This is a genomic window from Shewanella sp. (assembly GCF_041630135.1).
Lineage (GTDB): Bacteria > Pseudomonadota > Gammaproteobacteria > Enterobacterales > Shewanellaceae > Shewanella.
Map to the genome: position 1 here is coordinate 1 of NZ_JBFKLW010000018.1, position 56227 is coordinate 56227.

Sequence of the window (56227 nt, forward strand, 5' to 3'; positions counted from 1 at the left end):
GCCGGTGGCTCCATGGGCGCATGGGCCAGATAGGGCACAGTGTAAGTGGCGCTGACCATCTTATCCGCTGGCCAGCTTGCAGGCTGGCTGCCAAGCTCACGGGCGACTTTGCCGGGCTCAAGCACCCTTTGCCTGAGGGTGTCGAGATAGGTCTTGCTGTTATGGCTGTCGTTGGCGCTTTTACTCCAGCTGAGCTTGAGCGCCTTTCGGCCTTCCTGCGCACTCCAGCTGTTGCTGGCCACCACGGCAACGCCGCCAAGCGGCTGAAACGCCGGTGCGCCTTTGGGTACCGGCAGGGTGACAATATCCAGTACCCCCGCCACCTTGCGGGCGGCGCTGTCATCCATGGACTCGAGCGCGCTGCCAAACACAGGCGGACGGGCAATCACCGCATAAACCAGCCCGTCAGGGCGGTTGTCGGCGCCATAGATGGCGCGGCCACCCAGCATGTCGTCCATATCGACAATTGTGTGTCCTTTGCCGATTTGGGTGAACTTATCCGGGGTTTTGAGGGTGAGGGTGTTGGCATCCGGCATTGGCAGTTTGGCGGCGGCCATGGCGAGTTCGCCATAGCTTAAGCGCTTGTCGCTGCCTTTGTGATGCACCGCGTGGGCCTTGGCATAGACCTCACTCACGGGCACCTGCCAGCGCTCGGCGGCGGCTTGCTCCAGCATCTGTCTTGCCATGGCGCCCATCTCGCGCATCTTGTCGAAGCCCTTGCGGATACTGCGGCTGCCGTCGGTGTTCTGGCTGCCGTAGCGTTTGTCGGCCAAGCCCTGTACTACCACCACCTTGTCCCAGTCGGCTTCCAGCTCGTCGGCCAATACCTGCGGAATACCTGTGCGTATGCCCTGGCCCATCTCTGAGCGGTGGCAGGTGAGGTACACCCTGTTGTCTTCGCCGATGGCGATAAAGAGGTTGAGCCGCTGCTCGTCACCAAAAGCGGCGGTTTGCGCTGCCAGCATGGGGCTCCAGCCGAGGCCTGAAGCCCCCAGCATCAGGGCACCGCCCGAGGCACCAAAGAGTTTGAGCACATCGCGGCGGCTGAAGTTTTCAATGGCAGTAAACTTGCTCATGACTTTGCCTCCTGCTTGCCCTGATAGTCCTTGATGGCGGTGCGGATGCGGGTGTAGGTGCCGCAGCGGCAAATATTGCCTGCCATGGCTTCGTCAATCTGGCTGTCGCTGGGGGCTGGATGCTTGCTCACCAGTGCGGCCGCCGACATCAACTGGCCCGCCTGACAAAAACCGCATTGGGGCACCTTGTGGCGGCGCCAACTGTCTTTGAGCTGCTCATCCGCAAGGCCCTCGATGGTGGTCACCGATTTGCCTTCAAGACTTTGAATGCTGGTGAGACAGGCGCGCACAGGCTCACCGTCCACATGCACAGTGCAGGCGCCGCAAAGCCCTGCGCCGCAGCCGTATTTGGTGCCGGTTAAGCCCATCAGATCCCGCAGCGCCCACAGCAGTGGCATCTTGGGGTCGGCGTCCAGAGTAAACAAACGGCCGTTGATTTTAAGTGATGTCATGGGTCACTCGCTCCTTGTGCTCACAAAGCGCCCGTAGTCAGCGCGGGTGTCTATATCGATGCTGGCGCCGGGTAGCGCCATCCATCCCAGTTGTTGTTGTTTTTGCAAAGATTTTAAAAGCCCTTTGGCGCCTTTGTCGCCACAAAGCCGGGCCAGCTCACCAAAGTCGGCACGGTTGAAAATCGCCGGAGCGCCGGGGGCATCCAGATACCAGGAGGCGGTGGTTTTTCCCGACTCCTGCCAGCTTTGAATAAGGGACTCATAGTCCTGGGTGCACAGCAGCGCGTGATCCGCCAGCGCCAGCAGCAAGGCGTCGGCGTCTGTGCTCTGCGCCGCGTTGGCGGCTGCGGCAATACTGTGGCCAAGCCCTTGCTGCCAGTCGGGGGAGGGAATAATGGCGGTGCCTTTGGGCAGCAGCGGTTTTAAGGTGTCGGCGTGGCCGCCAAGGCATACCTGCACCGGCAGAATCTGAGTATCGCAGCTGCTGCGCACCTGGCTTAACGCATCGACACTGCGGCCAAGCAAGCTGGTGCCACCCGGCAGCGGCATGGCGAGCTTGACCCCTTCGAAGCGGCGCGAGCCACCTGCGGCCAAGAGCACTGGTAAGAGTTTCATCGCTTGCTCCCTTTGGCAAAGAGACTGGCCTGACAGGCAGCAAGTATCGACAGGGCGATGTCGGCGGGCAGCTCGCCGCCTAAATCGATTCCGGCTGGGCTTGCCGGTGGGCAGTAAAAATCGTCCCAACCCATGCCTGCCGTGTTCAGCAGTTTCTCGCCCCGGTGGCGCGGCCCAAGGAGTGCCAGATATTTAAGCGGCAATTGGCCAAGCTTGGGCAAAACGGTCGCATCGAGTTCGAGGCTATGGTGCATCACCACCGCCATGTCGATGCTGGCCAGAAAATCAGGCGTCAGCGTATCGGCAGGGGTTTTGTAAAGCTCACAGCCTTCAAAGTCGCAGGGGCGGGCGTAGCTGGTGCGCGGGTCGACAATTGAGATGCGCCACTCAAGCTGGCGCGCCATTTGTGCCAGTGGCCGGGCATCCATGCCGCCACCGAAGATGGCCAGATGTGGCCTGGGGCGCACCGGCACCACCAGCAGTTCAGATTGTTGACTGCCGCTTTGCGGATTGAGCATTAAGCGGCCGGGACGGCTGAAATCGGCGGCAGGAAAAGGTGCCTCTGCGTCAGGATAAAAGTGGGCGCGAAGATTATCGGCTGAGGCGCGGTGTTGCGGCAGCTCCAGACACCAAAAACCGGAGAGCCCGCTGGCAAGCGCTTTGCTCATGGCGGCGAATTGCAGTTGTTGATTTGCGTTGTTTAACGGCAGCAGCAGTATATCCACCAGACCGCCGCAGCCGAGGCGGTAGCTGGCGTCGGTTTCGTCTCTGGCATCGTAGCGGCCGAGCACGGCGCAGTTTTCGGAGAGTGCCTTGTGTGCCTGCCGGCGAAGGTCGGCCTCGAGGCAGCCGCCGCTTAGCATGCCAAGGCTTGGCCCTTGGGGGTGAAACAGCATCATGGCGCCGGATTTGCGGTAAGCGCTGCCTTCCACCGAGGCAATTACCGCCAGTACCCAGTCGGCATCCGGGTCGCTGCGCCAGGCATTTAAGAGTGAATCCAAACGGTTGGCCATCTGTCCCTGCATCCTTTTGGCATAAAAAAATACCCTAGCAAAGGATCCCGAATATGAGAAAGCGCTGAAGTTTTGCCAAATGTTTCGCTGCAGCTGCTGCCCATAAACAAAACCCCGACAGGGGCCGGGGTTTTGATTGGGGTGATTAAGATTAGAAGAACCCCAGCGGGTTGGTGTCGAAGCTTACCAGCAGGTTTTTGGTGTTCTGGTAGTGCGACAGCATCATCTTGTGGGTCTCGCGGCCTATGCCCGACTTTTTATAGCCGCCAAAGGCAGCGTGAGCCGGGTAGGCGTGGTAGCAGTTAATCCACACCCGGCCTGCCTGAATGCCTCGGCCCATGCGCTGGGCCAGATTCATATCGCGGGTCCAGACTCCGGCACCGAGGCCATATTGGGTATCGTTGGCAATGGCAAGGGCTTCCGCTTCATCTTTGAAGGTGGTGACAGAAACCACAGGGCCAAAGATTTCTTCCTGAAATACCCGCATCTTGTTGTGGCCTTTGAGGATAGTGGGCTGGATGTAGTAGCCGCCTTTTTCGGGGCCATCCTGCAGGCTGATTTCGCCGCCCATCAGCACCTTGGCGCCTTCGGTTCGGCCGATTTCCAGATAGCTCAGAATCTTGTCGTATTGCTCGCGTGAGGCCTGGGCACCCACCTGGGTGTCGGTATCCAGCGGGCAGCCCTGACGTATGGTTTTGGCCCGCGCCAGCACTTTGTCGATAAAGGCATCGTAAATGGATTCCTGCACCAGCACCCGGCTTGGGCAGGTGCACACTTCACCCTGATTGAAGAAGGCCAGCAACATGCCCTCGATGGCCTTGTCGAGGTAGTTGTCTTCGTGGCTCATCACATCGGCAAAGTAGATGTTGGGCGACTTGCCGCCAAGCTCAACGGTGGAAGGAATAAGGTTTTCGGCGGCGCACTTGAGGATGTGGTTGCCCACTTCGGTGGAGCCGGTAAAGGCCAGTTTGGCTATACGTTTGCTGGTGGCGAGGGCGGCGCCAGCCTCGGCGCCAAAGCCATTGACCACATTGAGCACGCCGGGTGGCAGCAGATCTTCAATGGTTTCCAGCAGCACCATAATGGAGGCGGGCGTTTGCTCGGCAGGCTTGAGTACGATGCAGTTGCCGGCCGCCAGCGCCGGAGCGATTTTCCAGGCTGCCATTAACAGCGGGAAGTTCCATGGGATGATTTGCCCGACCACGCCCAAAGGCTCGGGGAAGTGGTAGCTCACGGTGTTGGCATCAAGATCTGCGGCGCTGCCTTCCTGAGCGCGGATACATCCGGCGAAATAACGGAAATGGTCAACAAACAGCGGTAGGTCGGCGTTCAGGGTCTCGCGCACCGCTTTGCCGTTTTCCCAGGTTTCCACCACGGCCAGACGCTCCAGATGCTGCTCGACCCGGTCGGCGATTTTCAAAAGCAGATTGCTGCGTTCTGTAACAGAGGTTTTGCCCCAGCTGTCTTTGGCTGCGTGGGCGGCATCCAGCGCCAGTTCTATGTCGCGATAATCGGAACGGGCGGCCTGACAAAACACATTGCCATCCACCGGCGAGATGTTATCGAAATACTCGCCACCCACGGGAGGCACCCACTTGCCGCCGATGAAGTTGTCGTATCTGGCCTTGAATGAGGCTATGGCACCCGCTGTGCCCGGAGCGCTGTAAATCATCTGCTTGTCCTTTTTGCTGATAAGAGAGTCTTGTTGTTGTGATTGTTCCGACGGTGCAATTTGCCGGTCGGTGACGCATCTTTATGGCAAAGGACAGGCCATAATTGTTCAACTTGTCGCCAGTTCACCCTAACAGTATGATGAAAATCTTATTTTTGAATGTACGCAGCTGCGGGTCGGCCGAGGGATTGGCGTGGCGACCGAAGTCGTATTGTTGCGCCTTGGTACAGTTGTTGTAAGTGACTGTGCCGAAACGGAACACAGGAGCACATCGATGAAATCTGCCATTCAGCCCTGGCTTGCCGACTCCTGGCGGCGCAGTGAAGGTGCCGGTCTCAGCGAAACCCGTCCGGGCGAGCTTAAGCTCTCCCGTGTTGAACTGGATGAGCGCTGTGAGCGCCACCGGCAGCTTATTGCGCTGGTGGAATCCGAAGCCCTGCCACTCTTTACCCGTCTGATGGCCCACACCGACAGCCGGCTGATTTTATCCGACGCTGAGGGCTTTGTGCTGCGCCACTGGGGGCTGTCGCGTTACTCCGACAGGCTCGCCAATGTGGCGCTGGACTGCGGCGTGAATTGGCTCGAAGAGCACAAGGGCACCAATGCCATAGGTACAGCGCTTAAGGCCAAAGAAGCGCTCTCTGTGGTGGGTGAGCAGCACTTTTGTCGCCCCCACCGCTTTATGAGTTGCACCGCCAGCCCGATTTTTTCGCCGTCCGGCGAGCTGATTGGCGCGCTCGATATCACCTCCGAGCGGCTTAAACACAATCAGCAAACCTTATTGCTTATCTCCAGTTTGGCGCAGCAGGTGGAAACCGCACTGCTGTGCGCGCTGCCCGGTGGTCGCTTTCGGGTGGATTTGGCCGCCAGTCGGCAACTGCTCAGCTCCGGTTGGCAGGGCATTCTGATTGCCGATGACGATGGGCGGCTGCTTGGGCTCAACCCCATGGCGCGTCAGTATTTGGGTGGCGCCGCGCCCGGCATGCCGCTGGGGGAGCTGCTCGGTGATGAGTGGCAGGCACAGCAGGCGCTGTGCTCCCGCGGCGAGTTGCATCTGGCTACTTCGGCGATTGGCGAGGGCGCCTTGTCGATTCAAACCAATAAAACCAGCGGCCTGCACAGTATCAAGCCGCTGCGATTCCACGACCCACAGCTTGAATCTGCCTGGCAGCAGGCGCGCAAGGTAGTGAGCCGTAAGATACCTTTGCTGGTACAGGGCGAAACCGGGGTGGGTAAAGAGCATTTCGTGCGCCAGCTGTATCAGGACAGTCGCCTCGATGGTGAACTGGTGGCGGTGAACTGTGCCGCCTTACCCGCCGAGTTGATTGAGGCCGAACTCTTTGGTTATCAGGGTGGAGCCTTTACCGGCGCGGCGCGTCAGGGGCACCTTGGCAAGGTACGTCAGGCCGATGGCGGCTTTCTGTTTCTGGATGAAATCGGTGAGCTGCCATTGGCAGCTCAGGGCAGACTGTTGCGGGTATTGCAGGAGCGGGAGGTGACCCCGGTGGGTGGCCTCAAAAGCCATAGAGTAGATATTCAGGTGGTGGCCGCCACTCACATGGATTTGGCCGCCATGGTGCGCGATGGCCGTTTTCGTGAGGATCTGTATTTCCGCCTCAACGGTTTGCAGGTGAGCCTGCCGCCGCTGAGGCAGCGGGCCGATAAGTCACGGCTGATCCACAAGCTGCACCGCCAGTACCGGGTCAATCCGCCGGGGGATGAGCAGCGGCTGTGCCCGCAATTACTGACATTGCTTGAGGCCTATGGCTGGCCGGGCAACCTTAGGGAGCTGGATAATCTGATGCAGGTGGCCTGTTTAATGGCTGAAGGTGAGCGCGAGCTGAGTCCGGTGCACCTCACTGACGCCCACAGACGGGTTTTGTTGCAGAGCCACATTGTGCAAGCGCCTTCTGAACCGAGCCTTAAGGCCGGGCTGGATGGCCGTATTCAGGCCATGCTGGTCGATTGTGATGGCAATATCAGTGAGGCGGCCCGCCGTCTGGGGGTAAGCCGCAACCTGATTTACCGCAGCCTTAAGCGTGCAGACAGCTAAGGAAGGTGCGAATAAGCCCCGTGCTTGCTCTGCGTGAGCTTACAGCGGATAGATGCAAGGCACATTCGCAGCGAATGGCCTTAGTCCTTCGCAAGAGCTGTTTCCCTAACGCGGTAAGCAAATAGTGACGCACAGGCCGCCGGTTGGGCTGTTGTGGGCGCTGATACTGCCGCCCTGGGCTTCGATGGCTGCCGCAGTAATGGCGAGGCCAAGCCCCCAGCCGCCGCTTTCGCGCTCGCGGGACTTATCGGTGCGATAAAACGGCCGGAAGATGGCTTCGAGTTCAGCGTCATCTACCCCCGGGCCATCGTCGCAGATTTGGATATCAACACGGCTCGGTGAGTCAGTCACTGTGAGGCTTACCTTGGCTGCGGCGTAGCGGATGGCGTTACGCAGCAGATTTTCCACTGCCCGCGCCAGCAACTTTGGGGTGTGGCTTAAGCGCAGGTTGTCGTCCATCTCAATGGCGAGATGCTTGCCACTCTCACTGGCTTCAAATTCCGCATCATCCAATACCTGCCCAAGCGTTTCAGCCAGCTCACTATCCACCTTCGCCTCGGTAGCGCCCATGGTCACCCGGGAGAGAGTCAACAGCTCTGCTATCAGGGCATCGAGTTGCCCGGCCTCGTGGCCTATGCGATCGAGTTCATTGCTGTCCTGGCCGCGCTTTCGCGCCAGTGCCAGCGCCAGCTGCAGCCTTGTCAGCGGGGTGCGCAGCTCATGGCTGATGTCACCCATCAGCCGTTGTTGGTTGTTCACCTGCTGCTCGATCGCTTCGGCCATGGCGTTGAAAGCGTGACCCAGTTGCCCCAGCTCATCACGGCGATTCAGGGTTGCTGCATCGACCCTGCTGGACAGCGTGCCGCTCGCCAGCGCATCGGCGCTTTGCTTCAGTATCTTAAGTGGTCTGCCAAGGTGCCAGGCCAGCAGGCCGCACAGCAGACCCGAAATCAGCACCGCCAGCCCCAATGTCAGCAGCTTGTGCTCGATAAAAAACAGAAACAGAGGCCGGGGATGTTGTCCCGGCACCCGACCATAAAGGCGATATTCTTTTCCATCGACCCGAAACTCCTTGGGTCCGAACACCATTTCATCGCGGAACTGGTACATGATGGGGCGCTCGGCCTCTTCGGCGAGCAGAATAAATTTACGCAGGGAGCGGGGATGGCGCTCTCCCAAAATACGACCATCCTCGGTGGCGATAAACATTCGCATAGGTTTGCCGTCGTTGTGGCGCGAACGTTCCCAGCGCCGCAGCCGCTCCGGGTTCATCAGCTCAGGTTGCTGCTCTATGGTCTGGGCTATTCGTTCGAGGGCCTGAAACAGTTCCCGGGGGACCGGCGTGGATTCCTGCCGCTGTTGCAAAAGCGGCAGGCTGCCCACGGCAACCAGCACCACAGAACTGCACAGCCAAAAGCCGAGCAGCAACTTAATAAAGAGGCGATTGGGCAGGGCGGCGGTCTTCATGTGAGCCAGATGTATCCTTTGCCGCGAATGGTTTTTACCCGTGGGCGACCGTCGGCGCGTTCGGGCAGCTTTTTGCGCAGGTTCGACAGGTGCATGTCGAGGCTGCGGTCAAAGGGCATCAGCCGTTTGCCAAGCACAGATTCACTGAGGTTGTCTTTGGTGACCAACTCACCGGCCTTGCCGGCCAACTGTAATAACAGCGCGAACTCGGTGCCGGTAAGGCTTACCAGTGCATTGCTGCACCAGGCTTCCTGACGGCTGGGGTCGAGACGCAGATCGCCCACCTGAATGCCTTCAGCCGCTGCGGTTTGGCCGCCGGCCAACTGGCTGCGGCGCAGAATGGCTCGAATGCGGGCAATGAGTTCGCGATCGTTAAAGGGTTTGGGCAGGTAATCATCGGCACCTATCTCAAGCCCGACCACCCGGTCGATATCATCGCCGCGGGCGGTGAGCATCAGCACCGGCGTGTGTTTGTGGATTCTGAGCTGCTTAAGCACTTCAAAGCCATTGAGCTTGGGCAGCATCACATCCAGCAGAATAAGGTCGAACTCATCGGCTTTGGCCTTAGCCAGCCCCTCGGCACCGTCGTGGGCCAGGGTCAGGCTGAAACCTTCCAACTCGAGCAGTTCTTTCAGCAGTTCAGACAGCCCCGTATCGTCATCGATAAGCAACAAATGATTCATCAAACCTCCGGAATACGCCCCCGTGCGTACCTGCAAGCCAGTATACGCTTATGGGCGTCAAGCAGTGGCGTGGCTTTGTAAGTCTGTGTAAAGACGTTCATCTTTACACTCTTTTACCCGCCTTGCACCCTCCTTGACATTGACCTGAGTACACTGGGAACCGTCGAAACAGCCACTCCTACTACTTACAGCGAGGTGAGTTATGAACAAATTAATCAAGCGTGGTGTTATTGCTCTGATGGTATCAGGTGCTTTGCTTGGCGGTACTGCGGCCATGGCCAACCCTCACCATGAAGGTCACGGTGAGCGCGGCCCCATGATGATGGAAAAGATGCGCCATATGTTCCGTGGCCTGGATTTGAGCGATGAGCAGAAGACCCAAATTCATGAACTGATGAAGGCCCACAAACAAGAGCGTAAAGCGCAGCGTGAAGACAAAAACGATGCGGCCCGGGCCGCACACCATGAAAAAATGATGGCCCTGATGAACGCCGAGCGTTTTGATGAAGCTGCCGCCAAGGCGCTGCTGGCGGAGCGTCAGGCAAAGGGTGAAGCCCGCGCGCTGGAAGCCATGAAACTGCAGCACCAGATTTATCAGCTGCTGACGCCGGAGCAAAAGGCCAAATTTCAGACCCGTTTTGATGAAAAGCGTAAAGAACGCGAAGAGCGTCGAAAAGAGCGGGAAGAGTCGTTTTAAGGCGCGCTATCCCTTGCCCTGAGCACCCTGGTTTGACTCAGGTTGCGTTTCCCGACCGCTGACGGGCAAGGAATGCAAAAATCTGTTATAAGAGAACCACCTGTCCAGAGTGGTTCTTTTTTATGCCCAGCCCTTCAACATCCGATAACGCCAAGGTCGAAAAAGACTATGCCTTCTGGGTCAAACTCGCCAGCCGCGCCGCTGTGGCCACAGCATTTACCCTGATCCTGATTAAGCTGCTCGCCTGGCTCTGGTCTGGCTCTGCCAGTATGCTGGCGTCGCTTACTGACTCTTTCGCCGATGCCTTGGCCTCCATCATTAATTTTATTGCCATTCGCTACGCGCTGATGCCTGCCGATGATGAGCACCGGCATGGTCATGGCAAGGCGGAGCCATTGGCTTCGCTGGCACAGTCGGCCTTTATTCTCGGCTCGGCCTTTTTGCTGCTGTTCCACGGCGCTGACAGGTTGCTCAACCCCGAACCCCTGACCCATGCTGCTGTAGGCATTTGGGTCTCTGTGATTGCCATTGCGCTGACCCTGGCGTTGGTAATGCTGCAAAAGCGTGCTTTGGCGGCGACCGGCAGCACTGTGGTGGAAGCCGACTCGCTGCACTATAAATCGGATCTATTCCTTAATGGCGCCGTGCTGCTGGCGCTGGTGCTGGCCCAGTACGGCCTATGGTGGGCCGATGGATTATTTGCACTGCTGATTGCGCTTTATATCGGGCAGCAGGCCTTTGGTCTGGGCTATCGCTCGATTCAGTCGCTGCTTGACCGCGAGCTGGACGAGACCACACGGGACAGCATAGTTGCGCTGGCAACTCAGGATGCCAGGGTGCGCGGCGTGCATGATCTCAAGACCCGTCAGGCCGGCCAGACGATTTTTATTCAGTTGCATCTGGAATTGGATGGCAAGCTGCCGCTGCGTGATGCTCATACCCTATCCGATGCCACCGCGGCCCGTATCCGTGCCGCTTTTCCCGGTTCGGAAATCATCATCCACCAGGACCCGGTTTAGCAGGCTGCGGAATGCTTCGGGAGCTGTATTGCCAATGTGTGAGTACAGCTCTTCGTTCTTTAGCCATAACCTACTGAAACATTCAGCTATTGTTCAGGCAAGTCCCCGCATATTGACGTCGTTTGATACTCAATACGTCGTGAAAAGGAACACATGATGAATAAAGTAAGTGTGGCAGCATTAGTGGCTTTAATGATCAGTGGTGCGGCAATGGCTGAGACTGATAAAACCGGTTTTTACGTGGGCGGTGCCCTCAACCAGGTGAAGGTATCTGCCAATGGTGATGATTCGGTTGATGGCGTGGGCTTTGGTGCTTACGGCGGTTACAACTTCAACGAGTGGTTTGGTCTGGAAGCCAACCTGTTTGCCAGTGGCGATTTGGGCGAGCAGGGCGTAGACATTGGTGCCGGAGCCCTGACCTTTGCGCCCAAATTTACCTATCACTTTAACGATACTTTTTCGGCCTTTGCCAAGGTGGGCTTGGCTTCGATGGCGGTCGTGGTTGATGCCGGTGCAATCGAGCAGGATTTCACTGGCTTGGGACTGACCTGGGGAGTCGGCGTAAATGCGGCACTGTCGGATAACCTGAATCTGCGTTTGAGTTACGATCGCTCAAGCGGCGATCTTGAAGACAACGATTTTTGGTTTGATGGTGAAAACTACGGCGGAAAAATCGATAACGTGGATATTTCGCAAATAGCCCTGGGCCTGCACTATCAGTTTTGATGCCCGCGCAGTAATAAATGCCCCAACCGGGGATTGGTGAAAAAGGACGCTTCGGCGTCCTTTTTCATTGTTGCACCCCGGCGTTTCTTAATGTGATTCCCTTCACAAGTGTTTTACACATTTGACGCAGATCAAAGCTTGTGACCATCGGTATGGGCTAATTTAAACGAGCGTTTACCAACACCGATAATAAAGGAAAGTCATGTACGCCATTTTATTGAAAGCACACGTTATTTTAGCTTTTGTTGCCTTTGCCAGCTTGCTGCTGCGTTGCTACTGGGGGCTGAAAAAGCCCGCAATGCTGCAACAGGCGCTGGCACTTAAGGCCCATAAACTCATCACCTTGCTGATGCTGCTCAGTGCCGTTGCTCTGTGTGTGCTGCTGGGCATGTACCCGGTTGCCCAGCCCTGGCTGACGGAAAAACTGGCGCTGTTTGTACTTTACGTGGGCCTTGGCATTGCTGCCATCCGCCCCGGTGCTCCGGCCAATCAGCGGCTTGTGCTCAGCGGCGCTGCGGCGCTGTGTTTTGTAATGATGATGATCATTGCCAAGAGCCACAGTGCGCTGCTGCTTGGTCAGTAGGCTGCAATTTAACTGAGAGTATGGCCCCCGGAGGGCCATTTTTGTAGCTTGTGCCGGTACAAATCGCCACGGCATTAATCCAGCTTCTACAAACGATGGTTTAACGTTAAAATCGCGACCAACAATCAAGGATGTTGCTGGTTTTTCAATGGTTTCGGCTTATCGGGTTCACCCCGGTGACTTTGCCAGCAGTCATTGAGATCAGCGCTAGCACATACTAAGGGAACATGATGAAACTCAAACCTCTGCTTATTGCCGCCATGCTGCTCGGTGCAGCCACGCCAGCCTTCGCCGCCAAAGATCTCGGTTTCTACGCCGGTGGCTATGTTGCCAATACCAACCTGGATGACAAAATTGGTCCCTTCGACGAGTCGGCCTGGGGCCTTGGCGCCTACGGTGGTTATCACTTCAATCCAGGCTTTGGTATTGAAGCCAGCCTGCTTGGCACTGACAGCTTTGTTGATGGCGCCGATTTGCAGGTAGTGGGTCTGACTTTTGCGCCCACAGTGCGCCATGCCTTTACGGATGCGGTCACCGTGTATCTTAAGGGGGGCCTGGTGTATCAGGTAATCACCAGCGACAGCGGTTACGATGATGATTATCAGGGCACGGGTTATCTGCTGGGCGCCGGGGTGGATGTGACCCTGAATGAAACCATGGCGCTGCGGGTGTTTTACGAATTCAGCGAAATCGAGCCAGAGCACGATGAGCTGACCAACTACTTCGCCAACACCCGAATGGACCACTATGGTGTCGGCCTGCACTGGCGCTTTTAAACGAGCTTATTGCCAACTCAGAAATAAAATGTATTACGGAAGGTGCGAATAAGTCCCGTGCTTGATGTGCGAGGACTTACAGTGGATAGATGCAAGGCACAGTTCGCTCCTTCCTTAGGTATACTGCTCGGTATTATCGGATTGAACATAGGTCCTGTTACATAGTATTGTAATGTCTTGCTGGTGGCGAATAAATTGTCCAACCAAGATGACAAAAGGAATGACTAAATGTCGATATTTTTGTTCAGGGATGATGTTTTTACTGATATTACCTTTCTCGTTACATCATATTGATATAACTAAGTTTTAGTGGTTGCTGCCATTGAGCTTCTATAGTTAGGTAAAGCAAGATTCAGTATGGTCTCTTTGTAAATAAGGACGTTGCAATAGATGTTGAATAGTATATTGGCTTTGATTATTGGTTTTTTTGTATTTTTCATATTAAATAAATTTGGCTTTGTTAAGGGTGGTGCTGGGGTTTTGGTATCCATTTTAATATTGCTGGTAAATCTGGTATTGATAAACTTCTTTGTGGTTGATATGTGGGTCGTATCCGTTTTGCAAGGGGTGATGTTAGGCGTTATTGCAGCTTCTTATGAAAAAAATAAGTGATATTGCAGTTTCTTTGGTGATGCAAAGATATTCGTGTGCAAGTTCTAAATTTATTGCTGGAGGGCTGTAAGTGTTTGGGATTGATAAGAGACTTCTATGGTGGTTGCTGCCTGTTTTGTTGATTTTATTTTTCACAAATAAGGCTGTCAATTACTTCACCTATGAAAAAAATAAGCAGCTAGCAACTAAACTATGTGGTCAAGACGGCGTTAAGTCAGTCAGCGTTGAAGAGATTAATTGTCATACAGGTATTGTGTCAGAGAAGTGAATGGTGGTGCTTGTGTGATGAGCCAACCATCACTGGCATAAAAGCGCAGATAAATTAAGTGGGTACAGAAATAAAAAGCCAATAAAATCGAATGGAGTTGGTGCTTGCTGATATTGCCAGACGTAAGATTTACGTGCAATGACAGATTGATTAAACCAAAAAGGGTTACGGGTTTAGCATTATTGTCAAAGAGTCCGGTGTGGTGACGTCCATTGCAGTAAAAGAAGGGGAGTTTTTACCGACCAACAGGCCGCTGCTGAGCATTATTCCTGAGGGTGCGGAATTGGTAGCAGAATTGTTACTGCCGACGCGTTCTGCGGGTTTTGTGAAGCTAAGTGATGAAGTGAGCCTCATCCATGCGATGATCCCGATAATATAAATTGTGCATGACATTGGATATGCCAAACTATGAAAGTGCCTGATTTAATTCTGGCACTTTATAAGGTGTCTTTAAATGAATAAGATATGCCCTAATTGTAAAAAAAATCTCGCCGTTAAGTTTCTTTCCACACCTTCACTGTCTAAATCTTTTAGATGTGATTTTTGTGCGAGTCAGCTAAAAGTTAATCAGAAATGGCTTGATTATCAATCAATGGCAGTCGGATTGTTTACTTCCATGCCATTGTATCAACACTTTAGTTTAATTGAATTGGTTTTAATTATAATTATTACATCATTTATATATTCATATTTATATTTGAATTGGATTGGACTTTTTTTTGATTTAGTAATAGATGAATTCGATTTATAACACTTGGTAAAATGTGAGTCGGAAATGTGAGTCGGGACAGCCATAACTCTCACCCCGCTGCGCCAGTACTAAAATGCTTATGACAGAACAAAATAATCAATCAGGTAGCACTCCATTAGAATCCAGCCCCCTTGAACTATTGGAGTTTTCCGGCACCCGTCGCGTGCCCTTGGTGATGCAAACCGAGGCGGCCGAGTGCGGCCTTGCCTGCTTAGGCATGGTGTCGAGCTTTCATGGCAACAAGCTGGATTTGGCAGCCTTGCGGCAGCAATTCAGCGCCAGTTTAAGCGGTATGAATTTACAGCAGATGATTAGCCTGGCCGATCGCTTGGGCCTTGCCAGCCGTGCCTTCCGAAGGCGCTTGGTGTTTTTATTCAAAAGCATCAAGCAATCACAACAGGGAAATTGTAAACCGAGGAAAGTATTATGCAAGAACTTAAACTGGCGGAATTTGCACTGGTGACTGGTGGAACCGATGGCCAGTCAGATGTGACAACAAACGAAAATGGATCACAAACAACCACTACAGAAGCAGGTTGTGATCAGCTTTATGGCGGCCCTCTTAACGGAGGATGGAAGAATTGTATGACTGATATTGTCTTAACAGGCAAACACACTACTAAAGCACCATAACCGTACATTTCAATGGTAGAGACGTACAGCGATGTTTAGTTATCGCTGTACGTTCAGGCTAATAATATGAAAACATTAATCAAATTCATTCTGATAATTGTTGCTTCTTATCAAACGCTGGCCGTTGGAAAAGTCATAAATAGTGACAAGGTTTACTTTCAGACGCATGACGGGCTAAAAGAATCAATGCTGTTGGTTCGCTTGCATATAAATCAGCTAAATGAGCGCTACGAAAATCAAGCTCACCTACTGGAACATATGCTGTTTAAAGGCACTGAGGAAAATTCAGAATTTGATAGCTTTATGCGGTTTATGAATCAGTCAGGGGTAACTAGTAATGGTAAAACAACCTCAGGGTACATTGACTTTTATTATAAGACCGAGGAAAAGGTGCTTAAGGAGTCTATAGGGAGGATAATGTCTCAATTCGAGTCTCCATTGTTTGATCCGCGACAAATTAAAAAAGAGTTGACTGCACTTAATGCCGAAGTTGAGAAGGGTAAGGCTAAGATAAGCCCTGTTCTTAGTGCTTGTGTTGCTGCGGATTACGCTATTGGAAAGCATAAATTGAATATTTCTGACTTGCCTGAGGTAGAAATATCAAGCGTGTTGCACAAATATTATAATGACATAGTGTCAAGCGGTGCTATTTCTGTCTTTGTTGTATCTTCTAAGGGTGGCGTTGATTTCCGTGATCTGATTGGGAATTTTTATAACGATAAGTTAGAGCAAGCTTCTGTAAGTGAAACTAAGTATGACTCGGGTGCTGACAAGGCTGGTGAAGGGGAATTTATAGCTTGCCATGAGGCGCAGAATAAAGGTAAGTTCATTTATAATTTGCGGATACCTCTTGATGGACATTATTTGTCAGATGAGATTTTCACATTATTATCATATCAATTGAGAAATGAGTACCCTGGTTCGTTTGTCGAAAAATTGAAAGGATTGACCGTGTTCGATAGAGTTTCAGTCTATCAGGTAGGTGATGATCTTTTCGTCAGTTTTCAATCAGAAACAAAGTACAACATTGACGATGTATTATTATCGAAGAGTATATTTATAAACTTTTTGAGAAGCATGTCAGAAGGGAGGTTGAATAGGCTTTTGGCTAAGTTTGAGTCTATTTACGTTGATACTACAGTTGCAGATTTATCAGGGTATTACAATATTCTAAACAGCTTTAGATTGGCATCAAAAACTGATTTTACTGGCAATGGCTTGCTTGAGAAGATCAAGAGTTTTTATAATCATATTCAGAGTGTTGACTACAGCTATATAGTTTTGCCTGGCGTAAAGGAAGAACGTGACAATATAGATTTTTTAAGTGTGCTTGAAAAAAACATTTTTGATTTATCCGGGGTTAGGATTGTAGATGAACCTTATAATAGTTATTTCCCTGGTGTAGCCGTGGCTGATGGTAAGTACCAAAATGGCTCTAAGCTGATAGCGTTAAATGAAGCTGTGTCTTTCCAGACTATTCCTTCTAAAAAGGGGCTTCCTCGATTGGCTATGATTTTGGATATAAATGTTTCAAATAAAGATGGGTATAGCGGCGAAATATATGATAATGCTTGGGTGAGATTTAAAAAAGAAAAGTATGACTTTATTAAAAAGTTACATGGCGCTGGGATTTTTTTGATAGCAAATCCCGATGACAAGAGTCTAAAGATCCATCTCAATGGTTACTCAGATACATTTGTGGAAGTATTTAGTGACTTACTTTCTGAAATAGTTTGTTGTTTTCCTGATTCTGAAATGTCTGGAGGTTTGTCTATCCGCTTGAGGCTGCTTGGTGGAGTTGACATTGATCTGGTGAGAGAAGTGGAGCGCACATTAAATCAACTGCCTAAAATACGCCTTAACTTATCATCATCATCTATAGTTGGCACTTCCAAAATGAGTGAAACTCAGTTGGCATGTGATAAAAACTGCATAAGCTACTCTTTGGACTTTTTAGCAGCAGATAAGGCAGTAGTCTTTTCAAAATTGTTGGTGAAAATGGTTGGGGATGAATTGCTGTTAAGGCTAAGGTTTGAAAAAGGTCTTAGCTATGATGTCAGCATTTTAGGATATGATAATGGTCAACATCATGAAATTAGAGTTGTTGACGCTTATAGCTCTGAAGATAATAATGATGCTATTGACTCTGAATTTAAAAAAATGATGTTAAGTGCTGATGTTATAAATGAAGATAGGTTTTTTGAAAGAAAAGCAATATTGCTTTCAAAGCTTAAGTCTATGAGAGATCTTAATTCGATATCTGAATATTATTGGAAAGAGTTGGAGAATAACTCCAATTGGAATAGAACGCTGGAGGGAGAAATTGAGCAGGTGCAAGGTTTTAATTATGGTGAGTTTATGCTTTATCTAAAAGCGATGAATAATAATGACCTTAACTAGCCAGTTCATGCTTAGCTCCAGATATAGGTGTTATTGCATGCGGGCAGCTTAAATCGGTGTGAATAATACTTTCGCAGCCAGTCGTGCCTTCTGAAGGCGCTTGGTGTTTTTATTCAAAAGCATCAAGCAATCACAACAGGGGAATTGTAAACCGAGGAAAGTATTATGCAAGAACTCAAATTGACTGAATTAGAGCGGGTGACTGGTGGCGTTTGCTTGTACGAAGGTAAAGAATACAGTACTGGGGCAAAAAAGGAGCAAGAAGGTGAGGTGTTAACCTGCCAACCTGATGGTTCATGGGGCTAATAGAGGTGGAGAAAAATCTAATGAAAACACTAGCAATTGGTTTACTGGCATTCACATTTATGAGTTCTGCCGAAGAGTTGCCAGCGACTCATACCGATGGTGATATAGTGAAAACTGTCGATGAAACTAAATACTGCTACTACGCAGCGAAAGAGTATTCACCGGGCTCCAGGCTTAAACAGGTTGATACCGCGAAGGTGTGTCATAAATCCAAAGACAGCCACAAGCTCATTTGGGTTGATGTAAGCAATTAATAAGACAGTTTTTTGCCAATAACCAATCCCCAATAGCGCCTTCTGGCGCTATTTTTCATGGACGCATCGGTTTCTGGTGACAAACAGATATTTACTCCATCTCCAGCTCTTTTAGCTTGCGGGTGAGGGTATTGCGGCCCCAGCCCAGGCGGCGGGCGGCTTCCTGTTTATGGCCCTGGGTGTGCTTGAGCGCCACTTCCAGCATGATGCGCTCGAAGGTGGGCTGCATATCGGCCAGCAAATCCGACTCGCCTTCACCGAGACGGCGGTCGACCATGTCACGCAGCGCGCTTTCCCAGTCTCCGTCCCCGGCGGCGATGGCCGTTGTAGGGCTCGGCTCTTTCAGCAGTTCCGGCGGCAGGTCCTGTGGCAGGATTTCCTGACCGGAGGCCATCACGGTAAGCCAGCGGCAGGTGTTTTCCAGCTGACGTACGTTGCCCGGCCAGGGCAGATGTTGCAGCTTCAGCGCTGTTTCCCTGGCGAGAATTTTGGCTTCGACACCCATTTCTCGGGCAGCAGCAGCGAGGAAGTGCCGTGCCAGCTGAGGTATGTCTTCCCGGCGCTCGCGCAGCGGCGGTAAATGCACCCGGATCACGTTCAGGCGGTGGAATAAATCTTCACGGAACTGGCCCTGTTGCACCAATCGTTCCAGATCCTGATGGGTGGCGGCGATAATGCGCACGTCTACCTGCACCGGCGAGTGGCCCCCTACCCGGTAAAACTGGCCATCGGCCAGAACCCGTAAAAGACGGGTCTGCACATCCAGCGGCATGTCGCCGATTTCATCCAAAAACAGGGTGCCGCCATTGGCCTGCTCGAAGCGGCCCTGACGTACGCCGGCGGCGCCGGTAAAGGCACCTTTTTCGTGGCCAAAGAGTTCGGATTCAATCAAATCCTTGGGAATGGCGGCCATATTCAGGGCGATAAAGGGCTTGTCTTTGCGGGGGCTGTGCTTGTGCAGCGCACCGGCCACCAATTCTTTACCCGTGCCCGACTGGCCGTTGATCAGCACACTGATAGAGGAGCGCGACAGGCGACCGATGGCGCGAAACACCTCCTGCATAGCAGGAGCTTCGCCGATGATTTCCGGTGCCTTGATGGGCTCGCTGGCACTGCTTTGGGGCGACTGCTCGCTGGCGTGGGTAAGGGCGCGTTCCACCAGGGCGATGGCTTCATCTATGTCAAAGGGCTTGGGCAGATACTCAAAGGCACCGGACTGGTAAGCGGCTACGGCGCTGTCGAGATCCGAGTGGGCGGTCATTATGATGACCGGAATATGGGGGTAATGCAGGCCGATGCGCTCGAGCAGGGTCAGGCCATCGGTACCCGGCATGCGGATGTCGGACACTATCACCTGTGGTTGGCTCAGTTCCAGCGCCTGCCACAGCGACTCTGCTGCGGCAAAGCTGGCACTGGTGATGCGGGCGCTCTTGAGCGCCTTTTCCATCACCCAACGAATCGAGCTGTCATCGTCGAGGATCCAAACCTGTTCACTGATACTCATGACGTCTCCTTGTTGGCCTGTTTGCCGGCTTTAATGGGCAGAGTGAGCACAAACTGGGTGTGACCCGGTGCTGAATCGCAGTCGATGCGGCCACCGTGCAGCCGGGCGATATTATGGGCAATCGAGAGTCCAAGTCCCGAGCCCTGTTCGCGACCTGTGACCATGGGATAAAACAGGGTATCCATCAGTTCCGGCGGTATGCCCGGGCCATCGTCAATGACCGACAGTGTCAGCACCAGCTTGTGCCGCTGTGAGCCTATGGTGACCTGATGGTCGGTGCGGGTGCGCACCGTGATGGTGCCACCCTGCTTTTCCAGTGCCTGTACCGCGTTTTGCACTATGTTGAGCAGCGCCTGTTGTAACTGATCCGCATCCATATCGATATCGGGAATGGATGGGTCGTAGTCGCGGCGGATGCGGATATGGCCGGGCGTTGACAGTTCGACCAGCTTCAGCACCTTTTGTGCTACTTCATGGATGTTGTGCGGCAGATGCGCCGTGGGCTTTTGCGGGCCCAGCAGCTTGTCTACCAGAGTCCGCATGCGATCGGCCTGCTCGATGATGAGGTTGGTAAACTCCTTCAGCGACGGGTCATCCAGCTCACGGGCAAGCAGCTGTGCCGCACCGCGCAGGCCGCCGAGGGGGTTTTTAATTTCGTGGGCGAGGTTTCGCACCAGAAACTGCGCCGCTTGTTGCTGGGCATCCTGGCTCAGTTGCTGGTGAATACGGCGCTGCTGATCCACCTGGCGCAGCTCCAGCAGGCTCAGGCCTGGCTGGTTTTCCAGTGGGATCAGGGTGAGGTCCACCGTATGCTGCTGGCCATCGAAGCCTATCAGGGTGGCAGTGTTGACCGTCAGCCCCTGACCTCCGGCCACGGCATCGGTCAGCACGCTGGCCGGCACCTCCTGAAGCTGGAAGATATCGCTGAGGGTTTGTTCAGTCAGGCGGTGGCTGCCTGTACCAAGCAGCTGCTCTGCCGCGGCATTGGCAAAACAGGGCCTGAGGCCAGCGTCGATGACCATCACAGCGGTCACCAGATGATTGAGCAGGTTGTATGTATCCATCGGGCCTTTCCTGACAGGGCTTGCACCAATATGGTGCACCAAAATGGTGCATCCCGCAAGCGGCAGTACGAACCCGAGGCGATGGATCGGCTTTGGTTAACTTTTTGTTATTTTTATTATTTTTGCTTCAGTTGCCCGAAAGTGGAACCGCCTTGGGTTGCTGCAGCACGCTGGTGCGGTGCAAAAACAGGGTTCTGGGTTTACTGGATGCAATCACTTTGCCATTCCTGGCTATCAGCTGAACTTCAATGCTGTGTTCGCCTCTGTCTATGCCTTTGACATTAAAGAAAGGAACCTCCATGGCGTCATTCCAGACCTTGCCGTCTATACGCAGTACCCACAGGGCATTGGCTGGCGGCTCAGGGGTGATACTGGCACTGACATTGAAGTCGCCGTCATTGTTGCGGATGGTTTCATCCTGTTCGGGCGACAATATGCTGATTTGGTATTCGATAGCTTCAGGCTTATCGTCGTTACGGGGTGGGGCGGCGGGAACCTCCAGACGAATTTGATTGGCTGAGGTTTCTTTCAGATCAACCACTTCGGCATTTTCCTGTGGCTTATCGCTGTAATGGACCTTGCCATCCTTATCGACCCATTTGTATACGGCGGCCTGAGCATTCAGGCACAGGGCGAGCAGGGCAAGCAGAGAAAGCTGTTTCATCGTCGGTATCCCTTGGGTAAGTCTTGGCTAAAGATAGCGCTTTTTGCGCGGAAAATCATGGGTTTCAGATCTTCCGCGCCCTGGATTTATTACAGGTAGCTGCACAGGTATTCGGACACTTCCCCGGTGCGAATTGAGAAGCTGACATCGGCATCCAAATCAAAGGCGCTGCCTTCCCCATAGGGCTTCCACTCGCTTGCGCCCGGCAACAGTACCTCAAACTGGCCACTCAGAACCTGTATCTTTTCCGGTTGGGTGGTGGAAAACACATATTCTCCCGGTAATACCACACCCAGGGTTTGTTTTTCGCCGCCCACATAAATGGCCCGGCTGGTAACCTTGCCATCAAAATATACGTTGGCTTTAAGTGCGACATTTACGTGTTCCAGAACCTTCATGAGTTGACTCCTGCTAGTTGTTTTTTACGAATATAAAGATGAAGCAGCACGGGAGCCAATGAAAAAATTTGTGGCCCCTTACTCTGGCTGTGTGGCTTGTGTATCCGCTGATCATTCCTTAAGTTGTAATTCATCGCCGTGGCATAGGATGGCTGGTTTCATAAAACAATAAAGCAGGGGAGCAAGGGCATGAACACAACGAGCGCCGCCAACGGTGGGGGTCTGTTAAGCAAATTTTTAAATGGCATCGAAAAGGCAGGCAATAAGCTGCCGGATCCGGCGGTGATATTTTTAATGGCCATGATGCTGATTTGGCTTTTGTCGGCGCTGTTTTCCCGCTTTGAGTTCAGCGCCATTGACCCCCGCACCGGCGAAGCCATTGTGGTGCATAACCTGCTGACCGGTGATTCGCTGGCGGGCTTCCTCGCCAATATGGTGAAAACCTTCACCTCCTTTGCGCCGCTGGGGGTGGTGCTGGTGGCCATGCTCGGCGTGGGCGTGGCCGAACATTCGGGCTTTATCAATACCGGCCTGAAAATGATGCTGAAGGTGACGCCGGCCAGGCTGCTCACCCCGTCTATTATTCTGATTGCCATCGTCAGCCACACCGCCACGGATGCTGGCTATGTGCTGGTTATCCCACTTGCCGGAGTGATTTTTTACGCCATGGGGCGTCATCCACTGGCGGGCATTGCCGCGGCCTTTGCCGGAGTCTCCGGCGGCTTTGGTGCCAACTTTGTGCCCTCGGGGCTGGATCCCCTGCTGCAAAGCTTTACCCAGAGCGCGGCGCAAATCATCGACCCGGAAATCGCCATCAACCCACTGAATAACTGGTTTTTTGCCTCGGCATCGAGCCTGCTGATTGTGCTGCTGGGCTGGTATCTCACCGACAAGGTGATTGAGCCGCGTCTGGCGAATACCCCAATTGATGGTGATACCTCCAACCTGCCGAGGTTTGACGAGGCAGGTCCGCGCGAGAAGCGGGGCTTTTTGCTGGCGGTCGCCGTGATGGTGGCTGGACTGGTGCTCCTGTATCTGGCGGCAAGTCCGGCGGATTCTCCGTTAAGAGCCAAGAGTGGTAATTTGTCTGACTTCAGCGCCCCCCTGATGCAGTCGATAGTGCCGCTGATTTTCCTGCTGTTTTGGATCCCCGGCGCCGTGTACGGCTTCTATGTGGGCACCTTCAAAAAGAGCAAGGACATGATAGATGCCATGTCCAAGTCCATGGGCAGCATGGCCTATTACATCGTGATGGCCTTCTTCTGCGCGCTCTTTATTGCCGCTTTCAGCCAGTCCAATCTGGGGGCTTTGCTGGCCATTGAAGGGGCTGAGGTGCTTAAGGCATTGGCGCTGCCAAGTGCGGTGACCATTGTCGGCATTATTTTCCTCACCGCCTTTGTGAACCTGTTTGTGGGTTCAAGCTCGGCCAAGTGGGCGCTGCTGGGGCCGATTTTTGTGCCCATGCTGATGCAGCTCAATATCTCCCCCGACCTGACCCAGGCGGCCTACCGGGTGGGCGACTCAGGCTCTAACATCATCACCCCACTGATGCCTTACTTCCCGCTGGTGGTGGTGTATTGCCAGAAGTATGTGAAAAACACCGGCATTGGCACCCTGATTGCCATGATGCTGCCGTTCTCGGTGGTATTCCTGGTGGGCTGGACCGCCTTCCTGCTGCTCTACTGGACCCTGGGCTTCCCGCTGGGTCTGCAGGCAAGCTACACCTACGGTCTGTAGGCTACGTAAGCTAGGGAAGGTGCGAATAAGTCCCGTGCTTGCTCTGCGTGTGCTTAAAGTGGATAGATGCAAGGCACAGTTTGCAGCGAATGGCCCTAGTCCTTCGCAAGAACTGTAACGTAGCAGATACCGCTTTAAGCCGCGCCCTGCGGGGCTTTGATAGCAACACCATTTCGGCGTTATTCAACTTCAGCAGACCCCGGCATGCCCTCAGTTGAATGCCTTGAACTGTCGCTGGTATCAAAGCCAGAGCTGTGCGACGACTTGTTCGCACCTTCCCTAATAAAAACGCCCGCAATTGCGGGCGTTTGTCTATCTGCAGAAACTTACAGGCGTTTGCGCCAGATACTCATCTCCGACAGGCTGTGCTGGAACTTACGTTTTGTCTCGCGAATGACGAAGGGCACTTCCTTTACCGCCACCAGTTCGAAGTGCGGGATCAATGTCTCTGTCAGGCCATCGAGGGTGGTAAAGTTTTCACCGTTCACCTTGATACCGCCAAGCCAATTGGCCTTCGGTGTGTAGTCTTCAAGCCAGGTGTAAGGTGAGGCAATCACCAGATACCCCCCTGCATTGATGCGGCTGTGAATTTGCTCAAGGAAGGCCTTGGGCTCATTCAGTCTGTCGATAAGGTTGGAGGCGTACACCAAATCATAGCCGCTGAAGCGCGGTTTTAAGTTAAGGGCATCACCCTGCAGGAAGTCGATTTTGTGCTTCACCTCGTTGTAGCCGAGGCTTACGAGCGAGGCGGTGCGGTATTCCACCAGCTCGCCTTCGGTGCGAATGGTGTAGCGTTTCTCGCCCTGCTCTTTTAGGGCATAGGCCTGCTGGATAAAACGGGCGGAGAAATCGACGGCATCCACGGCATCAAAATAGCGCGCCAGCTCAAAACTGGCCCGGCCCACGGAGCAGCCGATGTCGAGTGCCCTGGCGTGGCGCTCAAGGTTTATTTCGGCCAGCGCTTCCTGCACACCTTTGACGCAGAAGTTGGCCACGCCGAAGTACTCGCGGCCGTAATGGAATTCCAGATACTGGGAGATCAGTTCATCTGTTTCATACACATTCACCTTCACGCCCTCATCCGGTGATTGGCTGGACTCCACGTAGCGGAAGCCGGCATGTTGATAGAAGTGACGGCGAAACGCATAGCGCGAGGCGGCGATGGCTTCGTTGCCGGTGGAAATCCAGCTACCGCCCTTGATGAGGTTGTGCTTGCCATCAAAGGTCGGGGTGGAGAAGTCATCATACAGCGGGTGCACTGCAAAGCCCGGGAAGCCGTCGATTGGTGTTTCCGTCCATTGCCACACATTGCCCGCCAGGTCGAAAAATCGCCCCTGACGGAAGCGGTTCACCGGGCAGGAAGAGGCGTAGTGGGTCAGATTAAGGTTACCCGGCACTTCGCGCCATGCAGGGGCTGTGCCTATGGCGGTCATATCGCCTTCAAGCTCGCGCCTTAGCCAATACCACTGCGCCTCGGTGGGCAGACGGATACTGCGCTCAGTAGTCGCCGCCTTCCAGTTACAAAACGCCTTGGCTTCCAGCTGGTTTACTTCCACCGGCCAATTGAGTGGCAGCGGGATTTCACTGCAGAGGTTGCGCTGATACCAGCGGCCGTCAATGTGGCGCCAAAAGCGCGGCATATTGGCGTTGGTGTATTCACGCCAGGCGTTGCCTTCGTCGCTCCACCACTTTGGCTCCTTGTAGCCACCGGCCTTAACAAAGGCCATAAACTCGCCGTTGGACACCAGTTTTTCGCTGGCGCGAAAATCGCTGATGTGGTGATGGCTACGGCCGTATTCGTTATCCCAGCCGTAGGATAGATCTTCATCGGCTTTGCCAAGGCTGATATCACCGCCTTTGACCTGTATCAGCGGGTTATCGGGCGCCTCGCCATAATCCCGACACTCGGGCCACTGCATTGAAGGCGTCAGATCTTCAAGGGGCAACTGGCGGATAATTACCGAGGAGGTTTCGAGGTGAATGCGCTCGTGTTCAATGCCCATCAATATGGCCCAGGCCAGGCTGCTTTGGCCGATGGGCAGTTCCAGCGGCATGGTGTCGATAAGACTTTCAATCAGGGCACGCACCGCATTGCGGTAAGTGCGCACCTCATCCACCTGCGGCCAGTCGTAATGGGCGTCGTTCAGGTCATCCCATGACATTTCATCCACGCCAATGGCAAACATGGACTCGAAATGGTCGTTAATACGCTCGTCTATGTATTTGCCCAACTTGAGCTTATTGATAAAAAAGGTGGCGGTGTGGCCGAAGTAGAAAATCAGTGGATGGCGCAGTGGCTCGGCCTTTTTAAAATAGGCATCGTCGTTGGAAATCAGCGCAAACAGGGATTGATACTGAGCCCAGCTGTTTTGGAAATAGGCTTTGATTTCAGCGCGTTTGCTGTGGATGTCTGTGCCGTTAAGGCTTGGCGTAGGCAGAGCGGTAAAAGGTTCCATTGCGTGTCTTGTCCCTCAGGAAGCATGAATGCCTGTAAAGGCGCTGCTGATGATACGGGCGGAATTAGAGTCAGGATCACTGCATCAGACCCGCGAGGGGGCAAATTGCTTTCAGCTTAATCACAGTGTTCATCTGCATCACTGGCGGATTGATGGCCTGAGTCGCTGCCTCCCCAGTCGCTGTCAGGCACACAGCATCAAATCTGTTAGCTGATGGATGAGTTTCAGCTCTTGCGGATGCAGCCAAATACAGTTAGAAAAACGGACAAGCCAGAGGCTTACCGCTGCTTTATTTAGGTTGTAGTCTTATCGGATTGCCTGTTTCAGTGATTTCACCATCCGCCACTTCGATAACGTCGTTATCATCCATCAGGTACAGGTTGCCGGGCAGGCCGTCGACCTCCAGCCGCTGTGCCATGGCATCCTTGTCGGTCACGTGAACCAGCAGGTGAAAGGGCACCAGATCCAGTCCTTTGGTTACCTGGAATGGTACTACTGCTTCGTCGCCGCAATAGGCTGCCGTGGCGATATCCGGTGTCATCAGAATCGCGCCGGCACTGACACCAACAAGATGTCCACCCGCTTCCACAAAGGCCTGCAAACGGGAGATTAGACCGCTTGCACCAAGATGGTGCAGGTATTCAAAGGTGTTGCCGCCGCACAGATGAATGATGTCACACTCGAACAGCGGATCGTAGAGTTCACAGTCGGGGCCGTGAATGGGCTCAGCAAAGGCTATGATTTCAGCCCCCAGACTGTCATACAACTCGACCACGGGGGCGAAGTACTCCCGGGTAGGGTCGGCACTTGAGGCGAGATAGCCGACGCTGGGGCTGGACCCAATGCCGGCAAGCCATTGTTTAAGCTTGCCCTGTACCCCAGGGGCCCGGGTATCACTCATCAAAAACAGCGACATCAGTAACTCCTTTTGCAGTTTCTGGGCGACTTCAGCGGCTGGCGCTGTAGGGGTCGTCCGTCAACAGGTACTGTTTCAATTCGACCTTGTTGGGCTGAGCACTTAGCCAGGCCCGAATCCGTTTGAGTTCGGCGTAGGTGTCGTCACCAAACTTGTTGCGATAGTGCTCGGCGAAATTATGCTGGGTCTGGCTTTGGCGTAATCGATTTTGCCATTCCTGAGTGACCAGCAGGTTAAGACAACTGGCGAGCCCCATGGATTTGAGCAGTGGCCATTCGCCTTTGTCGAGCCAGACACCGCCCACAGCGGCGCTGTAGTCGAGCCTGTGGTCTGTGTCTGTGCTGATTTTTAGTTTGCGCATCAGGGTGTGGCTCATGGGGCAAAACAGCGCCATGGGGCTGTCTTCGCTTTCTTCAATAGCGGTGACCGGGGCAAATTCGGTATCCGGGTGCAGGGCTTTCCAGGAAACAAAATCATCGATAAGTACCCAGTGACCGCCGCAATGATTGCAACGGTGGGCGTTAAAGAGGTCGTCGAGCCGGGTGGGAACCAGGCTTCCGCGTTTACAGGCGCTGCAGTGCATCATCAATCCTTTGTGAAATCCTTTATGAACAGTAGCCTTCATACTGATGGCTTGCCCGGGAGATCCCAGCCTAGGGGATTTTATATTTCAGCTCAAGTGTCACTCCAATGGCAATGCTGTGCGGCTGAAGGTTTGTTTAAGTACCAGAGTCGACTCTATCCCAGCGATGCCGGGTAGGCCTCCGAGCGATTTTTTAACAAATCGTTCGTAGGCTAAAAGATCCCTTGCCACGATTTTGAGCAGGTAATCGTGGCTGCCTGTGATTACCGAACACTCCATCACTTCCGGCAGCAGGGCAACGGCTGTTTCGAAGCGCTCGGCGGCCTTGTCGGAGTTTTCCGATAGCCTCAGCGACGCGTAAACAATGACATCAAAACCAGCTTTGCGATGGTCGAGTTGGGCGCTGTAGCCGGTGATGTAGCCTTCCTGTTCCAAACGGCGGATACGCCGCAGGCAGGGGGTGTCTGACAGGCCCACTGAGGCAGCAAGCTCGGTCACACTCTGGCGACCCTGTTGTTGCAGAGCGGCGAGGATGGCGCTGTCTTTCTTATCGAGTGCAGTCATTTTTGGTTATTTTCAACAATTTTTTGCCTGTTGCTGTCGAGTATCGCTCAATGTGGCAGCTTTGTCCCTTGGGTTTGGTGAAAAAACCTCCTGCCCCTGTGCTAGGCTGTTCGCAACTGTGGCTGTACCTTTTGCAGCATAGAAAGTGTCTGGAGAAAGATAACAATGAAGCACATGACGCTGAACGTGGAAGCCTTTGATGAATGGCTGAGAACCCGTTTTGTTGAATTGAATAATCAGCTTGAAGCCCTTTACTGGTTGCAGACCGATCGCGCCAATGTACAGGGGGTTGGCGAAGACCTTAAACAGCAACTGGAAAGTGAAGGCCGCAGGCATATCGCAGCGTTGCTGGAAGAAGGTAACACCGATGAAGGTTTTGATGCGGCCTTCGACCTGCTGGGCAACGTAGGGTTGTATATGGCGGCCTGTCGGCGCCATGAAATTACTGAGCCTTCGCGGGAAACCCATTCGCCACTGGTGGAGGCTTCGGCGCTGGCTATGCACATTGGTGCTTCCATTGGCGTGACACCGCGCTTCGCCACGGCTCACCTCACCACCCACAATATGGCCCGCGGCGGCAAGTACAAGCGCTTTACTGACTTGGATGACGAGCGCTTATTTGTGGATTACAACACCAAGGGTATTCTGGCCTATAAGCGAGCCGCCGACGCGCTGCTGAAAATCCTGCCGTTGGGAGTGTCCCATCCCATCACTGCGGATCTGCTCAAGGTGGCCCGCCAGGCATTGCAGGATGTAATGGATTCCAATTCGACCCTGTTCCATGAGCTGGATACCGACCGTTTCTTTTACTGTGTGAGACCTTATTACAAGCCGTACCGCGTGGGCAGTCAGGTGTATCGTGGTGCCAATGCCGGTGATTTTGCCGGTATCAACGTTATCGATATGCTGCTGGGTCTGTGCCATGCCAATGAGCAGTCCTACTCGCAGATGCTGGTGGATAAGTTCCTGTACATGATGCCGGAAGATCAGGCGATTCTGCGTGACTGCATGCGCCGCACCAGTTTGATGGAGCATTTCCTGCGAGCCACGGGCAGCCACAAGGACGCCTGGTATCAGGAGAATGTGCGGCTGTTCCTCGAGGTATGTGAGCTGCACGGCCAAACCGCTATCCAGCATCATGATCAGTTGGTAAAAAAATATATATCCGAGCCTTCAGTCAATATGGAGCAGCAGCATATGGCCAAGGTCACCGCCAGTGGCCCGCCGCTGCATGTGCTGATTGGGGCGCTGGAGAAGCTCAGGGACCGCCGAGCCGCCATCAGGCGCAGCGATATCCGCACCGCATGGAATGACATTGCCTGCCTTAAGGCCAGCCTGGATTAAGCCATGGATTACAAATCGCAGTTTTATTTGCCGGATGGCAGCTATCTTTTGAACCACTCGGTTGGCAGACCAATCAAGGTCGCCAGGGAAGGTTTTGAGCGGGACTTCTGGCAACCCTGGTGTGCCAGTGGGCGTGAACCCTGGGGAGATTGGCTTGGCGGTATTGACCGTTTTCGCTCGGCGCTGGCAAGCCTGTTTGATGGCCACAAAGACGATTTTTGCCCTCAGACCAACTTGTCATCGGCGCTGACCAAGCTGCTGATGTCGCATCCACGCCTTGGTCGTTCCGGCGCCAGGGTGCTGATGTGTGAGGAAGACTTCCCATCCATGGGCTTTGCACTGCAAAAAGCGCTGCCCGAGGCAAAGCTGAGTTTTATCCCCCAGGGGGCGGATATCACCGATGCCAATGTATGGCAGCAGCATATTAATGCCGGACTGGATCTGGTGTTTATCAGCCATGCTTTTTCCAATCTGGGAGCGCTGGCACCTGTAACTGAGTTGGTGCCTTATTGCCGTGAGCTTGGAGTGATGACTCTGGTAGATGTGGCACAGTCGGCAGGAGTGGTGCCTTTATCACTTGCGACGCTTTGCCCTGATTTTATGATTGGCTCGTCGGTTAAGTGGCTTTGCGGCGGTCCGGGTGCGGCTTATCTGTGGGTAAACCCCAAGCGCATTAGCGAGTGTGAGCCTGTGGATGTGGGCTGGTTCTCCCATGAAAACCCGTTTGAATTTGATATTCATCACTTCAAAAGCCATCCAACGGCGCTGAAGTTCTGGGGGGGAACTCCCTCGGTGGCGCCTTTTGTACTGGCGTCTCACAGTATCGACTGGTTTGCCGCACTTGGCAGCGAACAGGTTAGAGCACATAACCAGGCTTTAGTTTCAAGGCTTTATGATGGGTTGCACCAATATGGTGCGAATGACTTTGCAACAGAATGCCGCAGTGGTACCGCGATTCTTGATTTTGGCGATAAGAATGATGTGGTAATGGCAGGGCTTGCTGAAGCCAGCATCAGTGTGGATAAACGCCGTTATGGGCTCAGGGTGTCGCCCCACCTGTATAATGACGCCGGCGATATTGGGCGCTTCATTGAATGTGTGAGGGCTTGTCTCTAGCTATCCGCTGGGTGCTCTACTGATTAGCTGTCTTAACCTGTACCCAAAAATAAACGCCCCGGATTAAATCCGGGGCGTTTTTCTTTTTCACCGGTTACCCGGCGTCCTGTAGGGTATTACAGGCTGTAATAGAGTTCGAATTCCAGTGGGTGAGTAGTGCGGTTTACACGCTCAGCCTCAGCCTTCTTGAGGCTGATGTAGGAATCGATAAAGTCGTTGCAGAATACACCGCCCTTGGTCAGGAACTCACGGTCAGCATCCAGGGCAGCCAGCGCCACGTCCAGAGACTCGGCAACCTGTGGGATCTCTGCCGCTTCTTCAGCTGGCAGATCGTACAGGTCTTTGTCCATGGCATCGCCAGGGTGGATCTTGTTCTGGATACCGTCCAGACCGGCCATCAGCAGTGCAGCAAAGGCCAGGTATGGGTTAGCAGTCGGATCTGGGAAGCGGGTCTCGATACGACGGCCTTTAGGGCTTGGAACCACTGGGATACGGATTGAAGCAGAGCGGTTACGGGCAGAGTAAGCCAGCATTACCGGGGCTTCAAAGTGTGGAACCAGACGCTTGTAAGAGTTGGTGCTTGGGTTGGTGAAAGCGTTCAGGGCGCGGGCGTGCTTGATGATACCGCCGATATAGTACAGGGCAGTTTCAGACAGTCCGCCGTACTTGTCGCCGGCAAACAGGTTTACGCCATCTTTGGCCAGAGACTGGTGAACGTGCATACCAGAGCCGTTGTCGCCAACGATTGGCTTGGGCATGAAGGTGGCAGTCTTGCCGTAGGCGTGAGCCATGTTGTGCACCACGTACTTCAGGATCTGAATTTCGTCGGCTTTCTTGGTCAGGGTGTTGAAACGGGTAGCGATTTCGTTCTGACCGGCAGTGGCCACTTCGTGGTGGTGAGCTTCAACTACCTGACCCATTTCTTCCAGTACCAGACACATGGCAGAGCGCAGATCCTGAGAAGAGTCAACCGGAGCAACCGGGAAGTAACCGCCTTTCACGAATGGACGGTGACCGGTGTTGCCTTCTTCGTAGCTGGTGCCTGAGTTCCAGGCGGCTTCTTTGGCGTCGATTTTCACGAAGGTACCGCTCATATCGGTGCCGAAACGTACGTCGTCAAACAGGAAGAATTCTGGCTCTGGACCTACCAACACAGTGTCGGCGATGCCGGTGGAGCACAGGTACTCTTCTGCTTTTTTGGCGATAGAGCGTGGGTCACGGTTGTAGCCGCTCATGGTGGCGGGTTCGAGGATGTCACAGCGGATCAGCGCTGTGGTTTCTTCGGTGAAAGGATCCAGCACGAAAGTGCTTGGGTCTGGCATCAACACCATGTCTGATTCGTTGATGCCTTTCCAGCCAGCGATGGAGGAACCGTCGAACATTTTACCGTCTTCAAAGAAATCGGCGTCAACCTGGTGAGTAGGGATAGACACGTGCTGTTCTTTACCCTTGGTATCGGTAAAGCGCAGATCCACGAATTTCACTTCCAGGTCTTTCAACTGCTTCAACACATTTTCAACTGACATGTTCGAGTCTCCGGGTAGGGTAAAGGGTGAGCCCTTATTCAATAATTTGTTTGTCGCTGCAACGGATTTCACGGCTGCATCGAAACGTGGCACAGATAAAGCCAGTAATGTGCCAACATTTTAAGTCATTGATATAAAAGAATCTGAGAGGAATTTTTAGGCGGAATATTTTGAGTTCTGCACTATTGTGGTGCAACCAATGCACTATTGTGGTGCTTGCACTGATGCTGTGCAGTAAAGTGGTGCAGCCGGGCAAGGTCAGACACTCCTAAACGGCCAAAAAATAATCCTGTCCGTGAGGACGCTGCTAGAGTAGAATGGCACGCTTTTTAACGCAAGGGTCTGGGAATAGTTCAGTAAAACGGCATATTCCTGCGCCCTGCCGGCGACAGCCCGGCCGCCCCGAGGCGTAACAACATTGGGGCAATGCACACTGAAACAAGATGGTAAGAGGCTAACCGTGTTAGAAAATTTGCGTAACATCGCCATTATTGCTCACGTTGACCATGGTAAAACCACTCTGGTTGACAAGCTGCTCTCCCAGTCAGGCACCCTTGAAAGCCGCGGCGAAGCCACTGAGCGCGTGATGGACTCCAACGATCTGGAAAAAGAACGTGGCATCACCATTCTGGCGAAAAACACTGCCATCAAGTGGAATGATTACCGTATCAACATCGTAGACACCCCCGGCCACGCCGACTTCGGTGGTGAAGTAGAGCGTGTTCTGTCTATGGTGGACTCTGTATTGCTGCTGGTTGACGCCGTTGACGGCCCAATGCCACAGACCCGCTTCGTGACCAAAAAGGCGTTTGCCCAGGGCCTCAAGCCCATTGTGGTTATCAACAAAATTGACCGTCCGGGTGCCCGCCCTGATTGGGTAATCGACCAGGTATTTGACCTGTTCGACAACCTGGGCGCCACCGACGAACAGCTGGACTTCCCAATCGTTTACGCCTCGGCCCTGAATGGCTTTGCCACTCTGGATCCTGATGAGCCCAGCGAAGACATGACCCCGCTGTTCCAGACCATCGTTGAGAAAGTATCTCCTCCGGATGCTGACGCCGAAGGCGCGTTCCAGATGCAGATCTCTCAGCTGGACTACAACAGCTACGTGGGCGTTATCGGTGTAGGCCGTATCAAGCGCGGTAGCGTAAAGACCAACCAGCAGGTAACTGTTGTCGGTGCCGACGGTAAAACCCGTAACGGCAAAATCGGCCAGGTACTGGGTTACATGGGTCTGGAACGTCACGAAGTGGCCAGCGCCAATGCCGGTGACATAGTTGCTATCACCGGTCTGGGCGAGCTGAAAATTTCTGACACCATCTGCGCCGTGGGCAACGTTGAGGCACTGCCTCCGCTGTCTGTGGATGAGCCAACCCTGACCATGACCTTCCAGGTAAACACCTCTCCGTTTGCCGGTAAAGAAGGTAAGTACGTGACTTCACGTAACATCCTTGAGCGTCTGCAACAGGAACTGGTTCACAACGTGGCCCTGCGTGTAGAAGAAACCGACAGCCCTGACCGTTTCCGCGTGTCTGGCCGTGGTGAACTGCACCTGTCTATCCTGATTGAAAACATGCGCCGTGAAGGTTACGAACTGGCGGTATCCCGTCCGGAAGTCATCATCAAGGAGATCGACGGTGAGAAGTGCGAGCCGTTCGAAACCCTGACCGTTGACGTGGAAGAAGATCATCAGGGCACTGTGATCGAGAAGCTGGGTACCCGTAAGGCTGACATGAAAGACATGCAGCTGGATGGCAAGGGTCGTGTACGTATCGACTTCGTTATCCCAAGCCGTGGCCTGATTGGTTTCCAGACTGAGTTTATGACTGCGACCTCTGGTACCGGTCTTTTGTACCACACCTTCGACCACTATGGTCCATTCAAGGGTGGTGACATAGGTCAGCGTAACAACGGTGTACTGATCTCCAACGCCACCGGTAAGGCGCTGACCTTCGCCCTGTTCGGTCTGCAGGACCGTGGTCGTCTGATGATTGGCCACGCCGCCGAAGTTTACGAAGGCCAGGTTATTGGTATCCACAGCCGTTCAAACGACCTGACTGTTAACTGCCTCAAGGGCAAGCAGCTGACCAACATGCGTGCCTCTGGTACCGACGAAGCTCAGGTGCTGACTCCGCACATCCAGATGACTCTGGAACAGGCGCTGGAGTTCATTGATGACGACGAACTGGTAGAAGTGACGCCGCAGAGCATCCGCGTGCGTAAGAAGCATCTGACCGAGAACGATCGTAAGCGCGCCAGCCGTCAGGGTGATTAATTCTGACCACATCGCGTGATTAAAAAACCCCGGCTTGCCGGGGTTTTTTCTTTAACAGCCTCCCTGTTTGCCACCCTTTAAGGGCACTTTTGGCAAGTATGGCTGTGTCGCAGGTTATTGTTTGCCAGAGAAGCGCTCTATCACTTCACGCTGCATATTGCTGATATCCTGTGCATTTGATGTTCGGGGCAGCAGAGGGTTGTCAAGATGCCAGATGCGGCGCTTGCCAAAGTTTGCCCGCTCAAATGCTTCCCTGTGAGGGGGAAAACCATAAAAGAGTTCATCGAAGCTGCCGTCCGCCTGGGCCTGTTTCAATCCGAATTCGAGCCGTTGCGCCAGGGCTTCGTTGTTACGGGCAACGAAAAAATACATGGCAGCCGGATAGACCAGCATCAGATGACTTTCAACAGCAACCGCAGAAACTGATCTGCTGTCGGTTTCGGCAAAGATTTCTGTTACACCGCGTGGAAAGTAATTATTGGTGTGCTGAGCCAGAAAAGGGTACAGATCGGATTCGGCAATATTGGTATTTACTTCCAAACGATTCAGTCTGAGTACCTGGGTGTCAGGCCAATCGCGTCCCTGAATGGCGTTCAAATTAGCCAACTCTTTCAGGCTACTAATATTTGCGAATTTGTCTTTGTCATCCTGGTTGATTGCCAGCAGTCTGATACCGTACATGCCTTTGGTTAATGGGATCCGAATCACTCTTGCTTCAGCCTCCCTGCTGTAGCTGGTCATAGTCCAGAACACGTCGATGGTGCCTTTTTCGAGTTCTCTCAAGTGCCGTTTTTGGGAGATCTCAATATCGAGAGATTTCAACTCGTAAGGACCATATTCGGCGCTCGATTTTTCCAGTGCGAGTTTTAAAAGTAACCCGAAATAGCTGTTGTTTGGATTGAGTTTAAGGCTGGTCGCATCAATATAGGTGACCCGCGTGACTTCTGCAGCACTGCCTGTTACCGGCAATAAAAACAGTATTAGCGCAAGCCATCTCATTGAGTTGCCCTGGCCTGCTTATACTTTTGCTTGTCGTTGTACATGGCCTGATCTGCATGGTGCAGCAAATCAGAAACAGTGTTGGCGTCGGCGGGGTAACATGCGACCCCCATACTGAGACTGATTTCGATAGAAATACCCTGATATTCAAACGGAGTGCCACAGACTTGGGTTGATAATTTGGCCACTATTTTGTCTTGTTGTTGGTTACTTACCCGTGGAAGTATGAGTAAAAACTCGTCCCCACCGAGCCTGGCGACGGTATCTGAACTTCGCAGTGTGCTTTGCATACGCCTGGCCACTTCGACCAGCAGGGCATCTCCTGTTGAATGTCCATAGGTATCGTTAACCTGCTTAAATCTGTTCAGGTCGATGTTAATAATACTGAATTGAGATTCAGCACCTTTGGTGGACAATTGGTCCAGGATCAGCATTGCATGGCGCCTGTTTGGCAGTTTGGTCAGTACATCCTGCATCGATATCTGGCGAGCCAATCGATAAGCATTCAATACCAGCATAAAGCTTATCAACAGGCTCAGGGCGACCGGGTATCCGGCCAGGCGTGGCAAATTTTCCTTGGTCCAGTTCGATGCCGCAGCCCCTTTCAGCGAGAGCCCTATTTGCCAGGTGCCATTGACCAGATGTACGGTTTCTGTCAGCAGCGGGTCGTCAAAAACACTGGGCTCCCCATAGAAAACTTCACCACTGGCACCGGTGCCATCACGTCCTCGCATGGCAATATTGACGTAATCAGGAAGGTCATAGACACCGGCATGCCGGAATAAATTCATAACGTCCAATACAATGCTGCATGTGCCCCAATATTGGCTGTTTCGGGGGGCGTCCGAAAAAATGGGTACCCGGGCAATAATGGCGGTGCCACCCTGAACCAATTCCAATGGCCCTGCAATGATGATGCGCTGTGCGATTCTGGCCTCCTGCACCGTTTGCCATTGATTTGGATGGTCACGAAAATCTGTGCCAATGACGCGTTCATTTTCATGCATCGGATACACAAATGTGACTATGTCATTGGGCGCAACAGCGATGTTACGTATGTGTTCGGTTTTATTGGTCAGCTGCTCGGCAACCTGTTCCCACTGCTCGAAAGTTGAGTCAGCGTTAAAACTGATAAGTGTGGCCAGGCTGTCAGCCAGAAATACTTCTGAGTTAACACCGGCCTCAATATTGGCACGAATAAGGGCTAACTGCTGTGATAAACCGCGAGAGCGCTCGTCCTCAAGATCGCGCTGATAGCTTTGCTGAAGGTATTCAACCGTAAAATAAGCCAGCGATAAATACACCAGGCCAAAGATAATGGCTGCCACCTTTGTCCTGATTAACCCAGCTTCAACCATCGTCATTAACAAGTCTCTTGAGTGAAAAATAACCGTAACACAGCTTCAGGAAATACAGAGGGTTCGCAAGCGGCCTGATGGAGTAGAGTAAGGTATAAAGCGGTGTTTATAAATATGTTACATAGAAACCGACCGGCGTGTCACGAATGAATGGTGACCGCAGGGGCCACATTGGTATCAATGTGGCAGTGTTAAACTATGGTTTTAAATCTCATTTAAGCCACTGGCAATAATTGCATCACGCCGTTCTGGCCATGTATTAAAGTAAGCGAGAACAGAAGAAAGCCAGCACTCAGTCACTCAAAGCAAGTTGAAAAAACGGCCCTTAAGGGCCGCTTGGGTTACTGACTCGCCTCCATGGCGGCAATAAACTTGTTGGACTCGGCAATAGAGCGATTCATCTCTTTAATAAGCCCAGAAATATCCGTTTGCAGGCTGGCAAACTCACCCTTAATGGCGCCTATGGTTTGTGCATTTAGATTATGCTTCAAATACAGCATGTTATCTTTCATTGAGGTGAGTATCGGTGGCATTTTGCTTTCTGCCCGGCGCATGCTGCGGATGAGTGATTCATAGTTGCGGCGGGTTTCTTTCAGCTTGGTTTGGCTTTTTGAGCGCAGGCTGGCTTTGCTGATTTCACCGATTTCCGCTTGCCACTCATCGAACAGGGCTTCGGCGACGTCTTCGACTTTGTCGATGCGATTGGATACATCGTCGGCGGCTGTCTGTGCCGACTCATATTCATCTTTTGCCTTGTTGTAGGCCTTCTCGAGATCGCCGCCATCGTGATTAAGCAGCGCTTTCATTTCTTCCAGGGCAGAACTGAACTGCTGTTGAGCTTCTTCCTGCGATTCTTTGGCATCCTTTACCCGGTCAACCATGATATCGCGTTTGTGATAACCCACTTTTTCCATCGCACCATAATAGGCACTTTGGCAACCGCCAAGCAGTAAGCTGGTACCAAGAAGCGCCAGAGTGAAAAACTGTTTCATTTCGCTTTCCTTATCATTTACTCCGCTTTGAATTTTGCGGCATCAATAATGGACCAAAGGTGTGCAATACCTCCGATAATGGCGGGAACAACCAGCCACCACAGCGCATACCCACCCACGGTAATCAGAAAGAATAGCAAGGCAGCCAGAATACGCCCTTGCAACAGCTGTCCCAGTCCCGGGAAGAACAAATTCACCCCTGCAGCGAGTACATTGCCCGCTGATCCCTGTTGTGACATAGAGTTGCTCCTTTATTAAACTTGTAAAGCACGTATTGTACGCTTTATTGTACGAACATAAACCGTCAAGGTCGCTCGCGGCAAGAGAAAAACAGTGAGAAATAAGATAGATGTACTACTGATAAAGGGTTTCTTTCTGGGTGTGTGGCGTTTTGTTTTGCACCTGATTTCCCGGCTCAGAGAAGACCAGATCAATGTCCGTGCCGGTCATCTGACCTATGTAACCCTGTTGTCTTTGGTGCCCATGGTTGCGGTTACCATGTCGGTATTATCGGCATTTCCGGTGTTTCAGGGCATTCGCGGCACCATAGAAACCTTTGTCTACGAAAATATGATCCCGGCCGCCGGTGATACGGTGCAGGCCTATATCAATGAGTTTGTGAAAAATGCCTCCAAGGGTACTGCGGTAGGTATCGGCTTTTTGGTGGTTGTGGCCATTATGTTGATATCCGCCATCGACAAAGCACTCAATGCCATTTGGCGTACCCGCGAAAAACGCCGTTTTATGGTGGCTTTTTCCATGTATTGGATGGTACTCACTTTAGGTCCGGTACTGATGGGGGCGAGTATTGCCGTAACCTCCTACGTTGTGTCACTCAAGGTGCTCAGTGATGCCGATGTGTATGGAGTGGTGCCCATGCTGATAGAGAAGCTGCCACTGTTGTTTTCTGTTGCAGCATTTTTGCTGCTGTATATGGCGGTACCCAATCAGAAGGTGAAATTTCTCCATGCGCTGCTGGGCGCCCTGGTGGCAGCCCTGTTGTTTGAGGCGGGTAAGCGTGGTTTCGCTCTCTATGTCACCACCTTTCCGAGTTATGAGGCCATTTACGGTACCCTGGCGACCATTCCCATCCTCTTTGTCTGGGTGTATCTCTCCTGGACCATAGTGCTGTTTGGTGCCGTGATCGCCTCCGCGCTGCCGGAGTATCTCGATTATGATGACAGCGGGAATGACGCGACCCCTGATGTCGGCGACGACCGTGGAGAGAGCGCCAGAGCCACCAGTGCCGAGAGTGCAACCAGCGACGGGTCAGGCGCTCAGATGTGTGCTGGCATGGCTACAGCGCCGACTGCAACGCCGGAGACAGCGGCTACCATTTCCAAAGGTGTCGAATCCAATAGCAGGGCGCAGGACGCTGTCTGATGCCGTTCAACGACAAGTTCTCACCGCCGCTGATTGGCAGCCGCTGGATTGAGGTGGCAAACGGCCACAGCCTGCATCTGGCTGAGTACGGCAATCCCAACGGTGTGCCACTCTTGTACCTGCACGGAGGTCCCGGCGCAGGTTGCAGCCCTGAGGATGCCAGGCTATTTGATTCGCGCCATTGGCGCATCTTGCTGCTTGACCAGCGTGGTGCGGGACTTTCACGTCCCAGAGGGGCGCTGTCCAACAATACCCTGGCCTTGTTACTCGCCGACCTGGAGCAGGTGCGTGAAACCCTGCAAATAGAAGCCTGGTGTCTTGCCGGAGGCTCCTTTGGTGCAACCTTGGGGCTTATTTACACGGGTATGCATCCGCAGCGGGTTGTTGCTCAATGCTACTGGGGGCTTTTTATTCCGTCACTGGAGGGAATGGCCTGGCTGTATGGTCCTGCCGGTGCAGCCCGGCTTTTCGGTAATGAATATGAAGATTTCAGCAGAGCCATTCCTATCAAAGGTTGGTTGCCTTTGTTGTTTGAATACTTTGATCAGGCTTTCGGTCACCCCCAGCAAAGTATCGCCGAGAAAGCATTCCGTCGATGGCTGGATTGGGAGTCTGCGCTGGCGTTTCCTGGCAGCAGAATCCCCGGCGCCGTAGATTGGCGCTCGAGGGTGTTGGCAATGATTGAATTGCACTACGCCCGAAACGGATACTTTGACGCCGATAGCATGTTGCAAAATGCCCTGCAAATACCTGCATGTCCTACCCGCATTTTGCAGGGAGAATGTGATTGGGTATGCCCGTTACAGGTGCTGGAGCGCGTGCCGGCGTTGATAAAACCTGAACATGCCGACATCGAATTAATGGTGATAAGTGGTGGTTATCATTCTCTTGCTGATAGCCGCATGCATCAGGCGGTTGTAAAAGGCGGTAATTGGATGCTATCGGTCTGGCATGGCCTGCACCTGAGTGTTGGGGGATCCGGTATTGCTGTGGCACAATCGCCGGAATTTCCGACAGGCAAGGGTTAATCAGTGATAGCGTTGATACAAAGAGTGAGTCGTGCCAGTGTCACCGTGGATGGTGAAATTACCGGTGCCATTGAGCAGGGGCTGTTGGTATTGCTGGGGGTTGAGCAGCAGGATGACAGAGCCAAGCTGGAAAAGTTGGCACATAAAGTCATGAACTACCGCGTTTTTTCTGATGAACATGGCAAGATGAATCTCAATGTGTCTCAGGTCGGAGGCAAGTTGTTGGTGGTTTCTCAGTTTACCCTGGCTGCCGATACGGGTAGGGGGCTGAGACCCAGTTTTTCCGGCGCGGGCACGCCAGCGCAGGCTGAGCGTCTCTATGAAGAGTTTGTTGCTTTCTGCAAAGAGCAAGGTGTTGCCACGGAAACAGGTCGTTTTGCTGCCGATATGAAGGTTGAGCTTTTAAACGACGGCCCCGTTACCTTTCATTTGCAGGTGTAAACCATGACACCAGTACAAGCCCTGTTACAGGAACTGCAGGACACCTGGCACCAAACCATTCCAGTGAGTGAGTTTATGCAAATATGTCCGCGCCGCTATGCGTCGGATTGCTTTGAAGCCAGCGCACCTCTGCCCCCTAACCTCAATTTGCACCAGACTATGTTTGCCGGCAGCATCTATACCCTGATGACGTTGACTGGCTGGGGCATGATGTGGCTTAAACAACGTGAGGCGGGTGTGGAAGGCCATATTGTGCTGGCCGATGCGCAGATCCGTTATCTTGCGCCGGTAACGGGTACCCCCCTCGCTCGGGTGCAGTGGCAGGATGGAGATTTGTCGGCGCTGGCAGAGGGGCGAAGGGTAAAGTTGTCGTTAACTGTGGAACTGTTTTCAAGTGGCACCTTGTGCGCAACGTTCACAGGTCTTTACGCCAGTTTGCCCGCACACACATAAAAAGTTCTGCAACTTTTCCCTGATGTTGTTGATGTTGGATGCGGCTTTCACCTAGAATCCGCAAGTTAAAAAAATGTAAAATTTTCAGTTGGTCGTGCGGTAACGAGTAACTGTTTTAACCAGCATCTTAAGGACATCAGCATGCGTCTTTTATCTCTGGTACTGGCGTTATTGCTCAGTGCCAATTTGGCCGGTTGTGCCAACACTAAATACAATGCAAACAAGTTGCCCAAAGGGGTTGCGGTAAATAAGTCCATCACTCTCCCAGTGGATGTGAGCGTTGCTTACTATGTGCCTCAGTCCAAATTGGATAGCCGTTTTTATCTCGACAACTGGAAAGTCTGGGTTGAGCCGGGAGCCGCGCTGAATGACGGCGTTCGTGACGCATTTAATGCCTACTTCAGCAACGTTGCCATGCTCGATCGCGCCAGTGATAAGCAATATGGGTTGCTGGTGGATATAGATCCCGAATGGGAGTTCGCTTCCGGCAAGGCGATAATGACCATGAGCTACCGTATCTTTAACGGTAGCGAGACCCCGGTCCGCGAAGGCAAAAAGACATTCAAGGCCGACATAGGTTACGTGGGTGATAATTCCGGCATGTATAACGCTGCCATGAGAGCCACCCAATTGGTGATTGTGGATTTGCTCAACAGCCTTAAGCCTGACAACCAGATGTATCCGGCAACTCTGGCCATGAAGGATACCAATCCTCTGATACTGGCCAACCTTGAAAAGCCGGTCAGCAGTGGTACGGGTTTTTACATCAATAACAGTGGTCAACTGCTGACTGCGGCACATGTGCTGCGTGAATGTATGGTGACTAAGGTTCAGGCCGGTGATAAATCATTCAATGCAACAGTCGATGCCAGTTCGACTTTGTTGGATCTGGCTGTAGTCAGCACCAATGAAGCGACAGAACGCTTTCTGCCATTGCGAAAAGGCAGTGAAGTTTTCCTCGGTGAGACTGTAACCAATGTGGGCTACCCCTTGCAGGGGCTGCTGGCAGCATCACCCAATTTAACCCGGGGTAATGTCAGCTCTCTTAATGCGCTCAAAGGTTCTGTGGGGCAATTTCAGTTCTCAGCACCTATCCAGCCGGGTTCCAGCGGTGGTCCTGTGGTATCTGAAGGGGGAGAGCTGCTCGGGGTGACTGTGGCTACCCTCAATGCGGCCAAACTGATTGAGTCAGGCGCCTTACCGCAAAATGTCAATTTTGCGCTGGATGCCCGCTACGTGGCTAAATTCCTCGACAAGCATCAAATTCAATATCGCCAGGTAGAACCTAATCTGAAAGGTGATATCCGTACCAGCAATGATGCGGCTTTGTCATCAGTGGTTCAAATGCTCTGTTACCAATAAGGAATGTTGCGATGAAAGGATTTTTACTGACCCTGGTGGTACTCACAGGCCTGATTCAGCCAGTAAAAGCGGATGAGCTGGCATTGCCACCTGTGCTGTTTATCAGCACTTTTGATGGTGATGCGTTATTCGATAAATTGAAAGCGACCAAATCTCTGGCAGGAATCGATAAAGAAAACATCGGTACCCCTTTGCGTTTGGTGGTGAGCTATAAGTTGCAGCCTACGGCTGGTGGCACTGCGGCTGGTTTAACCTCCGCATTGTTGGCCGGAAGCTCCTTGGGTATTCTTCCTGTGGTAACCAACAATGATTTGGTGCTGTCATATGACTTCAGGGTGCATGGTAAAACCATCACCCGCATGGAATACCGGGAGAACTTTACGCAGGCTCAAAACATGTATTCCAATCCACAAGGTGGCCTGGACAAGGACGCTCATGCCTGGATCCTCTCCACAACTGAACAATTCCTTAAGGATTTGAGCGCTAATCAAGAGGTTGCAACCCTGGTAGAAGAATACAATTTCTACTTCGGCAGCTAAGGTACTGACCATTTAAGAAAAGCCAGTCATTGACTGGCTTTTCTATTTTTTAGAACTTTTTGTCTGATTTAATCTGCTTTTTTTCGATTTTTGACATCAATACACTCTGTCCCAGCTAAATAACTGCGGCGAAAACGCCAGTTTCGGAGGTTATATGACAAAGGTATTGGTGCTCAAATCGAGTATTCTGGGTGACTTTTCCCAATCGGGTCGTCTGGTGGATGAATGGGTTGCATCGCAACGCGCCCACGGTGTTTTGGTCACTGTGCGGGATCTGGCTGCCGAGCCCCTGCCAATGCTTGATGGTGAAATCGCCATGGGGCTGCGCGGTGGTGATTCATTGAGCGCACGTCAGTCGGAGGCTCTGGCGCTGTCCAATCAACTGATTGATGAGCTGAAATCCCATGAACAGCTGCTGATAGCTGCGCCCATGTACAATTTCAGCATTCCAACACAGCTGAAAAATTGGATTGATTTGGTAGCCAGAGCGGGCATCACATTCAGCTACACCGAACAAGGCCCCGTTGGGCTTATCACAGGCAAGAAAGCGCTGGTGGTGGCGACCCGCGGGGGTATGCACAGGGATGCAGCGTCTGACCACGTGGTGCCCTATCTGAAGACGGTACTGGGCTTTATCGGCATCACAGATGTGGAGACTGTGTACGCCGAAGCCCTGAGCATGGGCCCGGAAGCGGCCGAAAATGGTCTGAGCGAAGCGCGCAGCAAACTGGCGCTGGTTGGCTGAGGCTTATGTTGGGGGCGAGTCGTCGCCCTCACAATCGTCTACCGTTCTACCGTTCTACCGTTCTACCGTTCACCTTGCTTGCGGTTTTGGCTTTTGCCGAATCGGCAGTTGAATCATCAGCCCCATCCTCATTGAGGACGGCACCCTTCACCCCTTGCTCGGCGCAAGGGGTATTTTTTATCCCATCGCTTGGATTGGGCCGGCAAAGGCTGCAACCCTCAAGGGTGTGGCTGTATTCCACATAGCGCACCTTGCGACTTGCCTGCCCTCTGCCGGAGCTGACCGCAAAGCCTGGGCGTGGCGTCTGCTTGTCTTTGGCCATCGCGATACCCTGATTGGCCTCAGGCGCCAGCCAGCAAGTCTTTCAGTGAGCCGCCGTTGATGACGCTGCAGCAGCCGTTGGCACTCAGAATGTCACAACCTTTTTGCGCGCGAATACCGGCACCGCAGTACAGCACCATGGGCGCAGCCTTGTTGGTGTGAGTGGCAACCCAGGTTTCGAGGGTATCCAGCGGAATATTCACGGCGCCGGGCAAGTGGCCCTGGGCAAATTCGGCCGGAGTTCTGACATCCACCAGGGTGGCGCCTTTTTTCACCAATTCCCAGCATTGTGCCGGAAGGGCGCTGCCTGACAAACCGGCGAGCATGGACTGCAGCATGATAACCTCAACTCAATTAGCAAAAGTTTATTGAGAATAATCTTATGCAACATGAAAAGCAAACGTGTGCGCAATAGACTTTTGGGGTATTTCCAAGACTTACGTTCGTACCTTAGCCTACACTGTGACATTGGAGAAAGTCGGCAGAGGAATTGCGGTTATGTTGGATTCAACTGGGGCCATACCGGCTTACTTATGGCAACAGGGAAGCAGTGCAAATGAGAGAATGGAGCGGATCCATGATCATTTACTTGAAGTGTATCCTGACGTCGACCGAATTGCCTTTGCGCTTTATGATCCCAAGAGCGATCTGCTCAAGACCTTTATTAACAGTACCCGCAGCGGCAATGCCATCCATGGCTATCAATATCGTCTGCACGAAAGTCGCTCCCTGAGCCAGATGGCCAAATCGGGAGAGTGCCGGGTTATCGATGACGTGCAGGCCAATATCACCCCGGATAATCAGCATTCCTCCTGGCTGTTGGAGCAGGGCTATCTGTCTTCGTTCACTATTCCGCTTTACGACGCTGGTTTGTTTATTGGTTTTTTATTTTTCGACTCTTTTCGTCTCCAGGCTTTTGACTCCAAAATGCAGCGCGATTTGATGTTGTACGCCAACTTAGTGAACATGTCGTTGTCCAGTGAATTTGCCGCAGTACGCACCATTTTGGCATCGGCACAGGTGGCAAGAGACTTTGCCGGTTTGCGTGACTTTGAAATCGGTGCTCATCTGGATCGCATGGCGGCCTATTCAAGGTTAATCGCCAGGGAAATAGCTGCCGATGCAGGGCTCAGTGATGAAGCCATTGAGCAAATAGCCCTGTTTGCACCTTTACATGATGTGGGCAAAATCGGTATACCCGATCGGGTGCTGCTAAAGCCCGGGGCGCTGACTGAGCAGGAACGGCTGTTGATGGAAAGCCACGTCGAAAAGGGGGAGCAGATAATCCATAAGATTGTCGGTGACTTTGGGCTAAGCCATCTGCCTGACTCTCAAATCATGATTAACATTGTTGCCTGCCATCATGAATATCTGGATGGCAGCGGTTACCCCAGAGGGCTCAAAGGTGAGCAAATTCCGATAGAAGCCAGGATTGTTACTGTGGCGGATATCTTTGATGCCCTGAGCTTCAACAGACCCTACAAACAGCCCTGGTCATTGGAGTCTTGTTTTGAAGAGCTCAGATGTATGGCGGCTGCAGGCAAGCTGGATGGTCGTTGTGTTGAGGCGCTGGTGGCGGTGCGGGGAGAGGTTCAGGAGATCATGGGGCGCTTATCAGATCCAGAATGAAGGTTCTGTTAATCGCCCTGCTTCAGCAACCGGAGCCTGGCCAGCTCCGGTTTTTTTATCCTTAACCTATTCTTGCCAGCGTTTGAAAATCAGTGAGGTGTTGATGCCGCCGAAGGCGAAGTTATTGCTCATCACGTAGTCGGTACGTATCTCGCGGATATTGCTGCGAATGTAGTCCAGATCGCCGCAGTCCGGGTCGATTTCCTCAAGATTGATGGTCGGCGCAAACCAGCCTTCATTCATCATCATGATGCTGCACCAGGCTTCCAGCGCGCCGCAGGCACCCAGGGTGTGGCCGGTATAACTCTTCAGCGACGAAATGGGCATACGGCTGCCGAACACGGCGGCGGTGGCGCGGGTTTCGGCCACATCGCCCCTGTCAGTGGCGGTGCCGTGGGCGTTGACATAACCAATGGCATCGGCGTCCAGCGCGGCATCTTTCAGCGCCAGACGGATAGCCCCTTCCATGGTAGTCGCATTGGGCTGGGTTACATGCAGACCATCGCTGTTGGTGCCAAAGCCAACCAGCTCGGCATAAATATGGGCACCGCGGGCTTTGGCGTGCTCCAATTCTTCCAGCACCAGAGTACAGGCACCTTCACCTATCACCAGACCGTCACGATTTTTATCAAAAGGCCGTGGCGTCAGCTCAGGGGTGGCGTTTTGGGTGCTGGTGGCAAACAGGGTATCGAACACCACAGCCTCGCTGGGACACAGCTCTTCGCCACCACCGGCCAACATGGCGGTTTGCATGCCATACTTGATGGCTTCATAGGCGTAACCTATGCCCTGGCTGCCAGAGGTGCAGGCACTGGACGTGGTATGAATGCGGCCCTTGAGGCCAAAATACACCCCTACGTTTACCGCCGTGGTGTGGGCCATCATGCGGATATAGCTGGTGGCATCTATGCCGGACATGTCACCCGTGTCCAGCATGCGGCCAAAGCCAATCAGGGGATCTGTGCTGCCGGTGGAGGAGCCATAGGCTATGCCCACGTCCCCTGAGGTCAGAAAGTCGCTGCCAAGCAGGCCGGCATCTTCCAGCGCCAGCTCACTGGCGCGGGTGGCCATCAGGGAGACCCGTCCCATGGAGCGGACTTTTTTGCGCGAATAGTGGGCTGGTACTTCAAAGTCGGTCACGGGCGCAGCCAGACGGGTGTTGAGATTATCGAATCTGTCCCACTCGTCCATGCGTACCACTTTGTTTTGCATGGCTTTAAGGCTTGCCCTAATCGATGACCAGTCATGGCCGAGGCTGCTGATGCCGCCAAAGCCTGTGACCACAACCCGGCGGCTCACAGCATGCCTCCGTTCACCGAAATCACCTGACGGGTGATGTAGGCGGCATCATCGGACATCAAAAATCCGGCCAGTGCGGCAATTTCTTCCGGCTTGCCCATGCGGCGCATCGGCACCAGCTGGTCAACCATCTCGGCAGGAAACTCGCTCACCATATCGGTTTCAATCAGGCCGGGGGCGATACAGTTAACGGTGATTTTGCGTTTGGCCAGCTCCAGCGACAACGCCTTGGTGGCGCCGATAAGTCCGGCCTTGGAGGCGCTGTAGTTTACCTGACCACGGTTGCCGGCAATGCCGGATACCGATGCCAGCGTGATGATGCGTCCACCCTTGCGGCTCTGGATCATCGGCATCACCGTGGGCTGCACCACGTTGTAAAAACCGTCGAGGTTGGTGTGGATAACGCTGTCCCACTCATCGTCGGTCATGGCCGGGAAGGCGGTGTCGCGGTTGATGCCGGCATTGAGCACCACGCCATAGTAGGCGCCGTTGGCGTTGATATCGGCATCAATAGCCGCGCGCACGCCGGCGCGGTCGGCCACATCAAATTTCAGCAGGCTCACCTTCACGCCGAGGTCGGCAATTTCGCTGGCAGTGGCTTCGGCGGCAGTGAGATTTGAGTGGTAATGCACTGCAATATCATAGCCTTGAGATGCAAGGCGCAGGGCAATAGCTTTGCCAATGCCGCGGCTGGAACCTGTGACCAGGACTCTTTTAGTCATTGTTATGCTCCTGTGCTAGATACGGGTGGATGAGCCTTGGCTCTCTCGAATATAGGCGTCTGTGTCCTGAGGTTGGAACACGTTGACGTTGGCCTCGGCAACTTGGGTGGCGCCGTGGAAAATGCGGCAGTCGAATACCGCAAGGCCGGTGTCTTCCTGATAAAGGCGTTTCACTTCGGTGGTGTAGGTCTCACCCAGCGCAAACACTGCCAGTGGCATGGAGAGTTTGCGCGATCCCAGCAAAAATCCGACCTGAATCGGCTCGCCGCGCAGGGTAGCTTCGACTCCGGCCAGCGCCGCAATGCTTTGCGCCATGTACTCTATGCCCACGTAATTGGGCACACCGCCCAGCGCTGCATCGAAATAGGGGCTCGAGTCGCTGATATGGGTGGCGGTGAGCAGGCTGTCGTGGCCGTGCTCCAGCACTTTATCAATCAGCACCATGGGGCGGCGATGGGGCAAAAAGGTTTCCACGTCTATGCTGGAAAGCGGTGCGCCATCCCAAAGCTTGTCAGTCATGCTTGCCTCCACGGCTGAAAATCAAACTGGCGTTACTGCCGCCAAAGGCAAAGGAGTTGCTCATCACATGGCGGATTTCTCGGTGCTCGCCGGGGTCTTGCCTATGCAGCATGGGAACCAGGGGTAATTGAGGGTCGTTGCTGTCGGCTATGCCGTCCCACACCTGGGGTGGCAGAGTGCGATTGCCTTCGTTCAGCAGTAGCACGCAAAAGGCGGCTTCAATGGCGCCAGCGGCACCGAGGGCATGGCCGGTAAGCGGCTTGGTGGAGCTGCAGGGAGGCAAATGGTCTTCAAACACGGCACAAACCGCGCGGCTCTCCATAGCATCGTTTTTCGGCGTGGCGGTGCCGTGCAGGTTAATGTAATCGATATCGGCAGGCTTGAGGCCTGCGTCTTTCAGCGCCATTTGCATGGCCTCTATGGCACCCCGGCCCTCGGGGTGCGGCGCCGAGATATGGTGGGCATCGCCGGATTCGCCGCAACCGCGGAGCAGCACTGGGCCGTCACCGCGCTCCAGGGTAAACAGCGCTGCGCCTTCACCAATGTTGATGCCATCGCGATTGGCGCTGAAGGGATTACAGTGGCCTTTGGACACAGACTCCAGCGCATCAAAGCCATTGACCGTGAGGCGGCAGAGACTGTCGACGCCGCCCACAATCACCATGTCGCACAGATTGGCATTGAGTAACCGCCTGGCGCTGGCAAATACCTTGGCGCTGGAGGAGCAGGCGGTGGAAAGGGTGTAGCAGGGGCCGTCGAGTTCAAAGTACTGGCGTAAAAAGTCGCTGGTGCTGCCAAGTTCTTGCTGGAAATAGTGATAATCCGAAGGAAATACGCCGTGCTCGGCGTGGTAGGCCAGGGCTTCTTCACCCTTGGCAATGCCGGAGGTGGAGGTGCCGAGCACCACGCCTATCCGGTTGGCACCAAAGCAAGACCTGGCACGATCAACCGTAGCTGCAATCTGCACGGCAGCTGCCAGCAGTAATTGGTTATTGCGACAGTCAAACTTGGCCATGTTGGTTGGAATGGCCGGCAGCGGGGCGCTGACCTCGCCCACCAGGGTTGGCCCCGAGGCCAACAAATCGTCCCTGAGTACCATGGCGGAAATGTCGCCGGTGAGCAGCCTTGGCAGGATCTCTGAGGCGGTCGCCCCCAGCGGTGTACAAAAACCTGTGTCAGTAATGGCTATCTTGGTCAATCTTCTGCTTCCTAAATCCTGCCCCATTCCCTCTGGTTCATTGGAACCTGTGCTTGCAAGGGGCTTGCGTTACGCCAGTGGCGTGATTTTCAGCGTCAGTTTGGCTGCCGGAATATCAAGTGTGATCCGGGCGCGCCAGGGGTCTGGATGACTGTAGCTGATATGCACCAGTTCGCCCTCATTCGTTGAGTGAAGACTACGACAGCGTGGTTGTGGACAGGCTTGCTCCTGCACCTGACCACCGGCCAGCGCGCCATTGATTTGCCCCTCGGGCCAGTAAATCAATTGCAGCAGTGCGACCAAGTACTCGGCACGAAAATTGTCGCCAAGCAGCAGGTTTTGCTCGCTGCTGAGACTGGTGCCATCGAAGCGCACATCAAACAGTGGTTGCCCCAGCGGTGCCAGCCCCACTACCGACAGTTGCTGTTCACTGAGTTCAAGTTCGCTCAGGAGTTCATGGCGTTTACCATCAATCTCAATGCTGACTTTCTGAGTTTGGCTCCGGCTCTCTGGGTTGGGCTTGGTTGGTGCCTTTGGTGCCCGTTGCGGCTTTGGGGCGTCGGCTTTGTCCTTGACTTCTTTTGCCGGGATAGGCAGTGGTGCCAGACAATAATTCACATCACGCGATAAACCTACACAGGTTTGTCGCAGCAACAGCTGACTGCAGCCTGTAGTGGCCAGCAGTACCAAAAATGTCAGCAGCAGTCGTCGGTTCATTACGCCTTCCCTTGAGCCTCGGCCTTGGCCTCGCGGCACAATTCTACCACCATATTCAGCCGTCTTTGCGACTCTTTCACAAAGGGGTTTTCCGTATCCCATGCGTATCCGGCGAGGATGGAGCAAATCATTTGCTTGATGGTCGGATTCGGGTTTTCAAAGAAGATAACTTCCTGGAATGTGCCGTCGTACCAGGCCTGAACGTAGGTGCGGAAGGTGTTCACGCCGGTCATCAAAGGTTCTGCATAGTCGTGCTGCCAATCTACCGTTTCGCCATTGAGTTGCTTGAGCAGGGTGCGGGCGGCGAGGGAGGCTGATTGCATGGCAATGGTCACCCCGGAGGAGAATACCGGGTCGAGGAACTCACCCGCGTTACCCAGCAGAGCGAACTTGTTGCTGGCAAGCTGGCTTACGTTGGCGGAATAGCCTTTAAGCTCGGCGCACTGCTGCGCAACTACGGCATCTTTGAGGAGTGTTTTAAGGCCCGGCTCTTCGCGCACCACCTGCATCAGCTTGTCTTCCAGGCTGCCATCAAGGCGCTCCAGCAGATGAGGCTCGGCTACGACACCCAGAGAGCAGCGGCCGTTGCTGAACGGGATGAGCCAATACCAGATGTCTTTGTGTTCGGGGTGGACGCTTATCAGAATCTTATTACGGTCGAAATTGGCATCGCTGATATTGTCTTCCACGTGGGTGAAAATCGCCATGCGGGCAGGCAGATTGGAGGGGCGCTCCAGATCCAAAAGTCGTGGCAGCACCCGGCCAAAACCACTGGCATCCAGCATAAACTCGGCTTCCACCCGATAGCTGTCACCTGCCTCAGTGCTGACAAAAAGACACGGCTTGGCGCTGATGTCTATGCTCTGGACGGTATGGCCGTAACGGATTTCCACGCCCTGGGCCTCGGCAGTGTCGGCCAGCAGTTTGTCGAAGTTGCCGCGTTGCACCTGGAAAGTAGTGCCGTGGCCGGGGGTGAACTTGTCAGTAAAGTCAAAGGTGGTGTAGGTGCCATTGCGACGGAATGCGGCGCCATTTTTGAATTGGAAACCGGCGGCGTTGACCGCCTCCAGCATGCCGGCCTCTTCGATAAAATTCATGCAGCAGGGCAGCAGGCTCTCGCCGATGGAAAAGCGCGGGAAGTGTTGCCGTTCCAGCACCAGCACCCTTTTACCGGCCTTATGCAGCAGGCTGGCGGCAATGGCGCCGGATGGCCCGGCACCGATAATCACCACATCCACAGCCATATCGTTGGGCTTGCTATTTCCAGAGTGCATCTACTTCATTTTCCTTTTGAAAGTGTGAATAAGGGGCGAGAGCAGCAGGGTGAAGCCAATCCCGAGGGCCAGGGTGAGGCCAAAATAGTGTATTGCCGGTGTGTTGCTGAGCGCCAGCAAACCAAAGGCAAGGGTGGTGGAGGTTGCCGACAGCAACACCGCCAGCATGACTCTGCTGCCCTCTTGCTGGCTGTCATCTTTGGCAAAAAACAGGCTGTAATCCACGCCAATGCCAAATACCAATAGCAGTGCCAGCGCATGAAACAGCGTCAGGGGCGAGCCGAGCAGCCCAAGCAATGACAGGCTAAGCAGCGCCGCCAATGCCGGCACCGCCACCATGGCAGCGGCGAGTTTCCACGGGTGACGCAGGACAAACACCCCAAAGGCGATAAGCTGCGCCAGCGCCAGTAACCAGAGGGTGGTTTGGCGGTAATCACCCATCAGGCTGGATATATCACCCACCTTATCAACCAACGCCACACCGGGAATAGTCGACACTGCAGCCGCCAGTGCGGGTAAGTCTTGAATGCCACCAAGCAGCACCATGGCGCCCCACTCCCTGGCATCTGTCGCTGTGGGCTCAAGCAGCAGCGGCTTGAGGCTTGCACCAAGCTGAGTGGCAAAAAGTGCATCGGCTGTCACAGCTTGCTGTTGGCCTGCCTGATATTGGCTCCTGAGACTGGTTTCAAGCTCGCCGTCCAGCCCCAGGCGGGCGAGTATTTCACTCAGTTTGGAGCCATAAATTTGCTGTTGCAGGTCATGGTCGGCCATCTGCCGCGCCTTGGATGGCAGGTAATCGGCAAGGTTCACATGGCTTTGCAGTAATTGGTCTTTTTCGGCCTTTGCGAGTACAGGCGCAAGGGCTTCGAGTCTTGCGAGCAGCGTCTGCATCGACTCTGCCCGTACCAGCAGAAACTGGTTATCAACCCCGCCGGAGAGCAGGGTTCTCACTTTAGCTTCTTCAGTCATCAGCGTTGCCGAGCCCTGTTGCAGGCTGCGGATATCGTCGCGGCTTTCCAGTCGGCCAAGCCCAGTGATGCAGACGAAGAGGACAGTCAGGACGCCAATCACAAAGGCTTTGGTACCGGCGGCCTGAAATGGCGTAAGGAAACGAGAGGCCAGGGTGATGGCTGCGCTTGCAGCCTGAATGCGGCTGCCAGCCAGCATGGGGTAAGCAAGATACAGAGTGAGGTAGGCACCAATCAGGCCGCCGCCACAAAAGGCCGCTACCTGTTGCATCCCGGGGAAGGGAGTGAGGCCCAGTGCCAGATAGGCGAGCACGCTGGTGGCAAGGGCCAGCGTCAGTGCGGGCAAGATGCGGCTCAGTGTTTGGCTGGCGCTCTCATCACGGCCACTGCGCTCGGCATAAAAATGGAAACTGTAGTCAATGGCAATGCCAATCAATGAAGTGCCAAACACCAGAGTAAGCAGGTGCAATTTCCCGAAAATCAGCAAGGTAAAGACACTGGCGCTTAACATGGCGCAGCCAAGGGTAAGGCTTGCCAGCAGCAGTGGCATCAGGGAGCGGAAGCTTAGCAGTACCAGCAATACCACGCCTGCCATTGACAGCGAACCAATCAAGGAGACTTCGGCCTTGGCGCTTTGGGTGGCTTCAACTGCATGAAACAGGGCGCCGGCCTTCAGCAGACTGAGTTGGTTATCATGGTTTACCCTGTCGAATGCAGAGTTGATGGCACTGAGCTGCGCTTCCTGAGCCATGGGGCTGAATACGCTGTCTTTTCCCTTGGCCATGATGATGGCAGCGGTTTGGCCGCCTGAATTGCCAAGCAGTATCCCGTCTTTTTCACCGAGGCGATGGCCTTTGCCAAAGCCTTGCATCAGCGCCGGAAACAGCAACAGTGGGTCTTCGCTGATAAGTTCACTATTGGCAAAACCAAAGGCGCTGTAGAGGGCAATTTCCGTTTGCTTGATGAGAACATCGAGTTTGCTGTTTTCCAGCAGCGAGCGTTGTGATTCGGTCAGCAGGTTGAAGCGGGCGGGAAAGTAGAGCCGGTAAATCTCTTTGGGAGCGAGTTCGCCGGCGCTGCGAACCGATGCAAATGCGGGGGAGCTGGCAAGCTCTGCCATCATGCCTCTGGCGGCCTCGATGGTTGCGGCTTTGTCCTCGCCTGTGAGCACCAGATAGCTTTCGTTTGCCAGCCGGTTCTCGATACTGTCCAGCGCACGGCTGGTGAGGGCATCTTGCTTCAAATGGGGCAGCATGGCCAGAATGTCGGTTTCAACCACATCTCTGTGGTTGAGGGTTTTAACGCCGAAAACGACGGCTGCGGTGAGCAGCAATAGCCAAAGGACGAGCCTGAGCCCTGCGCGGCTTGCAGTCTGTGGCTTATCTGTGATCTTGCCTCCCCCAAGCGCCATCTGATTTATTGCCCCGACTCAATTTGCGGGCTAAATGCCAGAAGCTCTTGCTCCGACAGCGGCCCGCTTTGCTGGTTGCTGAAGCGGATATCGCTCACATCGCCATTGGGGCTGATAAGTTTCAGTCTGTCGGTGCTGGCCTTGCCTGTGCTGGCCTGAGTGTCTGCTGAGGGCGCTGTGCCTGCGTCGCTGATAAAACTGCCTTCAAGCTCGATGGCGGCAAACAGTGCCTTAATATCATTATCTTTTGGGGCGAGGGTGAGTCGCCAAAGATTCTCCTGACTGCTTAATGCCAGTGAGAAATGTTGCTCCAGCGTAGCCATATCGCCGCCCATCATGGCCTTTACCAGCATGGGCATTAAGGTAGCTGGACCCGCTTTGGCGTTGACCTCGGTTTGTTGCCAGAGGCCTTCGCTGTCGCGGCTAAACATGCGCGTTTCGCTTAAAATCAGTAAGTTTTCAAAGGGCTGGTTTTGTGCCCACATAAGCCCCTGCTCGGGTGAGAACACAAAACTGCCCCGGCTGACCAGCGGCCGCTTTAACGCCTTGAGAGTACGGGTTTGTTCAAACTCACCGCGCACCGCGCCCTGTGGCTTCAGGGCTGTGCCGAGCGCCCCGAGATTGACGTCAGCGTTCTGGGCCATAGTCTTCTGGCTTAGGGCTTCATCTGCCTGCGCTGGCGGCCAGAGCAGTATGGATGCAAGTATTCCAACGCAAAACTTAACAATCAGCCCCATAGGTACCTCTTTATGCGCTTAGCATTAAACATTATGGCAAGCTTCAGCCTAAGCTCAGGCGTCAGCTTCGCCCAGCAGTGGACGAATTTTTGCCTGAAATACCTCGGGCGTAACGAAGCATAGCTCGTTATTGCTCATATCCACGGCGGCCTGAATGGTGTAGCCCTTGGTAAGTCGCTCGCCACTGTTGGCGTCACGCACCTGATAATTGATCCGTAAGCGGTTTTCCCACTCCACCAGATCGGCACTGACGCGAATTTTCTGACCGAAGGTGCTGCTGCGAACATACTTTATCTGCACATCCACTATCGGCCAGGCAAAGCCGGACTCCTGCATCTGGCGATAGTTGTAGTCGAGTTTATCCAGTAGTTCACAACGGACAATTTCGAAGTAACGCAAATAGTTACCGTGCCAGGTGATCTGCATCGGATCCACATCGTGGAAGGGAATGATGATGTCTGTCTCGGCGTGAAGCAGAGATTTCATCGACACACCTCCCAATCACCTGCCTGAATGCGTGCCAGCGTCTGGCGCAGAGTAGCTTCGAGTGGCCTGTCTTCGGTGATGAGCGGGCAGGCCTCGCTCACCTGGGCCAGGGTGTTGGCAACCGAAGCGGTTAGTGACGACTCACACAGCTCGCCCTGACGGATACGCAGGCGCATGCCCTGAGCCATGGCCAGCAGCGCAGCGGCAGCCACCTGCTCAGTCAGCTCCAGCACCCGCAAACAGTCACGGGCGGCAATGGTGCCCATGCTGACTTTGTCCTGGTTGTGGCACTCGGTGGAGCGGGAAAATACGCTGGCAGGCATGGTGAGTTTGAGCGCTTCGGCGGTCCAGGACGATACGCCAATCTGCACCGCCTTGAAGCCGTGATTGATAGGGCGGCGGGCACCTTCGGCGCCTGAGAGATTTGCTGGCAAGCCATTGTTAAACTTGGGATCCATCACCAGCGCCATCTGGCGATCAATCAGATCACTGATGTTGGCCACCAGATTCTTGAGGCTGTCCATGGCAAAGGCGATATGTCCCCCATAGAAGTGGCCGCCGTGGAGGATATGCTCGCCCTCACCGTCGACAATCGGGTTGTCGTTGGCGCTGTTAAGTTCGTTCTCAATAAACTGGCGCAGCATTGGCTGCGCATCGGCCAACACGCCGATGATATGGGGCGCGCAGCGGATGGAATATCTGTCCTGCAGGCGGTCGGAGTTGCGCGGATGTTCGTGGTGGTTGAGGTCGTCACGGATCCAGCTGGCAACCCGTGCCTGGCCCGGATGGGGCTTGGCGGCAAACAGGATGTCGTCGAAATGGTTGGAGTTGCCCTTGAGGGTCAGGGATGCCATGGCAGTAATGCGTGACGACAGCCGGGTGAGGTAGTCTGCTCTGTCATATGCAAGACATGCCAGCGCCGTCATCACCGCGGTGCCGTTCATCAGTGCCAGACCCTCTTTCGGGCGCAGCTTCAGCGGGGTGATATTCAGCTTCTGGAACACGTCACTGCTGGGCATGCGCTCGCCGCGGTAGAACACGTCACGCTCGCCAATCAGCACACCAGCCAGATAAGACAGTGGCGTTAAATCGCCGCTGGCACCTACAGAGCCTTCTTCGGGGATAACCGGGCAGATGTCTTCATTAATCAGGGTTTCTATACGCTCTAAAAGCTCAAAACTGACGCCTGACTTGCCAATGGCAAGTGAATTCAGCCGGCAGGCCATCACGGCGCGGGACTGCATTGGCGTAAGCTCGCGGCCCATACCACAGCCGTGGAAGCGCGACAGGTGCAGCGGCAGTTCGTGCACCAAGTCGAGCCCCACAGTGACGGTACAGGAATCGCCGTAACCTGTGGTTACGCCGTACACCACGCCTTCTTCGGTCAGCAGACTGTCGATAAAGCGGGCACCACGCTGGATGTATTCCACGTATTGCTGG

Annotated in this window: 57 protein-coding genes (1 of these 57 cut by a window edge); 25 read left to right on the forward strand and 32 right to left on the reverse strand. The window is 53.6% G+C overall.

The genetic code is table 11. The features are described from left to right. The 5 genes from ABYK60_RS06800 to ABYK60_RS06820 all read right to left on the reverse strand — a co-directional run. A partial coding sequence (locus ABYK60_RS06800; protein ID WP_372871206.1) for a molybdopterin cofactor-binding domain-containing protein occupies positions 1–1076 on the reverse strand: 1076 nt, incomplete at its 3' end. After that, positions 1073–1528 carry a (2Fe-2S)-binding protein gene (locus ABYK60_RS06805; RefSeq protein WP_372871207.1) on the reverse strand — a complete coding sequence of 152 codons (456 nt, stop codon included), beginning with the start codon at positions 1526–1528 and terminating at the stop codon, positions 1073–1075. The genes ABYK60_RS06800 and ABYK60_RS06805, both read right to left, overlap by 4 nt. A gap of 3 nt (positions 1529–1531) precedes the next feature. Next, positions 1532–2143 (reverse strand): nucleotidyltransferase family protein, encoded by a 612-nt coding sequence (locus ABYK60_RS06810; protein ID WP_372871208.1) that lies wholly within the window; start codon positions 2141–2143, stop codon positions 1532–1534. After that, positions 2140–3156 (reverse strand): XdhC family protein, encoded by a 1017-nt coding sequence (locus ABYK60_RS06815; RefSeq protein ID WP_372871209.1) that lies wholly within the window; start codon positions 3154–3156, stop codon positions 2140–2142. The genes ABYK60_RS06810 and ABYK60_RS06815 overlap by 4 nt, the downstream gene beginning before the upstream one ends. A gap of 151 nt (positions 3157–3307) precedes the next feature. Next, a complete protein-coding gene (locus ABYK60_RS06820) occupies positions 3308–4828 on the reverse strand; it encodes an aldehyde dehydrogenase family protein (protein ID WP_372871210.1) in 1521 nt (506 codons plus the stop codon). Positions 4829–5102: 274 nt separating this feature from the next. On the opposite strand from ABYK60_RS06820, the gene ABYK60_RS06825 reads away from it, so the two are divergent. After that, positions 5103–6881, forward strand: coding sequence for a sigma-54-dependent Fis family transcriptional regulator (locus ABYK60_RS06825; RefSeq protein ID WP_372871211.1), 1779 nt, complete (start codon positions 5103–5105; stop codon positions 6879–6881). 105 nt (positions 6882–6986) lie between these two features. Here ABYK60_RS06825 and ABYK60_RS06830 read toward each other — a convergent pair whose 3' ends face one another. Together ABYK60_RS06830 and ABYK60_RS06835 are read right to left on the reverse strand one after the other, a co-directional pair. Beyond that, positions 6987–8348: an ATP-binding protein gene (locus tag ABYK60_RS06830; RefSeq protein WP_372871212.1), complete on the reverse strand. Its 1362-nt coding sequence runs from the start codon at positions 8346–8348 to the stop codon at positions 6987–6989. Beyond that, the gene (locus ABYK60_RS06835) at positions 8345–9031 is read right to left on the reverse strand and encodes a response regulator (RefSeq protein WP_372871213.1); all 687 of its coding nucleotides are present in this window, start codon (positions 9029–9031) and stop codon (positions 8345–8347) included. Before ABYK60_RS06835 ends, ABYK60_RS06830 begins: the two co-directional genes overlap by 4 nt. Before the next feature lie 202 nt (positions 9032–9233). Between ABYK60_RS06835 and ABYK60_RS06840 the strand changes: the two genes are divergently transcribed. The 12 genes from ABYK60_RS06840 (at position 9234) to ABYK60_RS06895 (ending at position 18056) form a co-directional block, all read left to right on the forward strand. Further along, a complete protein-coding gene (locus tag ABYK60_RS06840) occupies positions 9234–9728 on the forward strand; it encodes a Spy/CpxP family protein refolding chaperone (RefSeq protein WP_372871214.1) in 495 nt (164 codons plus the stop codon). Between the two features lie 122 nt (positions 9729–9850). Next, positions 9851–10747, forward strand: coding sequence for a cation diffusion facilitator family transporter (locus ABYK60_RS06845; RefSeq protein WP_372871215.1), 897 nt, complete (start codon positions 9851–9853; stop codon positions 10745–10747). 156 nt (positions 10748–10903) lie between these two features. After that, the gene (locus ABYK60_RS06850; RefSeq protein WP_372871280.1) at positions 10904–11473 is read left to right on the forward strand and encodes a porin family protein; all 570 of its coding nucleotides are present in this window, start codon (positions 10904–10906) and stop codon (positions 11471–11473) included. Between the two features lie 202 nt (positions 11474–11675). Then, a complete protein-coding gene (locus ABYK60_RS06855) occupies positions 11676–12056 on the forward strand; it encodes a SirB2 family protein (RefSeq protein WP_372871216.1) in 381 nt (126 codons plus the stop codon). 230 nt (positions 12057–12286) lie between these two features. Then, positions 12287–12832, forward strand: a complete 546-nt coding sequence (locus tag ABYK60_RS06860) for a porin family protein (protein WP_372871217.1) — start codon at positions 12287–12289, stop codon at positions 12830–12832. Positions 12833–13222: 390 nt separating this feature from the next. Continuing rightward, on the forward strand, positions 13223–13444 hold the full coding sequence (locus tag ABYK60_RS06865; protein WP_372871218.1) for a hypothetical protein: 222 nt from the start codon (positions 13223–13225) through the stop codon (positions 13442–13444). Positions 13445–13911: 467 nt separating this feature from the next. After that, the gene (locus ABYK60_RS06870; RefSeq protein WP_372871219.1) at positions 13912–14091 is read left to right on the forward strand and encodes an HlyD family efflux transporter periplasmic adaptor subunit; all 180 of its coding nucleotides are present in this window, start codon (positions 13912–13914) and stop codon (positions 14089–14091) included. Positions 14092–14542: 451 nt separating this feature from the next. Beyond that, positions 14543–14926 (forward strand): cysteine peptidase family C39 domain-containing protein, encoded by a 384-nt coding sequence (locus ABYK60_RS06875; RefSeq protein WP_372871220.1) that lies wholly within the window; start codon positions 14543–14545, stop codon positions 14924–14926. After that, positions 14890–15096, forward strand: a complete 207-nt coding sequence (locus tag ABYK60_RS06880) for a hypothetical protein (RefSeq protein ID WP_372871221.1) — start codon at positions 14890–14892, stop codon at positions 15094–15096. The genes ABYK60_RS06875 and ABYK60_RS06880 overlap by 37 nt, the downstream gene beginning before the upstream one ends. 66 nt (positions 15097–15162) lie before the next feature. Next, positions 15163–17496: an insulinase family protein gene (locus tag ABYK60_RS06885; RefSeq protein WP_372871222.1), complete on the forward strand. Its 2334-nt coding sequence runs from the start codon at positions 15163–15165 to the stop codon at positions 17494–17496. A 165-nt stretch (positions 17497–17661) separates the two neighbouring features. Continuing rightward, positions 17662–17802, forward strand: a complete 141-nt coding sequence (locus tag ABYK60_RS06890) for a DUF1496 domain-containing protein (RefSeq protein ID WP_372871223.1) — start codon at positions 17662–17664, stop codon at positions 17800–17802. Between the two features lie 20 nt (positions 17803–17822). Beyond that, a complete protein-coding gene (locus ABYK60_RS06895) occupies positions 17823–18056 on the forward strand; it encodes a DUF1496 domain-containing protein (RefSeq protein WP_372871224.1) in 234 nt (77 codons plus the stop codon). A gap of 91 nt (positions 18057–18147) precedes the next feature. Here ABYK60_RS06895 and glnG read toward each other — a convergent pair whose 3' ends face one another. The 4 genes from glnG to ABYK60_RS06915 form a co-directional block, all read right to left on the reverse strand. Next, on the reverse strand, positions 18148–19560 hold the full coding sequence (glnG, locus tag ABYK60_RS06900; protein WP_372871225.1) for a nitrogen regulation protein NR(I): 1413 nt from the start codon (positions 19558–19560) through the stop codon (positions 18148–18150). After that, on the reverse strand, positions 19557–20624 hold the full coding sequence (gene glnL / locus ABYK60_RS06905; protein ID WP_372871226.1) for a nitrogen regulation protein NR(II): 1068 nt from the start codon (positions 20622–20624) through the stop codon (positions 19557–19559). Before glnL ends, glnG begins: the two co-directional genes overlap by 4 nt. 127 nt (positions 20625–20751) lie before the next feature. Then, positions 20752–21288 (reverse strand): DUF4124 domain-containing protein, encoded by a 537-nt coding sequence (locus ABYK60_RS06910; RefSeq protein WP_372871227.1) that lies wholly within the window; start codon positions 21286–21288, stop codon positions 20752–20754. Positions 21289–21377: 89 nt separating this feature from the next. Further along, positions 21378–21686 (reverse strand): pyrimidine/purine nucleoside phosphorylase, encoded by a 309-nt coding sequence (locus tag ABYK60_RS06915; RefSeq protein WP_372871228.1) that lies wholly within the window; start codon positions 21684–21686, stop codon positions 21378–21380. Positions 21687–21875: 189 nt separating this feature from the next. Between ABYK60_RS06915 and ABYK60_RS06920 the strand changes: the two genes are divergently transcribed. Beyond that, entirely contained in the window at positions 21876–23423 is a 1548-nt protein-coding gene (locus tag ABYK60_RS06920; RefSeq protein WP_372871230.1) for an AbgT family transporter, read from the forward strand. Positions 23424–23749: 326 nt separating this feature from the next. Here ABYK60_RS06920 and ovoA read toward each other — a convergent pair whose 3' ends face one another. From ovoA to ABYK60_RS06940, 4 genes are all read right to left on the reverse strand, one after another. Then, complete coding sequence (ovoA, locus tag ABYK60_RS06925; RefSeq protein ID WP_372871232.1) at positions 23750–25879, reverse strand: 5-histidylcysteine sulfoxide synthase; 2130 nt, start codon at positions 25877–25879, stop codon at positions 23750–23752. 289 nt (positions 25880–26168) lie between these two features. Next, entirely contained in the window at positions 26169–26795 is a 627-nt protein-coding gene (locus ABYK60_RS06930) for a Type 1 glutamine amidotransferase-like domain-containing protein (RefSeq protein ID WP_372871233.1), read from the reverse strand. A gap of 31 nt (positions 26796–26826) precedes the next feature. Then, on the reverse strand, positions 26827–27420 hold the full coding sequence (locus ABYK60_RS06935; protein WP_372871234.1) for a zf-TFIIB domain-containing protein: 594 nt from the start codon (positions 27418–27420) through the stop codon (positions 26827–26829). Positions 27421–27477: 57 nt separating this feature from the next. After that, the gene (locus tag ABYK60_RS06940) at positions 27478–27942 is read right to left on the reverse strand and encodes an Lrp/AsnC family transcriptional regulator (protein WP_372871235.1); all 465 of its coding nucleotides are present in this window, start codon (positions 27940–27942) and stop codon (positions 27478–27480) included. 165 nt (positions 27943–28107) lie between these two features. On the opposite strand from ABYK60_RS06940, the gene ABYK60_RS06945 reads away from it, so the two are divergent. Together ABYK60_RS06945 and ABYK60_RS06950 are read left to right on the forward strand one after the other, a co-directional pair. After that, positions 28108–29286 carry a monodechloroaminopyrrolnitrin synthase PrnB family protein gene (locus ABYK60_RS06945; RefSeq protein WP_372871236.1) on the forward strand — a complete coding sequence of 393 codons (1179 nt, stop codon included), beginning with the start codon at positions 28108–28110 and terminating at the stop codon, positions 29284–29286. Between the two features lie 3 nt (positions 29287–29289). Then, positions 29290–30402, forward strand: coding sequence for an aminotransferase class V-fold PLP-dependent enzyme (locus tag ABYK60_RS06950; RefSeq protein ID WP_372871237.1), 1113 nt, complete (start codon positions 29290–29292; stop codon positions 30400–30402). Positions 30403–30518: 116 nt separating this feature from the next. Here ABYK60_RS06950 and glnA read toward each other — a convergent pair whose 3' ends face one another. Then, a complete protein-coding gene (gene glnA / locus ABYK60_RS06955) occupies positions 30519–31928 on the reverse strand; it encodes a glutamate--ammonia ligase (RefSeq protein ID WP_372871238.1) in 1410 nt (469 codons plus the stop codon). A 460-nt stretch (positions 31929–32388) separates the two neighbouring features. Between glnA and typA the strand changes: the two genes are divergently transcribed. Next, complete coding sequence (gene typA, locus ABYK60_RS06960) at positions 32389–34206, forward strand: translational GTPase TypA (RefSeq protein WP_372871239.1); 1818 nt, start codon at positions 32389–32391, stop codon at positions 34204–34206. Positions 34207–34320: 114 nt separating this feature from the next. Here the strand turns inward: typA and ABYK60_RS06965 are convergent, their stop codons facing one another. From ABYK60_RS06965 to ABYK60_RS06980, 4 genes are all read right to left on the reverse strand, one after another. Next, positions 34321–35205, reverse strand: coding sequence for a hypothetical protein (locus ABYK60_RS06965; RefSeq protein ID WP_372871240.1), 885 nt, complete (start codon positions 35203–35205; stop codon positions 34321–34323). Beyond that, the gene (locus ABYK60_RS06970) at positions 35202–36533 is read right to left on the reverse strand and encodes a diguanylate cyclase domain-containing protein (protein ID WP_372871241.1); all 1332 of its coding nucleotides are present in this window, start codon (positions 36531–36533) and stop codon (positions 35202–35204) included. The genes ABYK60_RS06965 and ABYK60_RS06970 overlap by 4 nt, the downstream gene beginning before the upstream one ends. A gap of 371 nt (positions 36534–36904) precedes the next feature. Continuing rightward, a complete protein-coding gene (locus tag ABYK60_RS06975; RefSeq protein WP_372871242.1) occupies positions 36905–37555 on the reverse strand; it encodes a DUF2959 domain-containing protein in 651 nt (216 codons plus the stop codon). 17 nt (positions 37556–37572) lie between these two features. After that, on the reverse strand, positions 37573–37794 hold the full coding sequence (locus ABYK60_RS06980; RefSeq protein ID WP_372871243.1) for a hypothetical protein: 222 nt from the start codon (positions 37792–37794) through the stop codon (positions 37573–37575). Positions 37795–37888: 94 nt separating this feature from the next. Between ABYK60_RS06980 and ABYK60_RS06985 the strand changes: the two genes are divergently transcribed. The 7 genes from ABYK60_RS06985 (at position 37889) to ABYK60_RS07015 (ending at position 43506) form a co-directional block, all read left to right on the forward strand. Further along, positions 37889–38938: a virulence factor BrkB family protein gene (locus ABYK60_RS06985; protein WP_372871244.1), complete on the forward strand. Its 1050-nt coding sequence runs from the start codon at positions 37889–37891 to the stop codon at positions 38936–38938. Next, a complete protein-coding gene (locus ABYK60_RS06990; protein WP_372871245.1) occupies positions 38938–39966 on the forward strand; it encodes an alpha/beta fold hydrolase in 1029 nt (342 codons plus the stop codon). Before ABYK60_RS06985 ends, ABYK60_RS06990 begins: the two co-directional genes overlap by 1 nt. A gap of 3 nt (positions 39967–39969) precedes the next feature. Next, positions 39970–40407, forward strand: a complete 438-nt coding sequence (dtd, locus tag ABYK60_RS06995) for a D-aminoacyl-tRNA deacylase (RefSeq protein ID WP_372871246.1) — start codon at positions 39970–39972, stop codon at positions 40405–40407. Between the two features lie 3 nt (positions 40408–40410). Next, positions 40411–40860: a thioesterase domain-containing protein gene (locus ABYK60_RS07000; protein ID WP_372871247.1), complete on the forward strand. Its 450-nt coding sequence runs from the start codon at positions 40411–40413 to the stop codon at positions 40858–40860. 141 nt (positions 40861–41001) lie between these two features. Then, positions 41002–42222 carry a serine protease gene (locus ABYK60_RS07005; protein ID WP_372871248.1) on the forward strand — a complete coding sequence of 407 codons (1221 nt, stop codon included), beginning with the start codon at positions 41002–41004 and terminating at the stop codon, positions 42220–42222. 11 nt (positions 42223–42233) lie between these two features. Continuing rightward, the gene (locus ABYK60_RS07010) at positions 42234–42761 is read left to right on the forward strand and encodes a hypothetical protein (RefSeq protein WP_372871249.1); all 528 of its coding nucleotides are present in this window, start codon (positions 42234–42236) and stop codon (positions 42759–42761) included. 154 nt (positions 42762–42915) lie between these two features. Continuing rightward, a complete protein-coding gene (locus ABYK60_RS07015; RefSeq protein WP_372871250.1) occupies positions 42916–43506 on the forward strand; it encodes an FMN-dependent NADH-azoreductase in 591 nt (196 codons plus the stop codon). Between the two features lie 46 nt (positions 43507–43552). Here ABYK60_RS07015 and ABYK60_RS07020 read toward each other — a convergent pair whose 3' ends face one another. Both ABYK60_RS07020 and ABYK60_RS07025 read right to left on the reverse strand, forming a co-directional pair. After that, the gene (locus ABYK60_RS07020) at positions 43553–43828 is read right to left on the reverse strand and encodes a hypothetical protein (RefSeq protein ID WP_372871251.1); all 276 of its coding nucleotides are present in this window, start codon (positions 43826–43828) and stop codon (positions 43553–43555) included. 19 nt (positions 43829–43847) lie between these two features. Then, a complete protein-coding gene (locus ABYK60_RS07025; protein WP_372871252.1) occupies positions 43848–44165 on the reverse strand; it encodes a rhodanese-like domain-containing protein in 318 nt (105 codons plus the stop codon). 160 nt (positions 44166–44325) lie between these two features. On the opposite strand from ABYK60_RS07025, the gene ABYK60_RS07030 reads away from it, so the two are divergent. After that, positions 44326–45456 (forward strand): HD domain-containing phosphohydrolase, encoded by a 1131-nt coding sequence (locus ABYK60_RS07030; protein ID WP_372871253.1) that lies wholly within the window; start codon positions 44326–44328, stop codon positions 45454–45456. Positions 45457–45522: 66 nt separating this feature from the next. Here ABYK60_RS07030 and ABYK60_RS07035 read toward each other — a convergent pair whose 3' ends face one another. The 10 genes in view from ABYK60_RS07035 to hutH are tightly spaced (at most 54 nt apart) and all read right to left on the reverse strand, a layout consistent with a single transcriptional unit that may run on beyond the window. Continuing rightward, positions 45523–46755: a beta-ketoacyl-ACP synthase gene (locus tag ABYK60_RS07035; protein WP_372871254.1), complete on the reverse strand. Its 1233-nt coding sequence runs from the start codon at positions 46753–46755 to the stop codon at positions 45523–45525. Next, positions 46752–47477 (reverse strand): 3-ketoacyl-ACP reductase FabG2, encoded by a 726-nt coding sequence (locus tag ABYK60_RS07040; RefSeq protein ID WP_372871255.1) that lies wholly within the window; start codon positions 47475–47477, stop codon positions 46752–46754. The genes ABYK60_RS07035 and ABYK60_RS07040 overlap by 4 nt, the downstream gene beginning before the upstream one ends. A 15-nt stretch (positions 47478–47492) precedes the next feature. Continuing rightward, a complete protein-coding gene (locus ABYK60_RS07045) occupies positions 47493–47996 on the reverse strand; it encodes a thioester dehydrase (protein ID WP_372871256.1) in 504 nt (167 codons plus the stop codon). Further along, positions 47989–49221 (reverse strand): beta-ketoacyl-[acyl-carrier-protein] synthase family protein, encoded by a 1233-nt coding sequence (locus tag ABYK60_RS07050; protein WP_372871257.1) that lies wholly within the window; start codon positions 49219–49221, stop codon positions 47989–47991. Before ABYK60_RS07050 ends, ABYK60_RS07045 begins: the two co-directional genes overlap by 8 nt. 42 nt (positions 49222–49263) lie before the next feature. Beyond that, a complete protein-coding gene (locus tag ABYK60_RS07055; RefSeq protein WP_372871258.1) occupies positions 49264–49911 on the reverse strand; it encodes a DUF3261 domain-containing protein in 648 nt (215 codons plus the stop codon). Further along, a complete protein-coding gene (locus ABYK60_RS07060; RefSeq protein ID WP_372871259.1) occupies positions 49911–51185 on the reverse strand; it encodes an NAD(P)/FAD-dependent oxidoreductase in 1275 nt (424 codons plus the stop codon). The genes ABYK60_RS07055 and ABYK60_RS07060 overlap by 1 nt, the downstream gene beginning before the upstream one ends. Beyond that, positions 51186–53564 carry an MMPL family transporter gene (locus ABYK60_RS07065; RefSeq protein WP_372871260.1) on the reverse strand — a complete coding sequence of 793 codons (2379 nt, stop codon included), beginning with the start codon at positions 53562–53564 and terminating at the stop codon, positions 51186–51188. A 5-nt stretch (positions 53565–53569) separates the two neighbouring features. Further along, positions 53570–54301 carry an outer membrane lipoprotein carrier protein LolA gene (locus ABYK60_RS07070; RefSeq protein ID WP_372871261.1) on the reverse strand — a complete coding sequence of 244 codons (732 nt, stop codon included), beginning with the start codon at positions 54299–54301 and terminating at the stop codon, positions 53570–53572. 54 nt (positions 54302–54355) lie between these two features. Further along, positions 54356–54787, reverse strand: a complete 432-nt coding sequence (locus ABYK60_RS07075) for an acyl-CoA thioesterase (RefSeq protein ID WP_372871262.1) — start codon at positions 54785–54787, stop codon at positions 54356–54358. Then, on the reverse strand, positions 54784–56227 hold the 3' portion of the coding sequence (gene hutH / locus ABYK60_RS07080) for a histidine ammonia-lyase (RefSeq protein ID WP_372871263.1). It continues 113 nt past the right edge of the window; 1444 of the gene's 1557 nt are visible here — the last part of the coding sequence; its start codon lies beyond the right edge, outside the window; its stop codon occupies positions 54784–54786. Before hutH ends, ABYK60_RS07075 begins: the two co-directional genes overlap by 4 nt.

What these genes read in the sequence shown, in the direction of transcription:
- ABYK60_RS06805 (WP_372871207.1), bottom strand. Translation starts at nt 1,528, where the DNA reads ATGACATCACTTAAAATCAACGGCCGTTTGTTTACTCTGGACGCCGAC.
- ABYK60_RS06810 (WP_372871208.1), bottom strand. Translation starts at nt 2,143, where the DNA reads ATGAAACTCTTACCAGTGCTCTTGGCCGCAGGTGGCTCGCGCCGCTTC.
- ABYK60_RS06815 (WP_372871209.1), bottom strand. Translation starts at nt 3,156, where the DNA reads ATGGCCAACCGTTTGGATTCACTCTTAAATGCCTGGCGCAGCGACCCG.
- ABYK60_RS06820 (WP_372871210.1), bottom strand. Translation starts at nt 4,828, where the DNA reads ATGATTTACAGCGCTCCGGGCACAGCGGGTGCCATAGCCTCATTCAAG.
- ABYK60_RS06825 (WP_372871211.1), top strand. Translation starts at nt 5,103, where the DNA reads ATGAAATCTGCCATTCAGCCCTGGCTTGCCGACTCCTGGCGGCGCAGT.
- ABYK60_RS06830 (WP_372871212.1), bottom strand. Translation starts at nt 8,348, where the DNA reads ATGAAGACCGCCGCCCTGCCCAATCGCCTCTTTATTAAGTTGCTGCTC.
- ABYK60_RS06835 (WP_372871213.1), bottom strand. Translation starts at nt 9,031, where the DNA reads ATGAATCATTTGTTGCTTATCGATGACGATACGGGGCTGTCTGAACTG.
- ABYK60_RS06840 (WP_372871214.1), top strand. Translation starts at nt 9,234, where the DNA reads ATGAACAAATTAATCAAGCGTGGTGTTATTGCTCTGATGGTATCAGGT.
- ABYK60_RS06845 (WP_372871215.1), top strand. Translation starts at nt 9,851, where the DNA reads ATGCCCAGCCCTTCAACATCCGATAACGCCAAGGTCGAAAAAGACTAT.
- ABYK60_RS06850 (WP_372871280.1), top strand. Translation starts at nt 10,904, where the DNA reads ATGAATAAAGTAAGTGTGGCAGCATTAGTGGCTTTAATGATCAGTGGT.
- ABYK60_RS06855 (WP_372871216.1), top strand. Translation starts at nt 11,676, where the DNA reads ATGTACGCCATTTTATTGAAAGCACACGTTATTTTAGCTTTTGTTGCC.
- ABYK60_RS06860 (WP_372871217.1), top strand. Translation starts at nt 12,287, where the DNA reads ATGAAACTCAAACCTCTGCTTATTGCCGCCATGCTGCTCGGTGCAGCC.
- ABYK60_RS06865 (WP_372871218.1), top strand. Translation starts at nt 13,223, where the DNA reads ATGTTGAATAGTATATTGGCTTTGATTATTGGTTTTTTTGTATTTTTC.
- ABYK60_RS06875 (WP_372871220.1), top strand. Translation starts at nt 14,543, where the DNA reads ATGACAGAACAAAATAATCAATCAGGTAGCACTCCATTAGAATCCAGC.
- ABYK60_RS06880 (WP_372871221.1), top strand. Translation starts at nt 14,890, where the DNA reads ATGCAAGAACTTAAACTGGCGGAATTTGCACTGGTGACTGGTGGAACC.
- ABYK60_RS06885 (WP_372871222.1), top strand. Translation starts at nt 15,163, where the DNA reads ATGAAAACATTAATCAAATTCATTCTGATAATTGTTGCTTCTTATCAA.
- ABYK60_RS06890 (WP_372871223.1), top strand. Translation starts at nt 17,662, where the DNA reads ATGCAAGAACTCAAATTGACTGAATTAGAGCGGGTGACTGGTGGCGTT.
- ABYK60_RS06895 (WP_372871224.1), top strand. Translation starts at nt 17,823, where the DNA reads ATGAAAACACTAGCAATTGGTTTACTGGCATTCACATTTATGAGTTCT.
- glnG (WP_372871225.1), bottom strand. Translation starts at nt 19,560, where the DNA reads ATGAGTATCAGTGAACAGGTTTGGATCCTCGACGATGACAGCTCGATT.
- glnL (WP_372871226.1), bottom strand. Translation starts at nt 20,624, where the DNA reads ATGGATACATACAACCTGCTCAATCATCTGGTGACCGCTGTGATGGTC.
- ABYK60_RS06910 (WP_372871227.1), bottom strand. Translation starts at nt 21,288, where the DNA reads ATGAAACAGCTTTCTCTGCTTGCCCTGCTCGCCCTGTGCCTGAATGCT.
- ABYK60_RS06915 (WP_372871228.1), bottom strand. Translation starts at nt 21,686, where the DNA reads ATGAAGGTTCTGGAACACGTAAATGTCGCACTTAAAGCCAACGTATAT.
- ABYK60_RS06920 (WP_372871230.1), top strand. Translation starts at nt 21,876, where the DNA reads ATGAACACAACGAGCGCCGCCAACGGTGGGGGTCTGTTAAGCAAATTT.
- ovoA (WP_372871232.1), bottom strand. Translation starts at nt 25,879, where the DNA reads ATGGAACCTTTTACCGCTCTGCCTACGCCAAGCCTTAACGGCACAGAC.
- ABYK60_RS06930 (WP_372871233.1), bottom strand. Translation starts at nt 26,795, where the DNA reads ATGTCGCTGTTTTTGATGAGTGATACCCGGGCCCCTGGGGTACAGGGC.
- ABYK60_RS06935 (WP_372871234.1), bottom strand. Translation starts at nt 27,420, where the DNA reads ATGAAGGCTACTGTTCATAAAGGATTTCACAAAGGATTGATGATGCAC.
- ABYK60_RS06940 (WP_372871235.1), bottom strand. Translation starts at nt 27,942, where the DNA reads ATGACTGCACTCGATAAGAAAGACAGCGCCATCCTCGCCGCTCTGCAA.
- ABYK60_RS06945 (WP_372871236.1), top strand. Translation starts at nt 28,108, where the DNA reads ATGAAGCACATGACGCTGAACGTGGAAGCCTTTGATGAATGGCTGAGA.
- ABYK60_RS06950 (WP_372871237.1), top strand. Translation starts at nt 29,290, where the DNA reads ATGGATTACAAATCGCAGTTTTATTTGCCGGATGGCAGCTATCTTTTG.
- glnA (WP_372871238.1), bottom strand. Translation starts at nt 31,928, where the DNA reads ATGTCAGTTGAAAATGTGTTGAAGCAGTTGAAAGACCTGGAAGTGAAA.
- ABYK60_RS06965 (WP_372871240.1), bottom strand. Translation starts at nt 35,205, where the DNA reads ATGAGATGGCTTGCGCTAATACTGTTTTTATTGCCGGTAACAGGCAGT.
- ABYK60_RS06975 (WP_372871242.1), bottom strand. Translation starts at nt 37,555, where the DNA reads ATGAAACAGTTTTTCACTCTGGCGCTTCTTGGTACCAGCTTACTGCTT.
- ABYK60_RS06980 (WP_372871243.1), bottom strand. Translation starts at nt 37,794, where the DNA reads ATGTCACAACAGGGATCAGCGGGCAATGTACTCGCTGCAGGGGTGAAT.
- ABYK60_RS06990 (WP_372871245.1), top strand. Translation starts at nt 38,938, where the DNA reads ATGCCGTTCAACGACAAGTTCTCACCGCCGCTGATTGGCAGCCGCTGG.
- ABYK60_RS07000 (WP_372871247.1), top strand. Translation starts at nt 40,411, where the DNA reads ATGACACCAGTACAAGCCCTGTTACAGGAACTGCAGGACACCTGGCAC.
- ABYK60_RS07005 (WP_372871248.1), top strand. Translation starts at nt 41,002, where the DNA reads ATGCGTCTTTTATCTCTGGTACTGGCGTTATTGCTCAGTGCCAATTTG.
- ABYK60_RS07010 (WP_372871249.1), top strand. Translation starts at nt 42,234, where the DNA reads ATGAAAGGATTTTTACTGACCCTGGTGGTACTCACAGGCCTGATTCAG.
- ABYK60_RS07015 (WP_372871250.1), top strand. Translation starts at nt 42,916, where the DNA reads ATGACAAAGGTATTGGTGCTCAAATCGAGTATTCTGGGTGACTTTTCC.
- ABYK60_RS07020 (WP_372871251.1), bottom strand. Translation starts at nt 43,828, where the DNA reads ATGGCCAAAGACAAGCAGACGCCACGCCCAGGCTTTGCGGTCAGCTCC.
- ABYK60_RS07025 (WP_372871252.1), bottom strand. Translation starts at nt 44,165, where the DNA reads ATGCTGCAGTCCATGCTCGCCGGTTTGTCAGGCAGCGCCCTTCCGGCA.
- ABYK60_RS07030 (WP_372871253.1), top strand. Translation starts at nt 44,326, where the DNA reads ATGTTGGATTCAACTGGGGCCATACCGGCTTACTTATGGCAACAGGGA.
- ABYK60_RS07040 (WP_372871255.1), bottom strand. Translation starts at nt 47,477, where the DNA reads ATGACTAAAAGAGTCCTGGTCACAGGTTCCAGCCGCGGCATTGGCAAA.
- ABYK60_RS07045 (WP_372871256.1), bottom strand. Translation starts at nt 47,996, where the DNA reads ATGACTGACAAGCTTTGGGATGGCGCACCGCTTTCCAGCATAGACGTG.
- ABYK60_RS07050 (WP_372871257.1), bottom strand. Translation starts at nt 49,221, where the DNA reads ATGGGGCAGGATTTAGGAAGCAGAAGATTGACCAAGATAGCCATTACT.
- ABYK60_RS07055 (WP_372871258.1), bottom strand. Translation starts at nt 49,911, where the DNA reads ATGAACCGACGACTGCTGCTGACATTTTTGGTACTGCTGGCCACTACA.
- ABYK60_RS07060 (WP_372871259.1), bottom strand. Translation starts at nt 51,185, where the DNA reads ATGCACTCTGGAAATAGCAAGCCCAACGATATGGCTGTGGATGTGGTG.
- ABYK60_RS07065 (WP_372871260.1), bottom strand. Translation starts at nt 53,564, where the DNA reads ATGGCGCTTGGGGGAGGCAAGATCACAGATAAGCCACAGACTGCAAGC.
- ABYK60_RS07070 (WP_372871261.1), bottom strand. Translation starts at nt 54,301, where the DNA reads ATGGGGCTGATTGTTAAGTTTTGCGTTGGAATACTTGCATCCATACTG.
- ABYK60_RS07075 (WP_372871262.1), bottom strand. Translation starts at nt 54,787, where the DNA reads ATGAAATCTCTGCTTCACGCCGAGACAGACATCATCATTCCCTTCCAC.